The sequence below is a fragment of the Flexivirga sp. genome (genome assembly GCF_051955415.1).
GTDB lineage: Bacteria > Actinomycetota > Actinomycetes > Actinomycetales > Dermatophilaceae > Flexivirga.
This window is the reverse complement of sequence record NZ_JBQCGS010000018.1, coordinates 1-57,210: the sequence shown is the minus strand read 5'-3', so window position 1 is coordinate 57,210 and position 57,210 is coordinate 1. Positions and strand designations below refer to the sequence as shown.

Below are 57,210 nucleotides of genomic sequence, written 5' to 3'. Positions count from 1 at the left end.
TGCGGTCAGGGCATCGCGCAGGATCGCGCGATGTTCTTGCGGTGCCGGCACCAGTGGGAGCCGGCAGAAGTCGGAGTCGATCACGCCCATGAGGCGCAGGGCGGCCTTGGCCTGAATGGTGCCCTGGGTGACGTTCATGACGGCGGCGACCAGCGGCACCAGGCCGTGGTTGATCTCGCGCGCGGCCGCCAGGTCGCCCGCGGTGACCGCGCGCAGCAGCGACACGAGCCGGGCGCTGGCGACGTTGCCGACCGTGCTCACCATGCCGGTCGCGCCGAGGGCCAGCCAGGGCAGGTTGAGGGCGTCGTCGCCGGAATACCAGAGCAGGCCGGTCTCGCGCATCAGCGGCGCGCTCGTGGCCAGGTCGCCCTTGGCGTCCTTGAGCGCCCGGATGCCCGGCACCTCGGCCAACGCGCGAATGGTGTCGGGCGCCAGTGCGGTGCCGGTGCGGCCGGGTATGTCGTAAGCCATCGCCGGCAGGTCGGTCGCCGCCGCGACCGTGCGGTAGTGCTCGAGCACCCCGGCCTGCGGCGGGCGGTTGTAGTAGGGGGTGACGATGAGCGCGGCCCGGGCGCCGGCCGCGGCGAGGTTGCGCGCGGCGGCCACGGAGTGCGCGGTGTCGTTGGTGCCGACGCCGGCGATGACGATCGCGCGATCACCGACCGCCTCGGCGACCGCGCGCACCACGTCGACGTTCTCCTGGTCGGTGGTGGTCGCGGACTCGCCGGTGGTGCCGTTGACGAGGATGCCGTCGTTGCCCTGGTCGACGAGGTATGCCGCCAACCGCTGGGCCCCGTCGAGATCGAGCCCACCGTCGTCGTGCATGGGCGTGACCATCGCGGTGATCATCGTGCCGAAGGGGTTACCGGAGGGCTGCGTCATGGCGTCCAGGCTAGCGGCGACCGCGGGCCGCGTGCCGTCGCCTTCCGCGTGCCGAACAGCGCCGCCCCGGTGAATGACTGATCGCGTCGTCACCCGCTCGGGGGTCCGGGTGACGACGCGGTCAACGGGTACATCGGGGGCCGCCGGAAAGTGTTACACGCACCCAATGTGATCTAGGTCACATTGGGTGCGTGCGGCCGGATCGCCCTGTCGGGCCCCGCTGATAGCGTCTGCTCCCGTGAAGCAGTACCTCGACCTCCTCGCTCGGGTCATCTCCGAAGGCACTCGCAAGCAGGACCGCACCTGCACCGGCACCTTGTCGGTGTTCGGGCACCAGATGCGCTTCGACCTGACCGCCGGCTTCCCGGCCCTGACCACCAAGAAGCTGCATCTTCGCTCGATCATCGGTGAACTGCTGTGGTTCCTGCGCGGCGACACCAACGTGCAGTGGCTGCACGACCGCAAGATCTCCATCTGGGACGAGTGGGCCGACGACAACGGTGACCTCGGACCGATCTACGGCCACCAGTGGCGGTCGTGGCCGACGCCCGACGGCGGGTCCATCGATCAGATCCACCGGCTGATTGAGGGATTGCGCACCAACCCCGACTCGCGCCGGCACATCGTCTCGGCCTGGAACGTCGCGGATGTCGACGACATGGCGCTGCCGCCGTGCCACACGATGTTCCAGTTCTACGTCGGCGGACCCACCGAGGACGGCCGCCGTTCGTTGTCGTGCCAGCTCTACCAGCGGTCGGCCGACATCTTCCTCGGCGTGCCGTTCAACATCGCGTCCTACGCGCTGTTGACCGCGATGGTCGCCCAGGTGACCGACCTGGTAGCCGGCGAATTCGTGCACACCATGGGTGATGCGCACCTCTACCTCAATCATCTGGACCAGGCGCGGCTCCAGCTGACCCGCGAGCCCGGTCCGCTGCCGACCTTGCGGCTCAACCCGCAGATCCGCGAGATCGACGCCTTCGACCTGCCGGACATCGCCCTCGACGGCTACGTCGCGGCGCCCACGATCAAGGCCCCGATCGCGGTATGAGCACCGAGGACCCCGCATGACGATCAGCTTCATCGCCGCCGTCGCGCGCAACGGCGTCGTCGGGCGCGACGGCACCATGCCGTGGCGGGTCCCGGGCGAGCAGAAGGGCTTCAAGGCCGCGACCATGGGTCATCCGATGGTGATGGGGCGGCGCACCTTCGAGTCGCACGGCCTGTTGCCGGGCCGGCGGCACATCGTGCTGACCCGTGACCCCGACTGGTCAGCGGACGGTGTCGAGGTCGCGCACAGCGTCGACCAGGCGCTCTTCCTGGCCGGCGACGAGGACTTCTTCGTCACCGGCGGCGCACAGGTGTGGGAGCTGTTCGCGCCCTACGTCGACCGGATGCTGATCTCCGAGATCCCGCTGGATCCCGAGGGCGACACGGTGTTTCCCGGCTGGCCGCTCACCGACTCCCCGATCTGGCACGAGGTGTCCCGCGAGCCGCACGACGGCTGGACCGTGGTGACCTACGAGCGCCGCAGACCCCGAGCACAGGTGGACGTCGGCCCGCGCATCGCCGGCTCCGCGCAGGCCGGCGCGACCGAGATCAAGGCCGGAGCCAGTTGCGCCGTCGGCGACGCAGGCCGGTTGCTGCTGACCCGCCGCGAGGACAACGGGCTGTGGTGTCTGCCGGGCGGCGGGGTCGAGGTCGGCGAGACCTGGTCGGAGGCCGCGGTGCGGGAGACGCGGGAGGAGACCGGACTGCACGTCGCCGTCGACGGGGTGCTGGCGGCATACAGCAACCCCGACGTGGTGATCGTCTACCCGGACGGTCGTCGACGGGCCATCTTCGGCGTGTGCTTCCGCGCGCACGTCGTCGCGGGCGCCCCCGGCGTCTCCGACGAGGTCACCGAGTCGGCGTGGTTCACCCAGGACGAAGCGGCTCGTCTGCCGATCATCCCGGCGCACCGGCCGCTGGTGCGGGCGTTCTTCGAGCAGGACCCCGGCCGCACGACCTTCGACTGACCGCCCGCGACCTCGAGGCCGCGGGCGGCACACCTTCAGTCGGCCGGCGCCGGCACCGGCTCCTGGAAGAACTCCTCGTGGTGCACGCTCGCCGGTTCGGCGCCCTCGCCGACGATCGTCGTGCGCACGTCGTGGACCAGGCCGATCGGTCCGCACAGGAACCACTCGTCCACCTCGGGCACGGCCACCCCCGTGCGCCGCAGGATCTGCCGCACCTTGGCGCCGTCGATGCGCCCGGTCAGCAGCGGGTCCCGGGCGCCGGAGCTGTCCCGAGAGAAGACCTCGATGAGGTCGAAGCGAGCGGCACAGTGCTCCGCCAACGACTCCAACTCGGCACGGAACATCGTGCTGTCCGGTGTGCGGTTGCCGAAGATCAGCGTCACCTGGGTGCCCGGCTCCTCCTCCAGCACGGTGCGGACCAGCGAGATGACCGGGGTGATCCCGGATCCGGCGGCGATCGCCACGATCTCGCGCTCGGTGTCGACCGTCGGACACACGAAGTCGCCCAACGGGGCGAGCACCTCGATGCGGTCCCCCGGCCGGACCACCCGGTTCAGCCACACCGACATCGCGCCCCCGTCGACCTCCTGGGACGCGATGCGCAACCGGCCGGTCCCGGCCGCCTGTGCACGCGACATACAGATCGAATAGGAACGGCGCACGTCCGTGCCGCCGATCGTGGCCCGCAGCGTCAGGTGCTGGCCCGGCTCGAAGCGGAAGGTCTCGCGCAGTTCGTCGGGTATGTCGAACGACACCGCCACGGCACGGTCGGTCAGGCGCTCCACCGCCGCCACGGTGAGCGGGTGGAACTGCGGGCGGCGATGTCGCACGCCGGAGGACTTCAGCAGACTCACAACGCATGGCAGTTTCGCAGACCGGCGCGATCGGTGCGAGCGCGGCCGCACGGTCCCGGGCGCGCCCGCGTCGGCGGGGATGAAAAGCTGGCCCGATGAACTCCCCCACCAGCGACACCGGGGTCCGCACCGCCCGCGCGAACGACGTCCCCGCGGTCGCCCACGTGCAGGCAGCCGTATGGCGCGACACCTACGGCCCGCTGGTCGACGCCGACGTCGCGGCCGCGTTCACCCCGGCGGCCTTCGAGCCCGCCTGGCGCGAGTCCCTGCGCAACCCGCCGAGCCCGCGGCACCGGCTGCTGGTCGCGACCGAGGGCGCGGCCGTCGTCGGCTTCGTCGCGATCGGCCCCGCCGACAACACCGATCCGGCGACCGGCGAGATCTACACGCTGGGCGTGCGCCCCGAGCACCGCCGTGCCGGCAACGGCTCCCGCCTGCTCAATGCCGCCGTGGACACCTTGCGCGCCGGTGACTTCGGCGCGCTGACGATGTGGTTGCTGGCCGACGACGACCAGACGCGAGCGTTCCTGTCGGCCGCCGGCCTGCGGCCGGACGGCGCCTGGCGCGACCGGGTCGTCGCGGCCGACGGTCGCACCGCCCGCGAGATACGTCTCACCGCCTCGCTCACCGACTCCGACGCTGTCTCCGACGCTGCCTCTGACTCCGAGGGACGCACCCCGCACGGAACCGACGCCCCATGAGCACGGTGGGGCCCGACCGTGCCGCCGGCACATCCGAGGCGCCGACTGATGTGGCCCGAACCGTTGCCCGCAAAGGGATCTGGGTCGGCGTCGCGACCGGCGCCTACGGCATCAGCTACGGCGCCCTGGCCGTCGCCGCCGGCCTCAGCTTCTGGCAGGCGGTCGCCCTCTCCCTGCTGCTGTTCAGCGGTGGATCGCAATTCGCGCTCGTCGGGGTGATCGGCGCCGGCGGCTCCGGCGCGAGCGCGATCGGCACCTCGACGCTGCTCGGTCTGCGCAACGGCTTCTACGGCCTGCAGGTGAGCACGCTGCTGCAGGCGACCGGCTGGCGCCGGGCGCTGGCCGCCCACCTGACGATCGACGAATCCACTGCCGTCTCGATCACCCAATCCGACCGAGCGTTGTCGCGGATCGGATTCTGGTGGACGGGGTTGTCGGTCTTCGTGCTGTGGGGACTGATGTCCGCGGTCGGTGCCGCGCTCGGCAACGCCATGGGCGACCCCGCCCGCTACGGCCTGGACGCCGCGGCACCCGCTGCGTTCTGCGCCCTGGTCTGGTCCCGTCTGCGGACCCGCCGCTCCCAGCTGGTCGCCGTCGCCGCGGGACTCATCGCTCTGCTGGTCGCACCGCACACCGCGTCCGGCATACCGGTGCTGGTCGCCGCGCTGGCCGCCGTGGCCGCCGGTCTCCTGCCGGATCGGACCGTCACCACGGCACAGGAAATATGAATCTCTGGACCACCGTGCTGCTGGCCAGCGCGCTCTCCTTCGCCACCAAGTTCGCCGGGTATGTCGTGCCCCAGCGGGTGCTGGACCATCCGTTGACCGACCGGGTGATGCACTACCTGCCGGTGGCGCTGCTGGCGGCGTTGATCGCGGTGCAGACCTTCACCACGGGCCACGGGTCGCTCACCGTCGACGCACGCGCCGCCGGGCTGACGGTCGCCATCGTGTGCCTGCTACTGCGCGCGCCCTTCCTGGTCGTGGTCGTGGCCGCAGCAGCCACCGCCGCCCTGCTGCGGGCTGCCGGCGTCGGCTGACGATCTACGGTGGAGTCGTGACGAAACCCTCCGCGACGCAGCCCTGCTGGATCGACCTCGACGGCGTGGTCAACATGCGCGACCTCGGCGGCCTGCCGACCTCCGACGGTCGCGCCGTGCAACCCCACCGCCTGGTCCGCTCGGACAATCTGCAGGATCTGACCGAGCACGACATACAGGTGCTGGTGCAGGACCACCAGGTCACCGACATCGTCGACCTGCGCAGCGACGTCGAGCTGCGGATCACCGGTCCCGGACCGTTGCAGGCGCTGGACACCGTTGCGCACCATCACCATTCGCTCTTCCCCGACGACAAGGACATCGACACGCGCGACGTGCTGGTGCTCCCCTGGCACAACGCCGAGGAGCCGCAGCGCAACGACAACCCGCGCGCGAGTCACTACCTCGGCTACCTGGACCGGCGCCCGGACTCGGTGTCCGCGGCGTTGGACGTCATCGCGACCAGCGAGGGCGCGACCGTGGTGCACTGTGCCGCCGGCAAGGACCGCACCGGCACGGTGGTGGCGATGGCACTGTCGGTCGCCGAGGTGCCCCGGGAAGCGATCATCGCCGACTACGCGGCCAGCACCGAACGCACCGAACGCATCGTGCGGCGGCTGGAGAAACTGCCCGGCTACGCCGACAATCTGCGTGACGTGCCGATGACCGCGCACCATTCACGGCCGGACACCATCGAGCATGTGCTGGAGGCGATCGACGCGGAGTACGGCTCGGTCGCCGGGTGGCTGCGGTCGGTCGGCTGGTCCGAGGCCCAACTCGACCAGCTGCGCGCCAAACTCACCGACTGACGTTTTCCTCCCCGCGGTCGGAACTCACCGAATGACGCTCCCACGCCGAGCGACGGCCCGGGCGCGCACCACGTCCAGGAATCGGCCGAAGAACGCCTGCCAGGTCTGCTCCAGCTCCGCGCCGCGCTCCTGGGCGACGCGCTTGACGTCCGCGGGATCGAAGCCGAGCGTGCGCAGGTTGTTTTCGTCCCAGGTGGCGACCCGTTCGGCGCTGGACTCCGGGTGCCACTGGGTGGCCCACGCGGCGTCGCCCAGCCGGAAGGCCTGGTGCCGGCACCGTTCGCTCGACATCAGCAACCGGGCATCGTCCGGCAGCTCGGTGATCTGGTCCCGGTGACTCTCGATGCCGACCGTGGGATGACCCGAAAGCGGTTGGAACAGAACGTCATCGGCCGCGTCAGCCTGCGGCATCAGGCGGGTGACGCCCTTCTCCGGCATACCGTAGTCGCCCTCGACGCGGCCTCCGCCGACGTGCGCCAGCAGTTGCGCACCCAGGCAGATGCCCAGCACCGGGACTCGGTGGTCCAGGCAGTCGCGGACGAGGGCCCGCTCGGCGGGCAGCCAGGGCTTGCGGTCGTCGGCGTCGGGCAGGAAGCCCCCGCCAAGCAGCACGACCGCGTCCAGTCCGTCGGCGCGGCGCGGCACGGCCTCGCCTTCGTCGGCCTTGATCAGGTCGACGGCGACACCCGCGGCGGCCGCCCAGTCGGGGATCCGGCCGGGGCCGCTGTCGACGTCATTGCGGATCACAGTCACGATCGCGGTGTTCATGTCAGTCCAGTCCGAGGAAGTGCTCGAGTCCGACGGTGAGACCCGGGTGGTCGGGTATGGCGCGCACCCCGGCCAGCACGCCGGGCATGAAACTCGCCCGGTCGAACGAGTCGTGCCGGATCGTCAGCGCCTCGCCCTCACCGCCGAACGACACCTCCTGGTGCGCGACGCGACCACGCAGCCGCTGCGCGTGCACCCGGATGCCGTCGATCTGTGCGCCGCGGGCGCCGTCGGGGTCGCTCGCGGTGGCGTCGGGCACCGGGCCGAGCCCCGCGTCCGCGCGCGCCCGGGCGATCAGCCCCGCGGTGCGCGCGGCGGTCCCCGAGGGCGCGTCCACCTTCGCCGGGTGGTGGGTCTCCACGATCTCCACGGACTCGTAGAAGCGCGCGGCCTGCTGCGCGAAGGACATCATCAGCAGCGCGCCGATCGCGAAGTTCGGCGCGATCAGCACACCGACCGAATCATGCTCTGCCAGCTGCTCTTCCAGCTTCTCCAGGCGCTCGGCGGTCCAGCCGGTGGTGCCGACGACGGCGTGTATGCCGTGCTCGACGCAATGGGCGACGTTGGCGGGTGAGGAGTCCGGGACGGTGAAGTCGACCGCGACCTGTGCGCCGCCGAGGTCCCCGAGCGCGTCGCCGGCGTCATACCGGCCGACGAGCGTCAAGTCGGCGGCGTTCTCGATCGCGGCACAGGCGGCGCTGCCCATGCGTCCGGCGGCTCCGATGACGGCAACGGCTGTCGATGTGGTCACCCCGTCAGGCTAGACGTTCGAGGCGCCCCGCCCGGGCGGCGTCCGGGCAACGGATCATCCCGAGGACGATTTTCCATACTGGTGCTATGTTGATAGTTACCTCGGCTAATGACTTCAGTTGTCGTGGCCGTCGACCGAGCACCACAGCAACCCTGGAGCCCACACCGACGTGACCGAAGCCCCCGTCCCCGACCGCGACGCCCCGTCCACTCCCGGCCAGAGCCGCAAGCGCACTCGCGGCGCGCGCCGGCGCTTCGAGGCCGATCATCCGCGCTACAAGTGGGTGGCGCTGTCCAACACCACGCTCGGCGTGCTGATGGCGACCATCAACTCCTCCATCGTGATCATCTCGCTGCCCGCCATCTTCCGAGGCATCGACCTGGACCCGCTCGGCGCCGGCAACATCAGCTACCTGCTGTGGACGCTGATGGGCTACCTGGTCGTGTCGGCCGTCCTGGTGGTCACCCTCGGCCGGTTGGGCGACATGTTCGGCCGGGTCAAGATCTACAACCTGGGCTTCGTGGTCTTCACGGTCGCCTCGATCCTGCTGTCGCTGGACCCGGCCGGAGGCGGCACCGGTGCGATGTGGATCATCGTCTGGCGCATCGTGCAGGGCGTTGGCGGCGCCATGCTGATGGCCAACTCCACCGCGATCCTCACCGACGCCTTCCCCGCCACCCAGCGCGGTATGGCGCTGGGCATCAACCAGGTCGCGGCGATCGCCGGCTCGTTCCTCGGCCTCATCATCGGCGGCATCCTGTCCGAGTGGCACTGGCGGGCGATCTTCTGGGTGAGCGTGCCGATCGGTGTGCTGGGCACCGTGTGGGCCTACAAATCGCTGCACGAGCTGGGCACCACGCGCCGCGGACGCCTCGACATACCAGGCAACCTCAGCTTCGCGATCGGTGTCACCGCGATCCTGGTCGCGATCACCTACGGCATCCAGCCGTATGGCGGGCACACCATGGGCTGGACGAGTCCGTGGGTGCTGGCCGGACTCATCGGCGGCGCACTCGTGCTGATCGCCTTCTGCGTCATCGAGACCCGGGTCGAGAACCCGATGTTCTCGATGAGCCTGTTCAGGATCAAGGCGTTCAGCGCCGGCAACTTCGCGGGCCTACTGGCGTCGATCGGCCGCGGCGGCATGCAGTTCATGCTGATCATCTGGTTGCAGGGCATCTGGCTGCCGCTGCGGGGCTACAGCTACGAATCGACCCCGCTGTGGGCAGGCATCTTCCTGGTGCCGCTGACCATCGGCTTCCTCATCGCCGGCCCCGTCTGCGGTTTCCTGTCCGACCGGTTCGGGGCGCGAGCGTTCGCCAGCGGTGGGCTGCTGATCACCGCGGCGACCTTCATCGGGTTCCTGCTCATCCCGGTGAACTTCGACTACTGGATCTTCGCCACCCTGCTGTTCGTCAACGGGATCGGCTCGGGCATGTTCTCCGCACCCAACACGACCGCGATCATGAACTCCGTGCCCGCGCACGAGCGGGGTGCCGCTTCCGGGATGCGTGCGACGTTCTTCAACTCGGGGACGTCCCTGTCCATCGGCATCTTCTTCTCGTTGATGATCGCCGGCCTCGCCCAGAACCTGCCGCACGCCATGCGTTCCGGTCTGCTGGCCCAGCACGTGCCCTCCTCGGTGGCGGACCAGATCGCCGGGCTGCCTCCGGTCGGGTCGATGTTCGCGGCCTTCCTCGGCTACAACCCGATCGAGAGCCTGCTCGGTCCGACCGGCACGCTGGACAAGATCCCGGCCGCCAACGCCTCCACGTTGACCGGCAAGGAGTTCTTCCCGCACCTGCTGTCCGGCCCGTTCCACGACGGACTGATCGTCGTCTTCGGTGCCGCCGCGGCGATGATGGTCGTCGCGGCGATCGCCAGCCTGCTGCGCGGCAGCAAGTACGTCCACGACGACGGCGGCGATGGCACCCCGAGCGACAGCGCCGACTCCGCATCCTCAGCAAACGTTGCGGTTACCCGGTGATACTTCTCAGGTGACCGGTCTTGCCCCCGCACCCTTCAGCGTCACCAGCTGGGTGACCGCCTGGCGCTTCGACCCCGTCGGCATCGTGCTGGCGCTGCTGCTGCTCGCCGGCTACCTGTGGTTGCTGTCCGCGGCGCGACGACACGGCGTGCGCTGGCCGTGGTGGCGGGTGGCGGCATACCTGGTGGTCGGCGTGGGCACGCTGGTCTACGTCACCTGCGGGCCGGTCGGCGTCTATCGGCAGACCTTCTTGTGGATGTTCGCCGCACAGGTCGCGGTGCTCGGCACCGTCACCCCGATGGGGCTGGCGCTCGGCGACCCGTTGCGGTTGCTCACCGCGGCACGTGGATCGCACACCGCGGCGCACCGCGCGCTCCGGTCCCCCGTCGTCCGGGTGCTGACCTGTCCCGCGGTCAGCTTCCTGCTCGACCTCGCCGGCATCCTGGCCGTCTTCTTCACACCGTACGGCGACCACGCGGTGCGTTCCTCGCTGATCGGCACCCTGCTGATCGTGCAGTTGCTGCTCGTCGGGCTGCTCTACGTGCTGCCGACGCTCGCCGACGACCTGCTGCCGGAGTGGGCCACGCCGCCGGTCCGCACGTTCCTGGCGTTCCTGGACGGTGTCGCCGATGCGGTGCCCGGTGTGCTGGTCATGACCGCGAACTCCATGTTGCTGCCGCACTTCCCCGGCTTCGCGCCGGCCGCCGATGCGCTGCGCGACGGGCTCAGCCACACGATGGACCAGAAGTATGCCGGCGGCGCGCTGCTCGCCGTGGCCGAGTCGATCGGGGTGCCGATGATCGCGGCGGTCTTCATCGAGTGGTTGCGCCACGACGCTGCCGAGGCGCGCGCCACCGACGCCGAGCTCGACCGGGCCGAGGCGACCGCAAGCGATGACGACACCGAGACCGAACGCCCGTGGTGGCTGTCGGATCCCCGGCTGGCGGACCGTTTCGGCAACCGCGACGATTGAGGTATGCCGGACACCGAACTGCTGGACGCCTGGGTCGTCGACGTCGACGCACTGTCCGCGTCGGCGGACTCGATCGTCGCCCGGCGTGCCGGCGCCGAGCTGCTGACCCGGTGGGCGCAGCCGCACCGCCGCTATCACACGGTGCAGCACCTGTCCGAGATGCTGGCCGCCCTCGAGCGCCTCGGTGCGGGCCTCAGTGGGCGGGACCGCCGTCTCTCCCGCGTCGCCGCCTGGTTGCACGACGCCGTGTATGACGTGCACGCCGCACCCGGCGTGATGGAACGCGACAGTGCACGGTTGGCCCGAAGGGCGCTGACGGACGTGGGTGTCGACCCTTGCGACATACAGGTCGTCGAGGACCTGATCCTGCTGACGATCGAGCACGGCACTGGTCTGCCGGGTGCGTTGGCCGAGGTTTTCACCGATGCCGACCTGGCGATCCTGGCCGCACCGGCGGATCGGTTCGACGAATACTGCGCACAAGTGCGCGCTGAGTACGCACACGTGCCGGACGCCGACTACGCGGCCGCACGCGGTGAGATCCTGGCCGCGCTGGTCGACCGGCCCGACGTCTATCGGACCCGGTTCGCCCGCGCCCGCTGGACTGCTGCGGCGCGGGCGAACGTTCGCCGGGAGCTACTCCGGCTCGGTCATGAAGGGCCCGGCGGCTAGCTCCGCTCGATCAGCCGGCGGCGTGCTGATCCGCCACGTCGAGCGCGGCGTCGATGATGTCCAGGCCGCTGCGCAGTTCGTCCTCGCTGATGGTGCACGGCGGCACGACGTGGGTCCGGTTCATGTGGATGAACGGCCACAGGCCCTCCTTCTTGCAGGCTGCTGCGAATGCACCCATCGGTGCGGCCGCCTCCCCGGCGGCGTTGAACGGCACGAGCGGCTCGCGCGTCTTCTTGTCCTTGACGAGTTCGATCGCCCAGAACATGCCGAGGCCGCGCACGTCGCCGACGCTGGCGTGCTTGGCCTTCAGCTCCTGCAGTCGCGGCTCGACGACGGTCTCGCCGAGCTTGCGGACGTGGTCGAGGACGCCTTCGTCCTCGAAGGCCTGCATCGACGCGACGGCAGCGGCGCAGCCGAGCGGATGCCCCGAGTAGGTGAGGCCGCCCGGGTAGGCCCGATCGGCGAAACGCTCGTAGGTCCGCGGGCCGAGGATGACACCACCCAGGGGCACGTACCCGGAGTTGACCCCCTTGGCGAAGGTGATCAGGTCCGGCACGACATCCCAGTGCTGGATGCCGAACCACTCGCCGCACCGCCCGAACCCGGCCATCACTTCGTCGGCGATCAGCAGGATGCCGTATTCGTCGCACAGCGCACGGACGCCGGCCAGGTAGCCGGGCGGGGGCACGAGGATGCCGTTGGTGCCGACCACCGACTCCTGGATGATCGCGGCGATCGTGCCCGGGCCCTGCAACTGCACCACGTCGCGCAGGTGCTGCAGCGCGCGCTCGGTCTCCTGCTCCGGCGAGTCGCTGTGGAACGCCGAGCGATAGGGATACGGGCCGAAGAAGTGCACCACCGGCTGACCGGTCGCTTCGTTCTCCCAGCGCCGCGGGTCACCGGTGAGCGCGATCGCTCCCCCGGTCGCGCCGTGGTAGCTGCGGTAGGCCGACAGGATGACCGGCCGGCCGGTCTGCAGCCGGGCCATCCGGATCGCGTGTTCGTTGGCGTCGGCGCCACCGTTGGTGAAGAAGACCCGGTCCAGGTCGCCCGGCGCGCGCTCGGCAATCATCCGTGCCGCTTCGCCGCGCACGTCGCTGCCCATGGCGGGCGCGATCGTCGCCAACCGCGCCGCCTGCTGCTGGATCGCCTCGATGACCTTGGGATGGCCGTGCCCGATGTTCAGGTTGACCAGCTGCGAGGAGAAGTCCAGGTAGCGGTTGCCGTCGTAATCCCAGAAGTAGGAACCGGATCCGCCGGCGATGGGCAACACATCGATATGGGCCTGCGCACTCCACGAGTGGAAGACGTGGTTCCGGTCGTCGTCCTTGACCCGCTGCGCAGCCGCCGGGTCGAGGTCCGTCATCTGTGTCATCTCAGTGGTCCGCGTTCGTCGGGAAGCCCAGGTCGATCTTCGAGCTGCCCGGGTCGGGCCAGCGGCTGGTGACGACCTTGCGCCGGGTGCAGAAGTTGATGCCCTCGGGGCCGTACATGTGGGTGTCGCCGAACAACGAGGCCTTCCAGCCGCCGAAGGAGTAGTAACCGACCGGCACCGGGATCGGTACGTTGACGCCGATCATGCCGACCTGCACATCGCGCTGGAAACGTCGCACCGCACCACCGTCACGGGTGAAGATCGCTGTGCCATTGGCGAATTGGTGGCTGTTGATCAGGTCCAGGCCCTTGTCGAAGTTGTCGACACGCACGATCGCGAGCACCGGGCCGAAGATCTCGTCGGTATAGGCGACGTTCTCCGGGCTCACGTCGTCCAGCAGCGTGCAGCCCAGGAAGAAGCCGTTCTCGCTGCGGCCGGTCCGGCCGTCGACGACGACCTTCGCGCCCTGCTGTTCTCCGCGGTCGATGTAGTCGATCACCTTCTCGCGGTGCTCGGCGGTGATCAGCGGGCCCATCTCGGAACCGTCCTGGTCACCCGGACCGATCCGCAGGGAGGGGAGCCGCTCCTTGATCGCGTCGATCAACGGGTCGGCGACCGAGCCGACGGCGACGATGACCGAGATCGCCATACAACGCTCGCCCGCGGCACCGTATGCCGCCGAAACCGCTGCGTCCGCAGCGACTTCCAGGTCCGCGTCCGGCAGCACCATCATGTGGTTCTTCGCGCCACCGAGCGCCTGGACGCGCTTGGCCGCCTTGGTGCCGGTCTCGTAGATGTACTGCGCGATGGGGGTGGACCCGACGAAGCTGATCGCATCGACCTGCGGGTGCTGCAGCAGGCCGTCGACAGCGACCTTGTCGCCCTGCAGCACAGTGAAGACACCGTCCGGCAGGCCTGCCTGCCGCCACAGGTCGGCGAGCAGGAGCGAGACCGAGGGATCCTTCTCGCTCGGCTTGAGGATGAAGGCGTTGCCGCACGCGATGGCGTTGGCGCACATCCACAGCGGGACCATCAGTGGGAAGTTGAAGGGGGTGATGCCGGCGATGACACCGACCGGTTGACGGATCGAATAGACGTCGACTCCCGTGGACGCCTGCTCGGAGAACTCGCCCTTCATCAGATTGGCTACGCCACAGGCGTATTCGACATTCTCCAGACCGCGCGCGACCTCGCCGGCGGCATCGGAGAGCACCTTGCCGTGCTCGGAGGTCACCAGGGCGGCCAGCTCGTCGGTGTGCGCGGCGAGCAGCTCACGGAACGCGAAGAGCACCTTGGTGCGTGTGGCGAGCGAGGTGTGGCTCCAGGAGTCGGCCGCGGCGCGGGCCGAGGCAACGGCGGCATCCACGTCGGCCGACGTCGCGAGCGTCAGCTCGGCCGTCTGCTCTCCGGTGGCCGGGTTGTGAACGGGTGAGGTCTCGGACGAACTGCCTGCGGTGAGTTTCCCGTCGATCCAGTGCTGTACGCGTTCCATGCCCCGAACGTTACGTGACATCACTTGCCGGCACAATAGGCATTATGTAATGTCACATAAGTGATGGATGTGCTGGCGAGACACCTGACGGCACCCACGGCACACGGCCTCGCCGACGCCGTGGCACGCGCCGTGGCGTCCGGGGCGCTGGAGCCCGGCGTGCGCCTGCCGTCGATCCGCACCATCGCGGAGTCGTTGCAGCTGTCCCCGACGACCGTGAGTTCGGCGTGGGCGACGTTGCGCCGCGCCGGCACGATCCGCACCGACGGCCGGCACGGCTCGTTCATCGCCGAGGTGGCCACGCCCCTGTCCAGCGGACGCTATCGACGGGCGGTGGGCGACCCGGTCGACTTCGCGCTGGATCTGTCGACCGGCGTGCCCGACCCGCGGCTGTTGCCGTCGTGGGGCGACGCACTGCGAGCGCTCGGTGACAGTTCGTCGCTGCACAGCTATCTGGACGACCCGGTGGTGCCCGAGCTGGGGGACGTCATCCGCAGCACCTGGCCCTGCTCCCCCGAACAGCTCACGATCGTCGACGGTGCCACCGACGCCGTGGCGGCGATCCTCGCGCAGCTGGGCGGGTTCGGCACCCGTGTGGCCATCGAGAACCCGGCGTTCCCACCGTTTCTCGACCTCTTGGAGAGCCTGGGCATGCGACCGGTCCCGGTCGAGCTGGACGAGCACGGGCCGGTGCCTGCCAGTCTGTCGGCGGCGCTCGCCGACGGTGCCGACCTCGTCGTCCTGCAACCGCGCGGGCAGAACCCCACCGGTGTCTCGCTGGTCCCCCGGCGAGCCCGGGAACTCGCGGACATCCTCACGCCCACCGGGGCGTACGTGGTCGAGGACGACTCCCTGGACGGGATTGCCGGCACCGAACTGGTCAGCCTGAGCAGCCTGCTGCCCGATCGGGTGCTGCACGTCCGCAGCTTCTCCAAGGCCTACGGGCCGGACCTGCGCCTGGCCGCGATCGGCGGTCCGTCCCGGCTGGTCGGACCGATCCAGGAACGCCGCCAACTCGGGCAGGGCTGGTCCAGTCGCCTGCTGCAGCGTCTCCTGCTGCGACTGCTCACCGATCCCTCGAGTCAGGGTGAGGTGGCGACGGCACGGGCGACATACACCTCGCGCCGGCAGGGCCTGGTCCGCGCGCTGGACGCCGAAGGCGTCACTGTTGGCGGCGACGACGGCATCAACATCTGGGTGCCGGTGTTGCACGAGGTGTCCGCCCTGCAGAGCCTGGCAGCGAACGGCATTGGTGCTGCGGCGGGTTCGCCGTTCCAGGTGGGCACCGACGCGGCTCACCGTGCACCGCACATCCGGGTCACCGCCGGGCTCGTTGCCGCGAACGTGGAGCAAGTCGCCTCCGCGCTCGGTGTCGCCGCCCGGGTGGGTGGCCCGATCGGTCGGTGATGACCGGCGGTGGCCCGGGTCGGGGATCAGATGACGCCGAGCGCCACCATCGCGTCCGCAACCTTGATGTATGCCGCCAGGTTGGCACCGATGACGTAGTCCCCCGGGTGGCCGACCGCCTCGGCCTGCGTCACACAGGTCTCGTGGATGCTGCGCATGATCTCCTGCAGCCGTTCCTCGGTCTGCGCGAAGCTCCAGGAGTCGCGGCTGGCGTTCTGCTGCATCTCCAGCGCGCTGGTGGCGACACCGCCGGCGTTGGCGGCCTTGCCGGGCGCGAAGAGCACCCCGGCATCGCGCAGGACGGCAGCAGCGGCCGGGGTGGTCGGCATGTTCGCGCCCTCGGCGACCAGCCGAACGCCGTGGGACACCAACGTTTTGGCGTCCGCCTCGTCCAGTTCGTTCTGTGTCGCGCACGGCAGCGCGACCTGGCACGGGACGTCCCAGATGGATCCCTCGGCGATGAATCGGGCGCGACTGCCGACCTGATCGACATACTCCGAAACCCGCCCCCGGCGGACCTCCTTGATCTCCTGGAGCACCTCCAGATCGACTCCCTGCTCGTCGACGACATACCCGCTGGAGTCGGAGACGGCCACGACCCTGCCGCCCAACTGGTGCACCTTCTCGACGGCATACAGGGCGACATTGCCGGTGCCGGAGACGACGACCGACATACCGTCCAGTGAGCTGTCCTTCGCCGCGAGCATCTCCTGGGCGAAGAACACGGTGCCGTAACCGGTCGCCTCGGTGCGCACCTGCGAGCCGCCCCAGGACAGGCCTTTGCCGGTGAGCACGCCGGACTCGTAGCGGTTGGTGATGCGCTTGTACTGGCCGAAGAGGTAGCCGATCTCCCGACCACCGACGCCGATGTCGCCGGCGGGCACGTCGGTGTATTCGCCGATGTGGCGGTAGAGCTCGGTCATGAACGACTGGCAGAAGCGCATCACCTCGGCGTCACTGCAGCCCTTGGGGTCGAAGTCCGAGCCGCCCTTGCCGCCGCCGATCGGCATACCGGTGAGTGCGTTCTTGAAGATCTGCTCGAACCCGAGGAACTTCACGATCGACAGGTTGACGCTCGGGTGGAAGCGCAGGCCACCCTTGTAGGGGCCGAGCGCGGAGTTGAACTCCACCCGGAAACCGCGGTTGACGCGCACCTCGCCGCTGTCATCGACCCACGGCACGCGGAAGATGACCTGACGCTCGGGTTCGCAGATCCGTTGCAGGATCGACCATTGCGCGTACGAAGAGTGCTTGTCGGCCAGCGGTGTCAGGCTCTCCATCACCTCGTGGACGGCCTGCTGGAACTCCGCCTCGCCGGGGTTGCGGGCGAGCACGTCGTCGAACATGGGACGGAAGGTGGGGTGCAAGGAACTCACGCGCCGCACTGTAGGCGTTCTGCCGAGCCGACGTCGGCGGCGTTCACTTCGTGGCCTCCGGCACGGCCCGCGTGGGTCAGGCAGGTCGCCACATTTCCATGACCGAGAGGTCAGAGGATCGCCTCCAGTTCGAGACGCAGGTTGTCGGCCCAGCGCGCGCGGGTTGCCGGCAACGTCGGCAGTCCGGGCGGTGCTTCCTCCGTGGCACGTGCTGCGAACGTCATCCCGGCCGCCGCCATCAACGACACCAGATCGGCCGGGTCACGACCGGCGAGCGCCGGCTCCGTCGCGAAGAACTCCAGTGCCGTCGGCCCCAGGCTGCCGCTCATCGCGCAGTCCATCGCGAGCAACGCGTGATCCATCCAGCGTGCGCCGCGCCGCACCTGGCCCCAGTCGATCAGCACATCACGCTGGTCTCCGAAGATCAGATTGTCGGCCCGAACGTCCCAGTGCAGCAACGCTTTCCCGTCGATCAATGCGACCGCCCGCTCCGCGTGGGCCGCCAGCTCGTCATGATGCTTCGCCCACCACGGGTCGACCTGGTCGAGCCGATCCGCGAGCAGCTTCCAACCGTCACTGAAGATCGGTGATGCACGGGCGGGCTCCACCCAGTCGGAGACGATGCCGTCGAGAACGGGGCCGACTGCTGAGAGCACCCCGCTCGCACGGCGCAGGTCCTCAGTTGACCACGGCACATCGGGTACTGCGCCGGGCAGGTCCTCGATGAGCAGCGCGACCCACTCGCCGTCGTCATACGCATCGATCAGCCTGGGTAGGTTCGGGTGGTCCGGTAGCACAACCAGGATCCGCGCTTCGTCTCGCAACAACTCCGGCGTGATGGGGTTGAGTTCCGGACCGCACGCCTTGACGAAAGCTGTTGCGCCCGAGACAGATCGCACGCGCGCGGCCGGGCCGGGCGACATACCTCCGACGCAGTCGGTCACCGCGATCACCTCACCGCCGATCTGCCGGCCGGCCCATGTTCGGACTCGCGCCGGCGCGTCTGCGAAACCGAGTCGGACGCCCCGCGCGTGCTGATGTCGACTCACGCCCGTCCTCTCTTCGGACGACGGCTGCGCCGCACGATGTATGCCGTCGGCGTGACGCCGTTGTAACGGATGACGCGCTCCCCCGAGATCTTCAGCCCCCTTGCGTGCGCGACAGATTCGGCGAAAACACGTTTGTCGTCCGACAGCAGCACCGCTCGCCCGTCGGCGGTCAGCACCCGCTCGATTTCGCGCAGGATCGCCGGGTAGAGCGACTTGTTGAGCTCGTTGCTGCCGATGCGCTTACCGAACGGCAGGTCGCTCACCACGCGGTCGATGCTGCCGTCGTCGAGGGGAAGATCAGTCGCGTCCGCCTTGAGCACTGAAACCGCCTGCCCCACGGACAGATTCGCGGCATTCTCGTGGGCAAGGCGCGTCGCTTCCGGATCTCGATCGATGCTGTATGCCGGACCACCACGCAACAACGCATCGACGATCGGCACCGTGCCGACACCGGCACACGGGTCGAGCAGCACATCGCCGGTGCTCAGCTTTGCCAGCCGCAACAAGCCCGCCGCCACCGGCCCGGGAGTCGTCGCCGGCAAACGCTGGAGCTGCCCGATGCGCCGCGACCAGTGCCACGAGCCCAGGTCGATCCGCCCGCCACCCACGTCGACGTTGAGCACCCAGTCGCTCGGATCGTTGCGCCAGCCGAGCGCTTCGATGCGCGTAATCCACTCCGACCGCGCGCCCGGATCCTTGGCGTGCACCCGGAAGCTCGGGGTCGGCACGCCCACCAGTTCGGCGGCCGCGATCACCGAATTGTCATCCGACAGTGGCAGGCTCACACGGTCGACCATCGCCGGCAATTTGTCCGGCGTCAGCGCTTCGACGCAGCGGATCAGACCCGGCGCGAGCAGTTCCGACCGCACGTCCTCCCGGTCGCGCAGGTCCCCGCGCACGAGATCCTCAAGCCCCACCGGACAGGTCAGCAACAGCGGGGTCGTCATACCAGCGAGCCTATCCGCCGTGTTTGCAGGCGACCGGCATCCCTAAATCAACACCTACTGGCGCAATCGCCGTTGAGCAGGGATTTGCAGCATGCCCAGCGCGCTCCATAGCCCGCGATCGGCATACCCGACCGACGACCGGCAACTTCCAGCATGCCCAGCGCGCTGCATAGCCCGCGATTGGCATACCCGAAACGCGAAACGGCCCGGCCGCACACTAGGTGCGACCGGGCCGTCGTCGGCTTGCTACCGGAGGATCAGTGCTCCGCGGCGACCGGCTCGGCGTCCGCCGAACCCTCGCTGCTCTTGTCACCGTCGTTGCCACGGCCGCGACCGCCGCGACGGCGGTTCCGCTTGCGCGGCTCACGATCCGACGCGTCGGCGGCCTGCGACTCCGGCGCCTCGGACGATGCCTCCGACACTGCGTCCGCAGCCGGAGCGTCGACTGCCGGCGCCTCGTCGGAAGCGGCGGCGTCCGAGCTCGAGCTCTCCTCGACGACCGCGAGCGACAGCTTGCCGCGCGGGTCGATCTCCTTGAGCTCGACCTGAACCTTCTGGCCGATCTTGAGCACGTCCTCGACGGCGTCGATCCGCTTGCCGCCGACCAGCTTGCGCACCTCGGAGATGTGCAGCAGGCCGTCCTTGCCCGGCAGCAGCGACACGAACGCGCCGAAGGTCGTCGTCTTCACGACGGTGCCCAGGAAGCGCTCACCCACCTCGGGCATCTGCGGGTTGGCGATCGCGTTGACCGCGGCACGCGCGGCCTCGGCGGACGGGCCGTCGGTGGCGCCGATGTAGACGGTGCCGTCGTCCTCGATGGACAGGTCGGCGCCGGTGTCCTCCTGGATCTGGTTGATCATCTTGCCCTTCGGGCCGATGACCTCGCCGATCTTGTCGACCGGGATCTTCACCGCGATGACGCGCGGGGCGAACGGCGACATCTCATCGGGAGCGTCGATCGCCTCGTGCATCACGTCCAGGATGTGCAGGCGCGCGTCACGGGCCTGGGTCAGCGCACCGGCCAGCACGTCGGCGGGGATGCCGGCGAGCTTGGTGTCCAGCTGGATGGCGGTGACGAACTCACGCGTGCCGGCGACCTTGAAGTCCATGTCACCGAACGCGTCCTCGGCACCGAGAATGTCGGTCATTGCGGCATATTCGGTCTTGCCGTCGACCTCGGCCGACACCAGACCCATCGCGATGCCGGCGACCGGCGCACGCAGCGGCACACCGGCGTTGAGCAGCGACAGCGTCGACGCACAGACCGAACCCATCGACGTCGAGCCGTTGGAGCTCAGCGCCTCGGACACCTGACGGATCGCGTAGGGGAACTCCTCGCGGGTCGGCAGCACCGGCATCAGCGCACGCTCGGCGAGCGCACCGTGGCCGATCTCGCGACGCTTCGGCGAACCGACGCGGCCGGTCTCACCGGTGGAGTAGGGCGGGAAGTTGTAGTTGTGCATGTAACGCTTGCGCGACACCGGCGACAACGTGTCCAGCTGCTGCTCCATGCGCAGCATGTTCAGCGTGGTGACACCCATGATCTGGGTCTCGCCGCGCTCGAACAGCGCCGAACCGTGCACCCGCGGCAGCACCTCGACCTCGGCCGACAGCGCACGGATGTCCGCCAGGCCACGGCCGTCGATGCGCACCTTCTCGCGCAGGATGCGCTCGCGCACCAGCTTCTTCTGCACCGCGCGGTATGCCGCGGAGATCTCCTTCTCGCGGCCCTCGAACGGGGTGCCCTCCCCGGCGAGCTCGGCCTTGAGCTCCTCCTTGTAGGCGTCCAGCTGCGACTCGCGGTCCTGCTTGTCCGCGATCGACAGCAGGCCACGCAGCTTCTCGGTCGCGGCAGACTCGACAGCGTTGTAGGTGTCGTCCTCGTAGTCGAGGAAGAGGGGGAACTCCTGGACCGGCTTCGCGGCGGCCTCGGCCAGCTGGCTCTGCGCCTCGCACAGCACCCGGATGAAGCCCTTGGCGGCCTCCAGGCCCTGCGCGACGATCTCCTCGGTCGGTGCCTGCTTGCCTTGGTTCTTGACCAGGTCCCAGGTCGACTCGTTGGACTCGGCCTCGACCATCATGATCGCGACGTCGTCACCGACGACCCGACCGGCGACGACCATGTCGAACACCGAGCGCTCCAGGTCGGAGTAGTTGGGGAACGCGACCCACTGGCCGTCGATCAGCGACACCCGGGTGGCACCGATCGGGCCGGAGAACGGCAGACCCGAGATCTGCGTCGACGCCGAGGCGCCGTTGATCGCGAGCACGTCGTACTGGTGGTCGGGTGTCTGCGCGAGCACCGTGATGACGACCTGGACCTCGTTGCGCAGGCCCTTGACGAAGGCCGGACGCAGCGGGCGGTCGATCAGCCGGCAGGTCAGGATCGCGTCGGTCGACGGACGACCCTCGCGACGGAAGAAGCTGCCCGGGATCTTGCCCGCGGCATACATCCGCTCCTCGACGTCGACGGTGAGCGGGAAGAAGTCGAAATGGTCCTTGGGCTGCTTGCCCGCGGCCGTGGTGGACAGCAACGTCGTCTCGTCGTCCAGGTAGGCGACGACCGCACCGGCCGCCTGCTTGGCCAGCCGCCCGGTCTCGAAACGGACCGTGCGGGTGCCGAACGTGCCGTTGTCGATGACGGCTTCGGCGAAAGTGATCTCTGGACCCTCCATTGGGCCCTCCTGTTCTTTTTCAATGAGGTCCACGCATCGTCGTTGTGCGTGGTTCTTCACACGTTCACGGGTGTATGCCGCGAGTCGGCCGCATCCTTGTCGGGCCGGCGGGCAGCACCCGCCTACGACAACAAGGCGGTCACCGGATGGGTAACCGCCTTGTCGGCATAAGTCTGGTGATGGTCAGCGGCGCAGGCCGAGACGCTTGATCAGCGAGCGGTAGCGCTCGATGTCGACGTCCTCGAGGTAACGCAGCATGCGCTTGCGCTTGCCGACCAGCAGCAGCAGGCCGCGCCGGCTGTGGTGGTCGTGCGGGTGCTGACGGGAGTGCTCGGTCAGGTCCTTGATGCGCTGCGTGAGCATCGCGATCTGGACCTCGGGCGAACCGGTGTCGCCCTCTTTGGTCGCGTAGTCGGTCATGATCTGCGCCTTGGTGGCGGTGTCCAGCGGCATGAGTGGGCGATCTCCGTTCGTCTCTTGGTTGCGCGGTGCTCCTGGGCATGTCCACCAGGGCCCTCTTGGTCCGCGGCCGGTTGCACGGCGAGGCAAGGTTATCAGCCGGACGGGGTGCCGCCCTAATCCGCCGGGGACGCGGCGGCAGCGCTGCGTCGCGCTCCTGCGCCATACGCTCTAATGGACCATCATGAGTCCGACTGGGAAGACCGAGCGAAGCCGCTACGAAGCCGAGGTCGCGGCGTATGTCGAGGCCGGCGGCGACGAGCAGGTGCAGCGCGTCGTCACCGCCGTCCACGGCCTGGCGCGGCGCCTGTCGCAGTGGTACACCCAGAACCTCTCCGACCTGGATCTGACCGCCGGCGAGTGGGCCGTCATCCGCCACCTGGCGGCGGAGGCCGACGATCACATCTCGACTCCGTCCCAGCTGGCCGAGACCGCCGCGGTCGCACCGTCGTCGATGACCCACCGGCTGGACCGGATGGCCGAGCGCGGGCTGATCGAGCGCGAACCGGACCAGGACAACCGCACGCGCATCCTGGTGCACCTGACCCGCGACGGCTGGGAGATGTTCCGCCAGGTCGTGCGTGAGTCCGACATGGTCGAGTCCGACGTGCTCGCCCAGGTCCCGGCGAACCAGCGCGACAAGCTGGCGCAGCTGCTCGAGTTGGCCATCGCCGGCCTCGACGACGCGCTCAAGTAGATCCAGTCCCTCACCGAGACGACCGTCCACCATCGACAGGACCGGCGTTTCGGGGCAGTTGTGCTCCGAAACGCCGGTCCTGCCGGTACTACAACGGTCCGCTCGGCGCAGCGGGAGCGAAGGCTGCAGCGCGCCGGACGCGGGTCAGCGACCCGAACGCAGTCGGCGTCGCAGCCCGGCTCCGGCCAGGGCCGCGCCACCGAGCACTGCCGCGCCGGCGAACAGCACACCGGTGTTGCCGTTGCCGGCCGACGGACCGTCGGTGATGATCGGCGGGCCGGTGGTGGTCGAGGTCGCGGCGGCGCTGGAGGTGGCCGACGCGCTCTGGCTCGCAGTGCCAGTCGCGGTCGACGTCGGAGCGCTCGGTGCGCAACGCAGTGCCGGTGCGGAGGCGGTGCCACCGGCGGTGATCTTCAGGTAGGGCACCTGGCTGTAGGCCAGCAGCGCCTGGGCGGTGGCCCGGTGCTCCTTGTCGCCCGGCGTCGCCTTGGCGCCCTTGGCCACCTGCGCGTCGAAGGACTTCTTGTCGAAGGCGAAGCCGCCTCGCAGCGCCGCCGGGGCGGAGCAACCGAACTGCAGGCTCTGCACGAAGCTCTTCGCCTTGGCCGCCTCCGCCGTCCGACCGGCGAGCGCGAACGCGACCGCGGCCAGTCCGGTGCTGTTGGTGTTGGCGCCGGAGACCGCCGCGGGTTCGATGACGCCGCCGTTCGCCCCCTGCTGACCGGCGATGAAGTTGACCGCTTTGGTGAGCTGGGCCTGGTGGCCGCCGGCGGCGGCCAGCGCCTGCACCGCGAGTGACGTGGCGTCCGTGTCGCCGGAGCACGATCCGGTGAATGTCATCCGGAAGCCACCGTCGGCGCACTGCTGCTGGAGCAGGAAGTCGACAGCCTTGGCGTCCGTCTGGCCGGCGCGGATCAGGCCGACGATCGCCAGTGACTGGCCGATGGTGTTGGAGTAGTCGCCATACTGCGACGTGTCCTTGAACTGCCCCGTGGACTGCTCCAGCGACTTCAGGTCCTTCAGGTAGGCGGCGGTGGGCAGACCTTGCGCCTGCGCGAACACCAGCAACTTGGCGGTAGCTCCGGCATACGCCTCGTGCGGGTCGCCGCCGGTGCGGTAGGCCGGGGCGTTCTTGCTGACGTATGCCGCCGCCCGCTGCGCCTCGGACTGTCCGGTCCGGGCCGAGTCCAGGCCGAGGATCGCGTCGATCGTCAGGCCGTAGTCGGCGTAGCTGGCGGTGCCGGCACTGACCGAGAAGTGGTCGCCACCGGCGGCCAGTTGCTGCGCCAGGAAATGTGCCCCGGTCGTGCCGTCCGGCTGGGCCGCCCGCGCCGGTGCGGCCGCCGCGAAGCCGGTCAGGCCGACACAGGCCACGGCGAGGGCGCCCGTGAGACCCGCACGGGTGCGAAGAGTCGATGTCATTGAGTGAGTGCCTTCCACGAGATCACGCGGCCCGCAGAAGTGTGCGCCGGGCAGTCTCGCGGAGCCGCGACGAGATCGCCGGTGGACGCACAGGTGCTCCGGCTCGCCGACGGGGTACGACGCCCGGTCGGCACACGGTTGCGGGTCAGCGCCGGATTCGCACCGGCTTTCCCTGCATGTTCGCGTCCAGTGCGGAGCTTAGCGGCAGGCGGTGACCGCTCCGCGACCACCGTCCCCGCGAGAGTCGCGAGCGATGCACGCGTGCGGGACAGGAACCAGCTTCAGGAACGCGGGAACCAGATGCCGATCTCGCGCTCGGCGGACTCGGGAGAATCCGAGCCGTGGACGATGTTCTGCTGCACCGGCAGGCCCCAGTCGCGGCCGAGGTCGCCCCGGATGCTGCCGGGTGCCGCGCCGGTCGGGTCGGTGGCGCCGGCGAGCGCACGGAAGCCTTCGATGACCCGCTCCCCCGTCACGATCGCGAAGGTCGCCGGACCGCTGGCCATGAAGTCCACCAGCGGCTGGTAGAACGGCTTGCCCTCGTGCTCGGCGTAGTGCTGCGCGAGCCGGTCACGGTCCGCGGTCATGATCTGCAACGTGTCCAGCGTGTAGCCCTTCGCCTCGATGCGGCGCAGGACCTCGCCGGTGAGGCCGCGGGCGAATCCATCGGGCTTGACGATGACGAGGGTTCGTTCCATGGCTCACATTCAAGCGGACGCCGGGTATGGCGGGCACGCTGGGGCCGTCCGCTACGGCGGACCGGGGATGCGGCTATGCCGCGACCTTGCCCAGCACCAGTAGGCCGAAGAGGAAGACGGCCAGCGCGATCCGGTAGTAGACGAACGGCCGGAAGTTGTGGTGCGAGATGTATCGCATGAACCACGCCACCACGGCGTAGCCCACGACGAACGCCAGCACGGTGGCGATCGCGATCTGCCCCCAGCCGTCGCCGTCGCTGCCGTGCAGGTCCTTGAGCTCGAAGAGCCCCGACACCACGACCGCGGGTATGGCGAGCAGGAATGAGTAACGGGCCGCGGCACTGCGGGTGTAGCCCATGAAGAGTCCACCGGAGATGGTGCCGCCGGACCGGGACACTCCGGGGATGAGGGCCAGCGCCTGCCAGAGGCCGAAGCGGATGCCGTCCTTGACGTCGAGGTCGTCGAGCGTCTTGCCGTGCTCCTCCTCGTTATCCGCGCCGTGCCCCCGGTCGTCCACCGACGCGTCCGCGACGGCGATGACGATGGCGAAGATCAGCAGCATGCTGGCGGTCACCCACAGGTTGCGCAGCGGCCCCTCGATGAAGCCCTTGAAGACCAGGCCGAGGATGCCGATCGGGATGGTGCCGACGATGACCAACCAGCCCATCCGGGCATCGGGGTCCGAACGCGGCACCTTGCCGGCGACCGACAGCGCCCACTGCTTGAGGATCTGGACGATGTCCCGCCAGAAGTAGACGATCACCGCGGTCTCGGTGCCCAACTGGTTGACTGCGGTGAATGCCGAGCCACCACCGTCGTTGCCCCAGAAGAGGCGCCCGACGATGAGTTGGTGGGCGGAGGACGAGATCGGCAGGAACTCGGTCAGTCCCTGCACGATCCCCAGCACGATCGCTTCGAACCAGGTCATTCCGGAGGCGTCTCCTCGTGGCGGGCGGTCAAGGCGTCCATCTTGCGGCCCTGGACCAGGGCGGTGACCCACAGTGCCAGGAACATCACGCCGACGACGAACATCATCGGCAACACGAAACCCGCGAGCAGCGTCGCGATCTCGACGATCCAGCCGAGCGTCACGCCCCACGGCCGGCGCAGCGTGCCCGCCGCGACGACGCACAGGACGGCCAGCACCAGGCCGATCACCAGGTATGACGTGTGGGCCGTGTCGTGCTGCGCCTTGGCGATCGCCCAGGCGACGAGCGCGCCGAGGAAGACCACCACGGTCTGCGACCCGACGACGACGCCCGCGAAGCGGCGCGTCATACGGTCGCCGACGCCGTGGACGAGAACGTTGCCGATCAGCCCACTCCCGGCGCTCATGCCTGAGTGACGCCGAGCAGCGCTCGGACGTCGGCGGCGGTCTGGATCGACCCGGTGGCCAGCACGCCACCGGCGACGCCGCCCTCGTCGGCGAGCTCCGCGGCGCGGTCGATCGCGTCGGCCATGCCGGGCACGACATCGACGCGGTCCTCGCCGAAGATCTCGACGGCGACAGCACCCAGGTCCTCGGGCCGCATGCTGCGGTGCGACGAGTTGCGAGTGATCACCACGTGATCCAGGACGGGTTCCAACGTCGAGAGCATGTCCTCGGCATCCTTGTCGGCGAAGATCGCCAGCACCCCGACCAGTTTCACGAAGGTGAACGAGTCGTTGAGTGCGTCGCGTAACGCACGGATACCGGCGGCGTTGTGCGCCGCGTCGACCAGCACGGTCGGCGAGCGCCGGACGATCTCCAGCCGGCCGGGTGAGTCGAGATCGGCCAGCGCGGCGCGCAGCACGTCGATGTCGAGCGCCCGCTCTCCCCCGCCGAGGAACGCCTCCGCCGCGGCGACGGCCGTCGCGACGTTGTGCGCCTGGTGGTCGCCGAAGAGCGGCACGTAGAGCTCCGGGTAGACCGCTGCCAATCCCCGGACAGTCAGCTGCTGGCCGCCGACGGCCTGGTCGCGTTCGAGCACTTCGAAGTCGATGCCCTCACGCTTGGCCGAACCGCCCACCTCGGCGACGCGCTCGGCGATGAGTTCGTCGACGCCGGGCTCCTGATTGCCGACGACGGTGATGGCGCCGTCCTTGATGATGCCGCGCTTCTCCAGGGTGATCTCCTCGACCGTCGAGCCGAGCAGCCGGGTGTGGTCCAACGAGACGGGCGTGATGACCGCGACGTCACCGTCGGCGACATTGGTGGCGTCCCACTGCCCGCCGAGTCCCACCTCGACGATCGCGACGTCGACCGGTGCGTCGGCGAAGGCGGCGTAGGCCATCACCACCAGGATCTCGAAGTACGTCGTCGTGGGCTCCCCCGCCGCGCGGGCCTCGTGGTCGATGATCTCGACGTAGGGCAGCACGTCGTCATACGTGGCGATGAAGCGTTCGGGGTCGATCGGCTTGCCGTTCAACGCGATCCGCTCGCGCACGTTGTGCAGGTGCGGCGAGGTGAAGCGACCGGTGGACAGGCCGGTCTCGCGCAGGATCCGCTCGACCGCACGGGTCGTGGTCGTCTTTCCGTTGGTGCCGGTCAGATGCACCATCGGGAAGGAATGCTGTGGGTCGCCGAGCAGCTCCATGATGCGGCGCACGCGCTCGAGCGACGGCTCCGGGCTGGACTCGGGCGTCCGTCCCAGGATCGCCTCCTCCACCTCCCGCAACCGCTTGCGGATCTCCAGCTGATGCGCGGCTTCGCGCTGCGCGGCGTCGGGTCGACCACTAGCCATGTGCACCATCCAACACCGTCGCGTCGGGGTCGTCGTCGAGTGGCAGGTGGATCCACACCGAGTCGGGCACACCGCCGCCGGTGCTCTCCCGCCCGGTCTCGGTGAAGCCGGAGTGCTCGTAGAAGCCGCGCGCGTGGTCGTTGCCGTCCAGGTAGGACAGCACCATCTCGTCATACCCGTCGGCCTTCGCCTTGGCGATGGCCGCGCGCATCAGCATGCCGCCGACGCCGGCGCTCTGGAACTCCGGCAGCACGTACAGCTTCCACAACGCCAGATGCCCGTCGAGCGGCCCGACGGACGTCATACCGACGATGTCACCGTCGTATTCGGCGACCGTGACCCGGCCGGCGCGTATGGCGGGGATCGTCGCGTCGGCGGTCCACCACTTGGCCAGGCCCATCGCGACGTAGTCCTCGCCCGCGATCGGCCCGTAGGTGGCCGGCCAGGTCTGCTGGCCGACCTCGATCACACCCTGGAGGTCGTCACCGGTCGCTGCCCGCAGCAGCACCCCGCTTGCCACCTTCATCGCTACTTCCCCTCTGCTGCAGATCCCGTTGCGGCGTGCGCGGGAGACTCGACGCGCTTGACCGAGATCGACACGTGCTTGCCGCCACCCAGGTCGGCGTCGACGGCGCCCGGCAGCTCGTGCCCCGCCCCCGCCGACCCGAACTGCACCGCCAGCGTCTCACGCATGATCAACTGCTGGTGGGTAACGGTCGCCTGCCAGGCGTCGTCGTCGCCGGCCACGCCGAGGCTGATCCGGTCGCTCACGTCGAGGCCGGCGTCCCGGCGGGCCTGCTGCACCGCGCGGATGATGTCGCGGGCCACGCCTTCGATGCGCAACTCGTCGGTGACGTCGGTGTCCAGCACCACGAAGCCGCCGCCGGGCAGCATGGCCGGCACCTGGCCGGCCTGCGCCTGGTCGGTGACGACCGACTCAAGAGTGAATTCGCCCTCCTGCAAGGGCAACCCGCCGCTCGTCACCGTGCCGTCCTCGGCGACGGACCAGTCGCCGGACTTGCTGCCCTTGATGGCGCGCTGGACGTCCTTGCCGAGACGCGGGCCGGCCGCGCGGGCGTTGACGGTGAGCTTCTGCTCGATGCCGAAGTCGGCCTCGCTGGCCTCGGCCAGATCGACCAGCCGCACCTCGCGCACGTTGACCTCGTCGGCGATCAGGTCGCTGAAGTCGCCCAGGGTCGCGGCGTCGTCGACGACGACCGTCAGCGCGGCCAGTGGCAGGCGCACGCGCAGCTGCTGCGCCTTGCGCACCGCCAGCGTCGTCGAGCAGACCGCGCGGGCACGGTCCATCGCCGCGACGAGTCGCTCGTCGGCGGGCAGGTCGGTGGCGACCGGCCAGTCGGTGAGGTGGACCGACCGGCCACCGGTCAACCCGCGCCATACCTGCTCGGTGGTGAAGGGCAGCAGCGGTGCGGCGACCCGGCAGACGGTCTCCAGCACGGTGTAGAGCGTGTCGAAGGCCGCCTGCGAGTCGTCGTCCGCGCCCCCCGTGGACCAGAAGCGTTCGCGGGACCGGCGGATGTACCAGTTGGTGAGCACGTCCAGGAAGGTCTGCACCGCGTCGCACGCACCGGCGACGTTGAACTCGTCCAGGTTCATGCGGACGGTCTCGACCAGCTCCCTGGTCTTGGCCAGCACGTAGCGGTCCATCACGTTGGCCGAGTCGGTGCGCCAACTCCCTTGCGCCCCAGCGGCGTTCGCATAGAGGCTGAAGAAATACCAGCTGCTCCACAGCGGCAACAGCACCTGCCGGACACCGTCGCGGATGCCCTGCTCGGTGACGATCAGGTTGCCGCCGCGCAGGATCGGGCTGCTCATCAGGAACCAGCGCATCGCGTCCGCGCCGTCACGGTCGAAGACCTCGGACACATCGGGGTAGTTGCCCAGGGACTTGGACATCTTCTGGCCGTCGCTGCCAAGCACGATGCCGTGGCAGATGACGTTCTTGAACGCCGGACGGTCGAACAGGGCCGTGGCCAGGATGTGCAGCGTGTAGAACCAGCCGCGCGTCTGACCGATGTATTCGACGATGAAGTCCGCCGGGTAGTGGTGCTCGAACCATTCGGCGTTCTCGAAGGGGTAGTGCACCTGGCCGTAGGGCATCGACCCCGAGTCGAACCACACGTCCAGCACGTCCTCGACCCGCCGCATCGTCGACTTCCCTGTCGGGTCATCGGGATTGGGCCGGGTCAGCTGGTCGATGCCGGGGCGATGCAGGTCGTCGACCTTGACCCCGAAGTCACGCTCGAGCTCCTCGAAGGACCCGTAGACATCGATCCGTGGGTGTGCCGGGTCGTCGGACTTCCAGACCGGCACCGGGCTGCCCCAGAACCGGTTGCGGGTGATCGACCAGTCGCGGGCGTTGGCCAGCCACTTGCCGAACTGGCCGTCCTTGACGTTGCCGGGCACCCAGTTGATCTCCTGGTTGTGCGCAAGCATGCGCTCCTTGAACGCCGTGACGTTGACGAACCAGGAGCTGACTCCCTTGTAGATCAACGGGTTTCGGCACCGCCAGCAGTGCGGGTAGGAGTGCTCGTAGGTCTCGCGCCGGAGCAGGACCGTGCCGGGCGTGACGCTTCCCGCGCTGGTCGAGTAGGGCGAGCCGCTAGGCGAGGCCGTATCGAGGCCCGGGGCTTGGTCTCGATACACTCCCCCGCTTCGCTCCTCCGCTACTCGACCGGCGCTGGTGGCGGCCTTGAGATCGTCGATGATGTGCGGGTTCGCGTCGAAGACGAGCATGCCCTCGTATTCGGTCACCGGGTGGGTGAAGCGCCCGTCGGGACCGACCGGCATGACCGGCTTGATGCCCTCACGTTCGGTGACGATCATGTCGTCCTCACCGAACGCGCCGGCGCTGTGCACCAGGCCGGTGCCGTCCGTGGTGGTGACGAAGTCGGCCGGGACGACGCGGAAGGCGTTGTCGTGGTCGGTGAAGTAGGTGAACGGCGGCGCATAGACCGACTCGAGCAGGTCATTGCCGGTCAGCCGGGCGACGACATACGGCTCGGGGTCGGCCTTGGCGTCACCGAAGAGCTCCTTGGCGTATGCCGCCAGCCGCGCGTGCGCGATGACATAACGCTGGGCGGTGCCAGTCGGCAGGTCCGTCTCGACGACGACGTAGTCGATGTCCGGCCCGACCATCACCGCGAGGTTGGACGGCAGGGTCCACGGCGTGGTGGTCCAGGTGAGGAAGTAGGCACCTTGCAGGACGTCGAGTTTGCTGCTGGTGCAACGGAATCCGACGGTGACCGCAGGATCCTGACGCATCTGGTAGACGTCCTCGTCCATCCGCAGCTCGTGGTTGGACAGCGGCGTCTCGTCGTTCCAGCAGTAGGGCAGCACCCGGAAGCCCTCGTAGATCAGCCCCTTGTCGTAGAGCTGCTTGAAGACCCAGATCACCGACTCCATGTAGTCGGGGTTGAGTGTCTTGTAGTCGTTGTCGAAGTCGACCCAGCGGCCCATCCGCTCGACATACTCACGCCACTCGTCGGTGTAACGCAGCACCGAGGCGCGGGCCGCCGCGTTGAACTTGTCGACCCCCATCTCGACGATCTCGTCCTTGGTCTTCAGACCGAGCTGCTTCATCGCCTCCAGCTCGGCGGGCAACCCGTGGGTGTCCCAGCCGAACCGGCGCTCGACCCGCTTGCCACGCATGGTCTGGTAGCGCGGGATGAGGTCCTTGACGTAGCCGGTGAGCAGGTGGCCGTAGTGCGGCAGGCCGTTGGCGAAGGGCGGACCATCGTAGAAGACGAACTCGTTGTCGCCGTTCTTCCCGGGCTCGCGCTGCTCGACCGACGCACGGAAGGTGTCGTCGGCCGCCCAGTACTCGCGCACGGCCTTCTCGATCGCCGGGAAGTCCGCCGACGACGAGACTCCGTGCGGTTCGGATGCGGTCAGATCGACCTTCGGATAGGTCATGCGAGTGCTTCTCTTTCGCGGTCGGCTCGTCCTGCTCGAGGACGACGCCTGCCCGTCGGGCCGGCACCGCGGTACCACCTCGCTTGTCGTATGGCGAAAAGGGCTCGTCATACGACCGCTCGTGCATGAGCTGTGACGGGCTCGTCCCGTCCGGTTCTACTGGGCACCCGCCGTTGACAGGCACGGACGCTGTTCTTCCGGAAGCTCGCCGCTGATGACGGCTCGAACGCTGCTGCCCGCATTCTATTCGTCCGAGCTCTGGGTCTCCAACTTGATTGCAGGCAAGCCCGCTGTCGGGCGCGAGCCTGTCGGTGTCACAAGGCGCCCCCGTCCCGGTTGCGGAGCCGGACGGTGCCTACGGGACGGCGATCGTCCGCTCAGAGCCTGGATTCGGCTACGACCTGCGGCGTCACCGGTGGTGGAACCTCTTGCGGGGTGTCGGTCTCATTCGTCGGCGGTCTATCAGCACATGCCTGAGGAGCTGGAAGGGCTACGTCGAGAGGTCAACGGATGTCGCGATCCTCGTCTTTCGCGACATCCGTTGACCTCTCACCGTCGACTGTCCGACTGTTACGTTGCAGCGGCCGATCGTCACGCGCCGCGTGACCATCATCGGGTCGCGTGTGAAAACGCAGCTACTTGTCGGCACCGTCGTTGTGCCGATCGGCAATCACTTGGCGTGCGCGGTCGCCGATCGCCATGCGGAGCATGGACGTGCGTGGATCGGTGTAGCGGGCGGAGGCTGGCTACTTGTCATAGGCAGTCGCGGGTGGCAGGCCTCGTGCGGCGCGGGCATGGTCAACGAGTTCGTGAATGACCTCTGTTTTCGCATCGTTGTACGAGACGCCGTCCTGCCATGCAGCTTGGGCTGCGGCTACCTTCGCGGCTTGGTAACGCGATGCATCCGCAGGGTGCTCGCGCGGCCAGTCGCGCAGGACGCGTTGATTGACCGATTCCCATCGCTCGCGCGTGAAGAAGTGTGCGATGCGTGTGCGACGCCCGTTGTGCTCGTAGATCATCACGGGGTGCGTGCGGACGCGGCTGGCGACTTTCCAGCCGCCAGACTCCAGAGCTGCGCGATGCGCGTTGAAGTCGTCCAGGCCACGGATGCAAACGGCGAGATCGATGATCGGCTTGGCCGCGAGCCCGGGAACGGAGGTGGAGCCGATGTGCTCGATCAGCCACTCGTCGTTGCCCAGGCTGCGCACCTCGTTCGCGGCGATCTCGAACTGGTGGGGCCAATCATGGTCATACGGCACGAGCACGCTCTCACACTAGACGGGTGTACACGCGCACGACGCCGCACGCGGATCGTCGTAAGGTCACGCTCCGCGTCTGATGTTGGAGTGCGAAGGCTTCTCGAACCTCTCGGAGGGTCACCTTCTGTTCCCAATCAACCTGCAGCTTCTGTCGATTCTCGGCTTGGATCGTCTCGACGGACTGGTGTGGGTTTCGTACCAATACAGAGAGAGGAATGGGCCGACCGGGTGTGAAGCGAGATCCGCCGACGACACGATCTGGACCTTGATCGGCGCCTCCGCGAGGTCTGTTGTGGCGTCGTAGCGCTCCAGGGTGTGGACAGACCATGTCGGGGTGGCATCGCTGATGCCCAACCCCTCCAGCTCAGCCCTGGTGCGCGGCGGGCCAGGCGCATATTCGTTCTCGCGATCCGGATTCTTCTCCAGATCATGGATCCGCACCAGCACGTGAGCTACGACGGATTCGTGCCCGGGATCCGGGTGGTGGGGATCAGAGCTCAAGAACGAGACGAAGCGCGGCGTCCACTCGCCTCAGCTCGCCGAACGTCAGGTGCCCGGCGCTGTCTCCCAGCCGCGTTGGGTCTATCGCAACGGTCTGTTCCACCAGCACACGCGTAATACGCCCGCCGATCTCGACCTCGGGCCTGAAGCTCGCGGCGCGTGCCGACGTCGACGTCGGCGCCACCAGCCACGTCGACAGGGGGAATTGATCGGACTGGACAACTACCGCGTACCGGCGATACCGCTGCTCATGCCCGCGCACATCGCGAGAAGCACGCAGCCGATAGACCTCACCACGCACGCAGGCTCTCCATGTCCCGGAGCACCTGCGCGGCTTCGGCGCGGTCCTGCTCATCCGCGGCAAGGGATTCAGCCTCGGCACGAAGTGCCTGGCGCGCGCGTTCGCGAGCAGCTTCGATCAACGCTGTCCGCACCGCCGTCGAGACCGACGTGCCGTCGCGCGTCAGCGTTGCCAAAGCCCTTGCCGCATCCTCATCGGGACGGAACGTAATAGTGTCGGCCATGATCCAAGTGTACTACATAACGTAAGACACGCTTGTTGCCGCCGGCCACCGATATCACCGTGGCGCGACCATGGTCGCCGAGCAGGTCGTGCTGCGGTCGAGCAGCACCCTCACGGTCCGGTCGACGACTTGAACCCCCACTCTCCAGTTGCTGACCCGTTGATCGGTCGTCGACACGGTGTAACACCGGCGCGCATTCTCGTGACAGGACGACGGGTCACCGCGCAGGCGCCGCGGATTAGCGTCTCTGCATCACCGACGTTCGCGACCACGGGAGGCCGCCCATGACCACTGTCAAAGCCGCGCTGTTCCAGACCCACTGGCGCGGGGACAAGGACAAGATGCTCGATGCGCACGAGGAGATCGCGCACGAGGCGGCCCGGCAGGGCAGCCAGGTCATCTGCTTCCAGGAGCTGTTCATGGGGCCGTTCTTCGCACAGGTCCAGGACAAGGCCTGGTACGAGTACGCCGAGGCCATTCCGGACGGCCCGATCGTGCAGCGCTTCAGCTCCATCGCCAAGGAGACCGGCCAGGTGATGATCCTGCCGATCTACGAGGAGGTGCAGCCGGGCGTGCTGTTCAACGCCGCCGCGGTCATCGACGCCGACGGCAAGTACCTCGGCAAATACCGCAAGACGCACATCCCACAGCTGCACGGGTTCTGGGAGAAGTTCTACTTCCGGCCGGGCGCCAACGACGGCTGGCCGGTCTTCGAGACCGCCGTCGGCAAGGTCGGCGTCTACATCTGCTACGACCGGCACTTCCCCGAGGGCTGGCGCGGCCTCGGCCTCGCCGGTGCCGAGATCGTCTTCAACCCGTCGGCCACGTCTCGCGGTCTGTCCAACCATCTGTGGAAGCTGGAGCAGACGGCCGCCGCCGCCGCGAACATGTACTACGTCGGTGCCCTCAACCGGGTCGGCATCGAGCCGCTCGGCGACGACGACTTCTACGGCACGTCGTACTTCGCCGACCCACGCGGCGCGTTCGTCGGCGACGTCGCCTCCGACCAGGTCGAGGAACTGGTGGTGCGCGACCTGGACCTCGACGCGATCCGCGAGCAGCGCGCCACCTGGGCGTTCTACCGCGACCGGCGTCCGGACACGTACACGGCCATCACCGAGCGATAGGTCGTATGGCGAGGTCTCGATACGGGCTCGCCTAGCGGCTCGCCCTACTCGACCGGCGTCATGGGGCTACTCGACCATCGACGTCGGCACTCGACCGGCGTCATGGGGATACTCGACCAGCGCCGGTCAGCGGCCGCGGGCCCGCAGCGCGAGCAGGGCGACATACAGGCCGGCGACCGCCCGGACGTCGTCGAGGTCGACACCGAGCCGCTCGGTGATCTGGTCCAGCCGGCGATAGACCGCCGGTCGGGACAGGTGGTGCGCCTGCGCCGTCGAGGACTTGTTGAGGCCGTTGGCGATGAAGCTCTCCAGCAGGTCGATGAGTTCCGGACTGTCCAGCAGCGGGCCCAGCTCGCGGTCCACGAAGTCCTGCACGTCGTGATTGGCGGCCAGCACCTCCACCAGACCCGGCAGCCGCAGATCGGCCAGCCGGACGACGATCGTGTCACGCCAGCCGAGCCGCGTCGCCACCTCCAGCGTCTGCCGCGCACGGGCGAACGACCGGCCCAGCCCGGCCAGGCCCTCCACCGGCGGCCCGGCCGCGACGAGCGCGATCCGCCCGTCGGACTCGGCGGACAGCTGTCGCCCGAACTCGTCCACGGTGCGGACCGGGTGGTCGGCGGCGCCACTGGACACCAGGATCCGCACGGTGCCGTGCTCCACCGGACCGAGCAGCGCCCCGACGCCGCACCGTCCGGCGACCGACCGCGCTCGGTCCAGCAGCATCGAGCACTCCCGGGGGCTCCTGGCCAGCCGCACGACCAGCGGGGTGAGCCGGTTGTGCCGGATCCGGAAGCCGGACGCACGGGCCCGCAGCTCCAACAGGTCGACGCCCCCGTGCCCGCCGAGCAGATCCGCCAGCAGCACACCCTGCGCCTCCCGTTGCCAGTCGCCGCTGCCACGGGAGACCAGTTTGTGCAGGTTGAGGGCCTCGACGCCGCGTCGGGCGACCACCTCCGAGCGTTCGGCCGGTTCACCATGAGCGAAGAGGATGAGGGTGCCCCACGGGCGGCCCTCCTCGGTCAACGTCGCGGCCACGATGCCGTCGGGCGTGGTGTGCACGTCACCGCCTCCGGCGCAGCGCGACACGTAGTGCGACAGCCGCGTCCAGTCCCGCAACACCTCCCGCAGCCCGGCCTCGCCGGCTGCCAGTTGCACCTGCCGAGCGGTGTTCTCCACGACCACCGGGCACCCTGCCAGCCCGGCGAGCTCGTCGACCAGCGCCTGCATGGGAGCACGCTGGATCGTCAAGCGGTGCAACGCGTCCCGCACGTTCTCCGACACCGTCGATCGGCTGGTGGCGCGCGCGAGGATCGTCGTCTGCACCTCCTCGGTGATGGTGACGAAGGCGACCGGTCGCCACATCACGACCAGCGGCAGGTCCGCGGCGCGGCAGGCCCGCAACAACGCGCGTGGAACGTCGTCGAAGGTGCGGCCGATGCCGAGGAACACCGCGGTGGCGCCGGCCTCGGAGATCTTCTCGACATACTCCACCTGATCCTCGTCGGCGGCGAGCATCGCACCGGTGGTGAGCACCACCTCGTCGCCGGTGAGCATCGTCCCGATGTCGGGCACCTCCCCCACATGGCACCAACGGACGGGGTCCGACAGGTGGTCGTGGCCGTGCACCACCTCCGGCTGGCCCTCGCGGCTCGCCGCGAGCTCGATCACCTCGGCCAGCGTCATCAACTGCATCGGACCGCCTTTCCGGCAGGGGTTGATCGTGGTCGTCTGCTCCCCTCACTCTCCCTGATCCGTCGCGCGCGTGCGGCCGGTTTGGTGGCGATACAACACGCAACGCAGCGGCTGTGATGCGTGACACCGTGCACGAGTTCGAGCACGCTGGGCGCGGCTACTGTGGCCGGCATTCTCGTTCGATGCGAAGGAGCCCTGCCGATGACCGTCGATGCCTCATCAGTTGCCCGCGACGGTCAGATCGAAGGCCCCGACGGTCGCGTCGAACTCCAGGACACCCGGGTCCTGACCGATCCGGCGTTGGCGAACGAGGACCTGGTGCCCGTGCCGGTGACGCAGCGGACCTGGCACACCTACAACTACACGGCGCTCTGGGTGGGGATGAGCCACAACATACCGTCCTGGCTCCTCGCCTCCGGACTCGTGGCGGCCGGAATGTCCTGGCAGCAAGCGGTTTTCATCATCCTGCTGGCCAACGTGATCGTCCTCGTCCCAATCCTGCTCAACGGCCACGGTGGCACGAAGTACGGCATACCGTTCCCGGTGCTCGCGCGCTCGTCGTTCGGCATCTTCGGCGCCAACCTGCCGGCCCTCATCCGTGCTCTGGCCGCCACCTGCTGGTTCGGGGTGCAGACCTGGATCGGCGGTGAAGGCATCTTCCTGCTGGCCGGGAAGATGTTCGGCAGCGGCTGGGCCAACGCGAGTCACATCGGTGACTTCGCCTGGACCCAATGGCTCAGCTTCATCGTCTTCTGGCTGATCGAGATCGCGATCATCGTCCGCGGCATCGAGACGCTGAAGCACTTCGAGAACTGGGCCGCCCCGGTCGTGCTCGTCGCGGCGGTTGCCCTGCTGATCTACATGTGGATCAAGGCCGGCGGCGTCGGTGACATCCTCTCCCAGCCCGGCACGTTGCACGGTCACGAGTTCTGGAAGGCGTTCGGGCCGGCTCTGATGGGGATGATCGGCTTCTGGGCGACGCTGTCGCTGAACATCTCCGACTTCACCCGGTTCGGCGGCTCCCAGCGTCAGCAGATGCTCGGCCAGACCTACGGGCTGCCCACCACCATGACCTTCTTCGCACTGCTGTCGGTGTTCGTCACCTCCGCTTCGGAGAAGGTCTACGGCGAGGTCATCTGGGACCCGATCCAGCTGGCCGCCCGCATCGACAACTGGGTGGGGACGCTGCTCGCCCTGGCCACCGTCATGATCGCCACCCTCGCGGTGAACGTCGCGGCCAACCTGGTCAGTCCGTCCTACGACTTCGCCAACGCGGTCCCGCGGCACATCAACTTCCGGCGCGGTGCACTCATCACCTGCGTGCTGTCCGTGCTGATCATGCCGTGGAAACTGGTGTCGGACCCCAGCATCTACATCTTCACCTGGCTCAACTTCGTCGGCGCCATCCTCGGCCCGGTCGCCGGCATCCTGCTGGCCGACTACTGGTTCGTGCGCCGCCGCAAGCTCGTGGTGCGCGACCTCTACACCCGGGGACGGGGCCTCTACTGGTTCCGCGGCGGATGGAACTGGATCGCAGTCGGCTCGTTCGTCGTCGCGGCGGTCCTGGCCGGCGGCGGGTCCTACTCGGGGGTCGATGCCAAGGGCGACAAGACCGGGCCCTTCCCGGTCGACGGCATGATCCCCTTCCTGAAGCCGCTCGCGGACTACGGTTGGATCATCGGCCTGGTCGCCGGCGCCGTCATACACACCGCCTTGATGAAGCTGTCGAAAGCACCTGTCTCGTATGACGATTCGGCGCAGCCCGCCGAGGAGGACGAAGGAGTCACAGTATGACGACAACACTCATCAGCGGCGGCCAGGTCGTCTCACCGCAGGGCGCCGCACCGGCGGACGTGCTCGTCGACGGCGAGATCATCTCCGCGGTGCTCGCACCGGGAACCGCCGCGACGCTCGGCATCAGCGCGGACCGCACACTCGACGCCTCCGGCAGATACGTCCTGCCGGGCGGCATCGACGTGCACACCCACATGGACATGCCGTTCGGCGGCACCTTCAGCGTCGACGACTTCGAGACCGGCACCCGTGCCGCGGCCTGGGGCGGCACCACGACCATCGTCGACTTCCCGGTGCAGCAGAAGGGCGGCTCGCTGCAGGAAGCGGTCGACACCTGGCACGCGAAGGCCGAGGGGAAGGCCTGCATCGACTACGGCTTCCACGCGATCCTGGCCGACGTCAATGAGACGTCGCTGAAAGAAATGGACGGACTGGTCGACCAGGGCGTCACCAGCTTCAAGTTGTTTATGGCCTATCCGGGGGTCTTCCTGTCGACCGACGACCAGATCATCCAGGCGATGTATCGCGCCAGCGACAACGGCGCGACCATCATGATGCACGCGGAGAACGGCACCGCCATCGACCAGATCGTGCAACGGGCCATCGCCGCGGGCCACACCGAACCGAAGTACCACGGCCTCACCCGGCCGATCGCCCTCGAAGCGGAGGCGGTCAACCGCGCGACCCAGATGGCCGACGTCACCGGCGCGCCGCTCTACTTCGTGCATCTGTCCAGCGGTGCCGCCGTGGACGTCGTCACCGAGGCGCGCGACGCGGGCCGCAATGTCTTCGGCGAGACCTGCCCGCAATACCTCTTCCTCGACGAATCCGATCTGGCACGACCGGATTTCGAGGGCGCCAAGTACGTCTGCACGCCGGCGCTGCGACCGCAGGAGGAGCAGGCCAAGCTCTGGCGTGGCCTGCGCACGAACGACCTGTCCGTGGTCGCGACCGATCACTGCCCGTTCTGTTTCGTGCCCGACAAACAGCTCGGCAAGGACGACTTCCGCGCCATACCCAACGGACTGCCGGGTGTCGAACACCGGATGGACCTGCTGCACCTCGGCGTCACCAGGGGCGAAATCAGTCTGGCGCGTTGGGTGGAGATCTCGTCGGCGACGCCGGCACGGATGTTCGGCATGTATCCGAAGAAGGGCGTCATCGCTCCGGGTTCCGACGCCGACATCGTGCTCTACGACCCGACCGCGAAGCAGACGGTGTCCGCACAGACCCACCACATGAACGTCGACTACTCCGTCTACGAAGGATGGGAGTTCACCGGCAAGGTCGACACAGTGCTTTCGCGCGGCGAGATCGTCCTGCACGCCGGCGAATTCACCGGCTCCCCCGGTCGCGGCCGATTCCTCAAGCGCTCCCTGTCGCAGTACCTCGTGTGATGGACTTCGGCGTCGTCCTGCAGACCACTCCCCCGTCGGCGCGGGTGGTCGATCTGGCAGTGCAAGCCGACCGACTCGGGTTCAGCCACGTCTGGACGTTCGACAGTCACATCCTGTGGCAGGACCCCTATCCGATCTACAGCCAGATCCTGGACCGCACCCGCCGGGTCACCGTCGGACCGATGGTCACCAACCCGACCACCCGGGACTGGACGGTGACCGCCTCGTTGTTCGCGACCCTGAACGAGATGTACGGCAACCGCACCGTCTGCGGTATCGGACGGGGCGACTCGGCGGTCCGGGTCGAGGGCGGGCGTCCGAGCACGCTGGCCGCCCTGCGTGAAGCCGTCGGCGTCATCCGGGGTATGGCGTCCGGCGAGGCTGTGTCGTATGGCGATTCGACGCTGCGCCTGCCATGGGCGGCCATGTCCCGGCTCAAGGTATGGGTGGCGGCATACGGCCCGAAGGCCCTGCACCTGACCGGTGAGGTCGCCGACGGCTACATCCTGCAACTGGCGGATCCGCAGATCACCGCCTGGATGGTCGACGCGGTGCGGTCGGCGGCGAGCGCCGCCGGTCGTGACCCGGACCAGCTGACCATCTGCGTGGCGGCCCCGGCATACGTGACCGACGGCACCGCCGAGGCTGCCGAGCACGCCCGGGACCAGTGCCGCTGGTTCGGCGGCATGGTCGGCAACCACGTCGCCGACATCGTCAGCCGCTATGGCGAGTCCTCCGGCGTGCCCACGGCATTGACCGATTACATCGCCGGACGGCAGGGCTACGACTACAACCAGCACGGACGGGCCGGCAACACACACACCCAGTTCGTGCCCGACGAGATCGTCGACCGCTTCTGCGTCATCGGCCCGCCGGAAGAACACGTCAAGCGCATCGAGGAGCTGCGCGAGCTGGGCGTCGACCAGTTCGCGGTCTACCTGCAGCACGACGACAAGGAGCACACCCTGGCGGCATACGCCGATCGGGTGATGCCGTTGGTCAATCTGCAGCAGGACGCGCGTTCCACGCCGGTCGAGCGACGTCCTGAGTAGCCCGTGAGGAACGAGCGGGCGTATCGAAGGGTAGCGAGGAACGAGCGTATCGAGACCTATTCGCCGACGGTGAGGTGCACGCCGTCGGCGATCCGGTAGGGGCTGCCGTCGACGATCGCGCCGAGTGTGCGCCGCAGCCGGGAGACCTCGGCGCGTGCCGCCACGACGTGCTCGCCGTCACCGAACAGCGCCACGCTCAGGTCGTATGGCGTCAGGCCCGCCGGGCCTGCGGCGACCAGCTGCTGCAGGATCTGCGCGTGCCGGCGGGACAGCGCCACCCGCCACGGCTCGGCGTCGGCGCGGATCTCGACGACCGGCCGGGGGTGCAGCTGCAGATGTGCCGCGAGCCGGCGTTCGGTGCCCGCAGGGCGGACCAGCCAGCCCAGATCCAGCCGCTCCGGCAGGCACAGCCCCAGGCCGGGCACGGCGAGCGGCTTGTCGTGTTGCGGCGCCGCGATGCGATCGCGGGTGGTGACTCCCGCGCTGTGCGCCACCCAGCCGGCGTCGTCGACGACCAGCGCCGGTCCACCCGCCGCGGAGACGATCGGCTCGGCCGCCTGGCGAAGCCGCTCGAGCGCTGCCTCGTGGTGGCGGCGCAGCAGCGACTCGGCCAGCAGCACCGCGGTCTCGACGAGCGCGCTGATCGCCGGGTGCAGGGTCAGCGCCGGTCCGCTGATGTCCACGATGCCCAGCAACTCGCCGGTACGGGGGTCATGGATCGGGAAAGCCGTGCAGTACCAAGGGTGCTGGGCTTGTTCGAAGTGCTCGGCGGAGAAGAGCTGGACCGGACTGCCTTCCTGCAGCGCGGTGCCGATCGCGTTGGTGCCGACCTCCGCCTCGGTCCAGCGGGCACCCTCGCTGAAGCCGAGCTCGTCGGCGCGCCGCCGCACCCTGCTGTCTCCCCGCCGCCACAGGATCACGCCGTCACCGTTGGTGACGACCATCAGGAAGTGCGACGCGTCCGCGACACTCGCGATGACTCGCGCCAGGTCGTCGATCACCAGCCGCAGCGGTGACGCGGCACGCAGCCGCTCGAGTCGCTCCGGCGAGACCGGGTCGCGGGCGCCGGTCCGGTCCGGCACCAGGCCGAAGCCGAGCACCCGCTGCCACGAGCGCGACACCAGTGGGCGCGGCCGCATGGACGCGTGCCCACCACCGAGCACGGTGTCGTGCATGCGCATCAGCTCCCGCGCGTAACCGGCGAGATCGGTGCCGAATGCGATGGCGTTGTAGTCGGTCACGCACAACTCCTTCGGCGATGCCACGGACCGGCGTTGCAACGTGCTGCAACGCTTCCGATCAGCGTAGCCGCGGAGTGTGCTGTGGGTCACAGTCGCTCGAGAAAGGACCTGCGCGATGACCGAGACCCTGGACGTCCCCGCTGCCGCGACCGACCACACCACGCCGCGGCACCGGGCGGAGGCCTGGTTGGCCGCCTTCGACGCCGCTCTGCGGGCGCGCGATGTCGAGGCTGCCGCCGGCCTCTTCGCCACCGACAGCTTCTGGCGGGACCTGGTGTCGTTCACCTGGAACATCCGGACCGTGGAGGGCCGGGACGGCATACGGGACCTGCTGCAGCACACGCTCGACCGCACCGACCCCACCGACTGGCAGTTCAGTGAGGAACCCGCCGATGCCGGTGGGGTGATCGAGTGTTGGATCACCTTCGAGACCGCCGTCGGCCGGGCGAAGGGTCACCTGCGGCTGAAGGACCAGGACGGCGAGACCCGGGCCTGGACCTTGCTGACCAGCCTCCGCGAACTCAAGGGGCACGAGGAGAACCAGGGCACCCGCCGCCCGCAGGGGGTCGAGCACCAGCTGGCCCGCGGCCGGAAGTCGTGGCTGGAGAAGAAGCAGGATGAGGAGTCCTCGCTCGGGCGCACCACCCAGCCGTATGTCGTGGTGATCGGCGGCGGACAGGGTGGCATCGCCCTCGGTGCGCGCCTGCGCCAGCTGCAGGTGCCGCACGTCGTGCTCGACAAGCACGACCGGCCCGGCGACCAGTGGCGCGGCCGCTACAAGAGTCTGTGCCTGCACGACCCGGTGTGGTACGACCACCTGCCCTATCTGCAATTCCCTTCGAACTGGCCGGTGTTCGCGCCGAAGGACAAGATCGGCGACTGGCTGGAGATGTACACCCGGGTGATGGACGTGCCCTACTGGTCGCGCTCGACGGTGCGGTCGGCGACATACGACGAGGACACGAAGACCTGGCGCGTCGTGGTCGACAAGGACGGCGAGGAGGTCGTCCTGGAGCCGAAGCAACTGGTGTTCGCGACGGGTATGTCGGGCAAGCCCAACCTGCCCAGCTTCCCCGGGATGGACATCTTCCAGGGCGAGCAGCAGCACTCCAGCCAGCACCCGGGACCGGAGGCCTACACGGGCAAGAAGGTGGTGGTCATCGGCTCGAACAACTCCGCGCACGACATCTGCGGGGCGCTGTGGGAGCACGACGCCGACGTGACGATGGTGCAGCGGTCCTCGACCCACATCGTGAAGTCGGCGTCACTGATGGACATCGGCCTCGGCGACCTCTACTCCGAGCGGGCGGTCGCGTCCGGCGTGACCACGGACAAGGCGGACATGATCTTCGCCTCGCTCCCCTACCGGATCATGCACGAGTTCCAGATCCCGCTCTACCAGCAGATGGCCGAGCGCGATAAGGACTTCTACGACCGACTGGAGAAGGTCGGCTTCCACCACGACTGGGGCGACGACGGGTCGGGCCTGTTCATGAAGTACCTGCGGCGCGGTTCGGGCTACTACATCGACGTGGGCGCGTCGGAGCTGGTGTGCGACGGCAAGGTGAAGTTGGCGCACGGCAACGTCGACCACCTGACGGAGACTTCGGTGGTGCTGGAGGACGGCACCGAGTTGCCCGCCGACCTGGTCGTCTACGCCACCGGCTACGGCTCGATGAACGGCTGGGTCGCCGACATCATCGACCAGGCGACCGCGGACAAGGTCGGCAAGGTGTGGGGGCTCGGCTCCGACACCACCAAGGATCCAGGGCCCTGGGAGGGCGAGCAGCGCAACATGTGGAAGCCGACCCAACAGGAGGCGCTGTGGTTCCACGGCGGCAACCTGCACCAGTCGCGGCACTACTCGCTCTACCTGGCGCTGCAGCTGAAGGCGCGTTACGAGGGCATCGACACCCCCGTCTACGGCCTGCAGGAGGTCCACCACACGAGCTGATGGCCTCCCGCGAATGTGGATCGCGCTACTGGTGACGCGGCGCCAGTCGGCGATGTATGTCGGTGACGTGCTCCGGGCCGTTGCCCTTCTGCAGGTTGTCCAGGTTGACCTGGCCGCCCAGCGCGAGGATCGGCTCGAAGTAGAAGATCTCGTCCTGGCCCAGCTCACCCTGGGCGTCGCGGGCGGCCTTGTGCAGCTCACGCAGGTCGGCCAGGTGCGACGTGGAGCCGATGAGGTGCTCGCGGAAGAATGACGTGGCGTCCTCGGCGACCACCGCGTTGTGCTGGAAGTGCGGGTCCAGGCACTGGATGCGATCGCTTCCGCCGGGGCGGTCGTAGTGGTAGAGGTGCCCGAAGCTGGTGATGGCGAACGGGATGCTCGTCACGGACGGACCGAACCAGGTCTGCAGCACCGGCATCCAGGTGCCCGGGTCGACCAGCGCGAGACGCCCTCCGCCATACCAGCCGAGGCCGTGTGCCCGCCACAGCTCGATCAGCGCGGACGGCAGCTGCGCTTCGCCATACGTGATGAAGTCGGCGTCCGGGACGCGCGTGCCGGCATCCGGGGGGAAGGTGTCGACGAACGGCTGCACCGCGATGGGCTCGGGCATTTGGTCACTCCACAGTGTTCCGGCGATCGGACATTTCACCCCGACGGTATCGCCCGGCACCACGGTCGGCGGGATTGCCCGTCGTGTGGCGGCTCGCGCCGACCGCACTCTGACGGTCCCATGCACGAGTGACGGCCGAATGCGACCGTCGCTCGTGCAGCCGGCCGTCAGAGTCGCCGGCGGTAGAGGCGAAACCGATTGGGCAGCGCGGACGGGTGGATGGGATCATGAGCGGCATGACTGACGCCGCCGACAACGCCACACCCCAGATCCCCGATAAGCCGACCGTGGACGGCTTGGAGGACAAGTGGGCGGCTGTATGGCGGGAGCAGGACACCTACACGTTCGACCGTGAGCGCGCGCTGTCCCTGCCCCGGGACCAGGTGTTCTCGATCGACACCCCTCCCCCGACCGCGAGCGGCAGCCTGCACGTGGGTCACGTGTTCGGTTACACCCACACCGACGTGGTGGCGCGCTACCAGCGGATGCGCGGCAAGGAGGTGTTCTACCCGCTCGGCTGGGACGACAACGGCCTGCCCACCGAGCGGCGCGTGCAGAACTACTACGGCGTGCGCGGCGACCACTCGGCGGCATACGACGCCGATTTCACGCCGCCGTTGCGCGGTGCCGAGGGCAAGTCGGTCAAGGCGGCCGACCAGGTGCCGATCAGCCGCGCCAACTTCATCCCGCTGTGCGAGGAGCTGACTACCGAGGACGAGGTGGCCTTCGAGTCGCTCTTCCGCCGGCTCGGTGTGTCGGTGGACTGGTCGCAGACCTACCGCACCATCGACGACCGATCGCGAGCCGTCGCACAGGAGGCGTTCCTGCACAACCTCGAGCGCGGCGAGGCCTATCAGGCGGAAGCGCCCGGCCTGTGGGACGTGACGTTCCAGTCCGCGGTCGCCCAGGCCGAGCTGGAGGCTCGTGACTACCCGGGCGCCTTCCACCGGGTCGCCTTCCACCACGGCGACGGACCCGTCTACATCGAGACCACCCGTCCCGAACTGATCCCCGCGTGCGTGGCGCTGATCGCGCACCCGGACGACGAGCGCTACCGGTCGCTCTTCGGCTCCACGGTGACGTCGCCGCTCTTCGGCGTGGAGATCCCCGTGGTCGCGCACCGGCTCGCCGAGCCCGACAAGGGCGCCGGCATCGCCATGTGCTGCACCTTCGGTGACCTCACCGACGTGACGTGGTGGCGCGAGCTGCAGTTGCCCACCCGCTCGATCATCACCCGCAACGGCCGGCTGCAGGGCGAGACCGCGGCGTGGATCGCCGGCGGCCCCGGCGCCCAGCTGTATGCCGAGAGCATGGCCACCAAGACGGTGCATTCCGCCCGGGTCGCGATCGTCGACGCGCTGCGCGAGTCCGGCGACCTGGACGGTGAGCCGAAGCCGACCCAGCGCAAGGCGAACTTCTTCGAGAAGGGCGACAAGCCACTGGAGATCGTGACCTCCCGCCAGTGGTACCTCACCAACGGCGGGCGGGACGCCGACCTGCGCAAGGCGCTGGTCGCGCGCGGTGAGCAGATCGACTTCCACCCGGCCTTCATGCGCAGCCGCTACGCCAACTGGGTCGACGGCCTGAACGGCGACTGGCTGATCAGCCGCCAGCGGTTCTTCGGGGTGCCCTTCCCGATCTGGTATCCCCTCGACGCCGACGGTGAGATCGACCACGAGCACCCGATCCCGGCCGCGCCGGAGACCCTGCCGATCGACCCGGCCACCGACGTGCCACCGGGTTACACCGCCGAACAGCGCGGAATGCCAGGCGGATTCGTCGGCGACCCGGACATCATGGACACCTGGGCGACATCATCGCTGTCCCCGCAGATCGTGTCGGGATGGCCGGTGACGAGCAACGCCGGTGGCCGCAACGACGCCGACCTCTTCGCCAAGATCTTCCCGATGGACATGCGCCCGCAGGGCCACGACATCATCCGCACCTGGCTGTTCGCGACCGTGGTCCGCAGCCACTTCGAGCACGACAGCGTGCCGTGGAGCGATGCGGCGATCAACGGCTGGATCCTGGACCCGGACCGCAAGAAGATGTCCAAGTCCAAGGGCAACGCCGTCACGCCCGAGGACGTGCTGACCCAGCACAGTGCCGACGCCGTGCGTTACTGGGCCGCCTCGGGCCGCCTCGGCATGGACGCGGCATACGACGAGAGCCAGATGAAGGTCGGCCGTCGGCTGGCCATGAAGCTGCTCAATGCCAGCAAGTTCGCGCTCGGCATGGGTGAGGTCGAGGGTGACCTCGCGGCGGCGGTGACCGACCCGCTCGACCTGGCAATGCTCGCGGGGCTGCACGAACTGGTCCGGCAGGCGACCACACATTTCGAGGCGTGGGACTACACCCGCAGTCTGGAACTGACCGAGGCGTTCTTCTGGACGTTCTGCGACGACTACATCGAGCTGATCAAGGACCGTGCGTATGGCGGCCAGGGCGACGCGCCGGCGGGGAGCGCCCGAGCTGCGCTGCGCATCGCGCTCGATGTCCAATTGCGTTTGTTCGCACCGTTCCTGCCCTACTCGACCGAGGAAGTGTGGTCCTGGTGGCACGCGGGCTCCGTGCACCGTACGGCGTGGCCGACACCTGAGGAGTGCGGCCCCGCGACCGGCGACCCGACGGCGCTGCAGGTCGTCGGCGAGGCACTGGCCGGCATCCGCAAGGCGAAGTCGGACGCGAAGCTCGGCATGCGCGCGGAGGTGACGACGCTGACCCTTGCCGCTCCCGCGCAGCTGCAGGAGCTGGTGCGGGCCTCCGAGGCCGACCTGCGCGCGGCCGGCAAGCTGACCGGTTCGCTGGAGTATGCCGCCGCCGACGCGCTCGAGGTCCGGGACGTGCAGCTCGTGCCGCCGCCACCGCGCACGAAGTGACGACAGTAGCGACGTCCTCGCGGCATACGCCCATCCACGGCGAGAAAGTAACGACAGTAGCGACGTCCTGGCGGCATACGCCCGTCCACGGCGAGAAAGTAACGACGGTAGCGAGTTCCTCGTCACGAAACCGTCGCGTTCTGCCACGCACGCGCCGGTCCCGTCCTACGTTGGAGCGGTGAGTTCTGGGGAGGACACGCCGCCACGGCGGCCGGATCGCCGCATGCTGCTCGTCGGCGCGGCGACGGCTCTGGCGCTCATGGTGCTCATCGTCGTCACCACGGCCAAGAGCCCACCGATCCTGCACGCGCCCGACCGCGATCCGAACATCCATATCCGGTACGGCAGGTTCACACCACCGACGCCGCCCGGCGCGAGTCGGAGCAGCCAGTCGACGTCCGCGCAACCCGCCAACTCGCACGCGGCGAATGCGCTCGGGACGATCCTGCTGGACATCGTGCTGGGCCTGCTGCTGCTGGGTCTGCTCTGGCTGCTGGCCGCCATCGTCGTGGCCGCGATCCGACGGTTCCGGGACCGCCGCCGCACCCGGCTGCAGGGTCCGCTGCCGGACGTCGGCGACGCCGTGCTCGATGCGGTGGCCGAGGCGGCCCGGCGCCAGGAGGGCCTGCTGCTGGACGGTGCCCCATCCAACGCCGTCGTCGCCTGCTGGGTCGACCTGGAGCAGTCCGTCGCCGCCGTCGGCGTCGAGCGCCGGCCCAGCGAGACGTCCGCCGAGCTGACGATCCGGGTTTTGAACGCCCTGGACGTCGACCGCACGTCGCTGCGCACATTGGGTGCGCTCTACCGGGAGGCGCGTTTCTCGGCGCATCCGCTGACCGAGGAGCACCGCACCGCCGCGCTGGACGCCCTACGGACCCTGCGCAGCTCGCTGCCCGCCACGCAGGAGCGAGTATGACGACGCGCGAACCGGACTCCGGCGCAAGCCTCCGGCGCACGTGGGTGAAGCGTTTCGCGACCCTGCTCGCCTGCTGGCTGGCGACGTGGGTCTTCGCCTCCTGGCTGCAGCTGCGACCCCGGCCGATCGGACTGCTCGCCGCTGCCGGGCTGCTGTTCGCGGTCTGCTGGTGGGCCGCAGAACGCCGGCTCGACTGGGATCCGGCCGAGTGGGAGGGCGACCCGATGGGCCGCCGGATGCGCACCGGTTCGGACTCCAGGATCAGCTACTTGCGCCGGCAGATCGAAGATGCGTCGGTGCCGAAGGACTCCGGCGCCAACGCGAGCGCGACCGGACTGCAGGGCATCCTGCGGGATTTGGCGCTGGACCGGTTGCGGCTGCGTGCCGCGGAGGGCGGCGCCGCGCAGGTCCCCGACGACGCCGCGTTGCTGGCCCACGCCGACCCGCGACTGGCCGAATACCTCTCGGCCCGACCGGCACCACCGGTCAGTAGACAGACCGTGAACGACATCATCAACCGCATCGAGGCACTGTGACCGAGCACACCACCGTCATACCGACCATCGCCGAGACCACCGAGCGCGCTGAGCAGATCCTCGACAGCGTCGACCGGGCCGTCGTCGGCAAGCGCCACGCCCTCGAACTGGTGCTGGCGACCGTGCTCGCCGGTGGCCACGTGCTACTGGAGGACAACCCCGGTCTCGGCAAGACACTCGCCGCCCGCTCGCTGGCGCAGACGCTGGGACTGGACTTCGCCCGTGCGCAGTTCACCCCCGATCTGCTGCCGGCGGACCTGACCGGGTCGTTCATCTTCGACCAGCGCAACGCGACCTTCGAGTTCCGCCACGGCCCGCTGTTCACCGGGCTGCTGCTGGCCGACGAGATCAACCGGACGCCACCCAAGACCCAGGCGGCCCTGCTGGAGGCCATGCAGGAGCGTCAGGTCACCGTCGAGGGGCAGACCTTCCGGCTGCCGCACCCCTTCCACGTCATCGCGACGGCGAATCCCGTGGAGTACGAGGGCACCTACCCGCTGCCCGAAGCCCAGTTGGATCGCTTTCTCGCCCGGGTCAGCTTCGGCTATCCGACCGCGGAGGAAGAGACCGACGTGTTGCGGCGGCGGCTGCAACGACAGCAGGAGGACATCTCCCTGGAGCCGGTCACCGACGCCGCCGGGCTGCTCGGCATGCAGTCCGCGGTCGAACGGCTGCAGGTCGAGGAGTCCGTGGTCGACTACTGCGTACGTCTCGCCGCCGCCACCCGCGACCACACGCAGGTGCTGATCGGGGCGTCACCCCGTGGCTCGCTCGCGCTCCTGCTCGTCGGCCGCGCGCTCGCGGTCGTCCGGGGCCGTGACTTCGTCACCCCGGAGGACGTCAAAGCCGTGGCGCTGGCCGTGCTCTCGCATCGGGTGACCATCAAGCCCGAACTCTGGATGAGTGGCGTCACCGCGTCGTCCGTGGTCCGCGGACTGCTCGGCAGCGTGCCTGCGCCGGCGACGGCGAAGGGCTGAACGCCGGTGGCGAACCGCACCTTCTCGCCGCAGACGGATCCGGGGTGGCGCATCACCCCGGCCTTCCTGCGCGCTGCGCTGGTCGGGGCCGTGCTGCTGGGCGCGGCGGTCGGCTTCGGTCGGCCGGACCTGCTCGTTCTCGGGACGCCACTCGCCGTGATCACCGTGTGGACGCTGGCGACCCGGCCGGGCGGCAGACCGCAGATCCGCGGCACGGTCTCGACCACCTCGCCGGTCGAAGGCAGCACCGAGGCGTGGACGCTACGGATCGATGAGGCCGACGGTGCCGAGCAGTTCGCGGCGTATGTCGCCGACCGGCGCGGCCTCACCACGACTCCGGCGTCCGGTGCCGTCTGCGGGCCGCTCGAGTCCGGCCACGCTGTGTCGACGCTGCGCTGGCGGCCGGACCGGTGGGGCACCCACCAGCTCCTCAGCACCCGCATCGCCGTGTTGGGGGCGTGGGGCGGTTACCGCTACGGCACCGTGCGCCTCCCCGGTCCGGTCGTCAGCACGCTGCCCGACACCGCCGCCTTCGATGCCACCCGTGGGCTGCCGCACCCGCAGGGCCTGATCGGGCTCAACCGCAGCAACACCAAGGCCGAGGGCACCGAGTTCGCCGACATCCGGCAGTTCCAGGTCGGCGACCGGCTCCGGCGCATCCACTGGCCGGTGTCCGCACGCACCGGTCGACTGCACGTGCGCACGTCCTTCGCCGAGCAGGACAGCGAAGTGCTGATCGTGCTCGACGCGTCCGCCGACTTCAGCACCGCAGATCCGGAGGCGGACTCCGCCAGCTCCCTCGACCTGGGCGTGCGCGCGTCGGCAGGGCTCGCGACATACTTCCTCGGCCGTGGCGACCGAGTGGGCCTGGAGGCGGTCGGCGGGATGCGACCCGTCCGTGTCCCGGTCGGCATGGGTGCGCTGCACCGCCGCCGGATCATCGATTGCCTCGCCGGCATCGAACGCGGGATCGGCACCGGCTTCCACACCACTGCCGTCCGCACCCCGTTCCGCGCCGGCGCGGTGCTGCTGCTGATCAGCCCGCTGCTGAGCCAGATGCCGCTGGCGCTGGCCGCGAAGCTCGCCCAGCGCGGTATGACGGTCGTCGTCATCGACTGCTTCCCCGGTGACATCCCGCAGGACGACGCCGGACTGGCCGTCGCCACCCGGCTGCGGCTGCTGGAGCGCGAGCGCGAGATCCGTGCCATCGAACGGCTCGGCGTGCCCGTCACCCGGTGGCGCGGGCCGGGCAGCCTGGACCCGGTGCTGGGCCGCCTGTCGGCCCGGCCACGGCCACGGGTGGTGCGCCGATGAACTTCCTGCCCCGCATGGAGCGCATCGTCCAGCTGCACCGCGACCGGGCCATTGCCATCGCCACCGCCCTGCTGGCGGCACTGGCGCTGCTGGCCGTGACTGATGTCGTCGGCAGCATGTCGTGGTACGGCCTGGCCGCGACCCTGCTCGCGGGCGTCGTCGTGCTGGCCGACAGCGACAGTTTCGCCGGCCTGCTGCTGCTCGTCGCGATGGCCCTGCAGTGGCTCACGAGCGGTATGGCGGCCGACTCGTGGTGGGTGATCCCGGCGGCATGGCTGGTGCTCGTGGCGCACGTGACGATTGCACTGGTGGCCAGCGGGCCGGACCAGGCGCCGATCGACCGGACCATCGTGTCGGTGTGGCTCGCCCGCACGATCACGGTCGGCCTCGCCACGACCGCGGTGGCGGTCGTGGCGCTGACGATCGCACCCACGAACGACCGGAGCCTGCCCTACGGTGCGGCGTTCGCACTGGGCGGGCTGATCGTCGCGGTCCTGGTGCTGATCCGGCTCACTGGCGATTCGGGTGCTACAACGCGAGGCGCCGCGCCGAAATAGCGGGCGGGATGCGTCGTCAGCTGCCGAGCGGTCAACGGATGTCGCGAGATCGGGCGTTCACAACATCCATCGACCTCTCGCGAGCGGTCCGCTTCACCGTCCACCGGGACAGCGAAACGCCCGGCTCCGGTCAAGGACCGGGCCGGGCGTCGGGATGCGCGTCGCGTTGAGCGTCAGGCGGATTCCTTGCGCTGGGTGCGCTTGCGGGTCGGCGTGGCGTCGCGGCGCACGATCGTCGGGTTGACGTTGTCGAGCACCACTTCCCGGGTGACCACGACCCGGGCGATGTCGTCGTCGCTCGGGACATCGAACATCACCGGCAGCAACACCTCCTCGAGGATGGCCCGCAGGCCGCGCGCGCCGGTGCCCCGCAGCATCGCCTGCTCGGCGACGGCCTCGACGGCGTCGGTGGTGAACTCCAGCTCGACGTTGTCGATGTCGAACATCTTCTCGTACTGCTTCACCAGCGCATTGCGCGGCTCGGTCAGGATCGACACCAAGCCCCCGCGGTCGAGCGGCTCCACGGTGGTGATGACCGGCAGGCGGCCGATGAACTCCGGGATCAGCCCGAACTTCATCAGGTCCTCCGGCAGCACGTCGGAGAAGCTGGTCATCGGGTCCTTGGCCGACTTCAGGTCGGAGCCGAAGCCCAGGCCCTGCCGGCCGGTGCGTCCCTCGATGATCTTCTCCAGGCCGGCGAAGGCGCCGCCCACGATGAACAACACGTTGGTCGTGTCGATCTGGATGAACTCCTGGTGGGGGTGCTTGCGGCCCCCCTGCGGCGGCACGCTCGCGGTGGTGCCCTCCAGGATCTTCAGCAGCGCCTGCTGCACGCCCTCACCGGACACGTCGCGGGTGATCGACGGGTTCTCGCTCTTGCGGGCCACCTTGTCGATCTCGTCGATGTAGATGATGCCGGTCTCGGCCTTCTTGACGTCGAAGTCGGCGGCCTGGATCAGCTTCAGCAGGATGTTTTCGACGTCCTCACCGACATACCCCGCCTCGGTGAGTGCGGTCGCGTCGGCGATCGCGAACGGCACGTTGAGCATCCGGGCCAGCGTCTGCGCCAGGTAGGTCTTGCCGCACCCGGTCGGGCCGATCAGCAGGATGTTGGACTTGGCGATCTCGACCGGCGGGCCGTCTTTCTTGGTCGCCGCCGGCTGGTCGGCCGCCTGGATGCGCTTGTAGTGGTTGTAGACCGCCACCGACAGGGCTCGCTTGGCGGCGTCCTGCCCGATGACGTACTGCTCGAGGAAGTCGAAGATCTCCCGAGGCTTGGGCAACTGCTCGAGGCCGAGCTCGGAGGTCTCGGCGAGCTCCTCCTCGATGATCTCGTTGCACAGGTCGATGCACTCGTCGCAGATGTAGACACCCGGCCCGGCGATGAGCTTCTTGACCTGCTTCTGGCTCTTGCCGCAGAAAGAGCACTTCAGCAGGTCGCCGCCTTCTCCGATGCGTGCCACGTGCCCTCCAGTCGTGTGTCGTGCTTGCGTGTCGTGCCTGTATGTCGTGCGGGCGTCCTACCCGGCATCCGTCGCGCGGATGCGGATCGGTGGTGCGCCGTGTCCGGCCGACGCTACCGCGCACGGGCCGTCGCAGGTTCCATTGAAACCCGGTGTCGCGCATCAAGTCACGTCTGTCCGCTGACAGCGCAATCCCTTCGTCGCACACGCTTCCGGACGCGAATGACGGCTCCCTCGGCGAGTGACGGCGCGAAGACACCGTCGCTCACCGAGAGAGCCGTCATGTGACATTTTGCAGGCCCGCGGCCGGGCCGCGGAAGTTCGCCCGCTCGCCGCCCCTGCCGCGCCGTCTACTGCGCCGACGCCTTGCGGCTGCTCAACACCTGGTCGATGAGGCCGTACTCCTTGGCCTCCTCGGCGGTCAGGATCTTGTCGCGCTCGATGTCCTGCTTGACCTGCTCGGGCGTGCGGCCGGTGTGCTTGGCCCAGGTGTGCTCCAGCCACTCGCGCATCCGGAACACCTCGTTGGCGGTGATCTCCAGGTCCGAGGCCGTGCCGCCGGCACCCTCCATCGCCGGCTGGTGGATCAGGATGCGGGCGTTGGGCAGCGCGAACCGCTTACCCGGCGCACCGGCACCCAGCAGCACCGCGGCGGCCGACGCGGCCTGGCCGATGACGAACGTCTGCACGTCCGGCTGGATGTACTGCATGGTGTCGTAGATCGCGGTCAGCGCGGTGAACGAGCCGCCCGGCGAGTTGATGTACATCAGGATGTCCCGGTCGGGGTCCTGGCTCTCCAGCACGATCAGCTGGGCGATGATGTCGTCCGCCGACGCGTCGTCGACCTGCACGCCGAGGAAGATGATCCGGTCCTCGAAGAGCTTGTTGTAGGGGTCCGAGCGCTTCATGCCGTAGGAGGTGCGCTCCTCGAACTGCGGCAGGATGTAGCGGCTGCTCGGCTGCGGGGCACTCACCCCGGCATACGGCGAATTCATCTGTGCTCCCATGCTGTTGGTCATGAGTTGCTCCGGCTCGGTGCGTCGGTGGACCGCTCGAAGACGTGGTCGACGAAACCGTATTCGAGGGCTTCCTGTGCGGAGAACCAGCGGTCGCGGTCGGAGTCCTTCTCGATCTGCTCCACCGTCTGGCCGGTGTGCTCGGCGATCAGCTCCGCCATCTGCTTCTTGATGAAGACCAGCTGCTCGGCCTGGATCTTGATGTCCGAGGCCGTGCCACCGATGCCGCCGGACGGCTGGTGCATCATCACCCGGGCGTGCGGCGTCGCGGAGCGCGTGCCGCGGGTGCCCGCCGACAGCAGGAACTGCCCCATGCTGGCCGCCATACCCATCGCGACGGTGGCGACGTCGTTGGGGATCCAGTTCATGGTGTCGAAGATCGCCATACCCGCCGAGATCGAACCGCCGGGGCTGTTGATGTAGAGCCAGATGTCCTTCTCGGGGTCCTCGGCCGCGAGGAGCAACAACTGCGCGCAGATCGCGTTGGCGTTGTCGTCGCGGACGTCGGAGCCGAGGAAGATGATCCGTTCCTTGAGCAGCCGGTTGTAGATCTGATCGTCCAGGCCCATCTGTCCTTCGGTGGCCATGGACACCTCCTGTGCGTTGCTCACCGCGTCTCCATCGTTGGTCGCATTGGTCGTAGGTCGCGACACGTCGTCGTGACAATCGTGGTGCTGTGTGATCTCACTGGACCCTAACGCCCGCGGCACCCAACTCACTCCCCGGTCCGGGCGATGTTCGCCCACGGCGGAATTGTCGACCCGCCGGAGGAGGCCGTATGACGGAACCCCTCCCACGCGTGCAGCGTGGGAGGGGTCCCAGGGTGTCCAGGGTCGGCGTGCGCCGAGTGGCCGAGGTGGCTCAGACGGTGGCGTCGTCCTTCTCCGCCTCGTCCTTCTCCGGCTCGTCGGACTTCGCCTCGTCGGACTTCGCCTCGTCCGAGTCGGCGGCGGCCTCGTCGGCGGCGTCGACTGCCTCGTCCTCGTCCTCGTCGTCGAGCTCGCTGAGGTCGACGGTGTTGCCGTCGGTGTCGACGACCGTGATCTCGTCCAGGACGGATGCCAGCGCCTTGCGGCGGGCGACCTCACCCATGATGGCCGGCACCTGGCCCTGCTGGTCCAGCGCCTGCGCGAACTGGTTGGGGTCCATGCCGTACTGCGAGGCCGACATGACGATGTACTCGATGAGCTCTTCCTGGCCGACCTGCACCTCGTCGCGTTCGACCAGCTTGTCCAGGATCAGCTGGGTCTTCAGCGCCTTGCGGGTCGACTCGTCGACCTCCGCACGGTGCTCGTCGTCCTCGAGGCGGTCCTCGTTCTCCAGGTGCTGGTGCACCTCGTCCTCGATGACCTTCTCCGGCAGCGGCAGGTCCAGGGTCTCCAGCAGGTGGTCCAGCGCCTTGTCACGCGCCTGCACACCCTGCTCGAACCGCTTGGCGCGCTCGACCTGCTCGGAGACCTCGGCGCGCATCTCCTCGATCGTGTCGTGCTCGGAGGCCATCTGCGCGAAGTCGTCGTCCAGCTCGGGCAGCTGACGCTCCTTGACCGCCTGCACCGTGACGGTCACCTCGGCGTCCTCGCCCTCGTGCTCCCCGCCGGCCAACGGCGCGGTGAAGGTCTTGCTGTCGCCGGCCGACAGCCCGGTCAGCGCCTCGTCCAGGCCCTCGAGCATGTTGCCCGAGCCGATCAGGTAGTTGATGCCGGAGACATCGTCGATGTCCTCGTCGCCGATGGTGGCCTTCAGGTCGATGGTGACCGAGTCGCCGTCGGCAGCCGCGCGGTCGACACCGGCCAGCGTGCCGAAGCGCTCGCGCAGCGCCTCGAACTCCTTGTCGACGTCCTCGTCCGTGATCGACAGCGGGTCGACCTCGACGGTGATCTGGGAGAAGTCGGGCAGCTCGAACTCCGGCGCCGTGTCCACCTCGGCGTCGAACTTCAGCGGCTGCTGCTCGTCGACGGGCACCTCGGTGACCTCGACCTCCGGCTGGCCCATCGGACGCAGCTCGTTCTCGATCAGCGCCTGGCTGTAGAAGCCCGGCAGCGCCTCGTTGATCGCCTCCTGCAGCACCGCCGGACGGCCGATGCGCTGGTCGATGATGCGGGCCGGCACCTTGCCCTTGCGGAAGCCCGGCACCTGGATCTGCGCGCCGATCGCCTTGTACGCCTCGTCGACGCTCGGCTTCAGTTCCTCGTAGGGAACCTCCACGGTCAGCTTGACGCGGGTCGGACCCAACTTCTCGACGGCACTCTTCACTGCAGGGACTCCAAAATGGTGGTGGTTCGGCTCCGCCACACGGAGCCCGTCATCGCTGCGGCGACATACGTCATCCGCCGCACTAACAGATCATGCTAGCTGTCGGGGTAGCCGGATTCGAACCGGCGGCCTTCCGCTCCCAAAGCGGACGCGCTACCAAGCTGCGCCATACCCCGTCATCACCGCCCACAGGACGGAGCCGGTTTGGTCGGCCTGCGGGCGGGCAGTAGGCTAACGCCTCGGTTGACGGGATCGCACATCGGCGGTCGCGCGGACCACGCGGGCGTAGCTCAATGGTAGAGCCTCAGTCTTCCAAACTGATGACGCGAGTTCGATTCTCGTCGCCCGCTCAACAGGAGAGGCCGGCGCGGCGGCGCCGGCCGCTCCAGTTGAGCTCCAGGCGGTGTGTGCTGCGCTCCCAAGGGTACCGAACCG

Annotated in this window: 51 protein-coding genes and 2 tRNA genes (1 of these 53 only partly in view); 23 read left to right on the top strand and 30 right to left on the bottom strand. The window is 68.8% G+C overall.

The features are described 5' to 3' along the window. Positions 1-882, bottom strand: partial view of a 4-hydroxy-tetrahydrodipicolinate synthase gene (gene dapA / locus ACTHL4_RS03170; protein ID WP_440281281.1) — the 5' portion only. 15 nt of this gene lie to the left of the window's left edge; 882 of the gene's 897 nt are visible here — the first part of the coding sequence; its start codon is at positions 880-882; the stop codon falls past the left edge of the window. 238 nt (positions 883-1,120) lie between these two features. Between dapA and ACTHL4_RS03165 the strand changes: the two genes are divergently transcribed. Next, on the top strand, positions 1,121-1,933 hold the full coding sequence (locus ACTHL4_RS03165; protein ID WP_440281280.1) for a thymidylate synthase: 813 nt from the start codon (positions 1,121-1,123) through the stop codon (positions 1,931-1,933). Positions 1,934-1,949: 16 nt separating this feature from the next. After that, on the top strand, positions 1,950-2,900 hold the full coding sequence (locus tag ACTHL4_RS03160; protein ID WP_440281279.1) for a dihydrofolate reductase: 951 nt from the start codon (positions 1,950-1,952) through the stop codon (positions 2,898-2,900). 35 nt (positions 2,901-2,935) lie between these two features. Here the strand turns inward: ACTHL4_RS03160 and ACTHL4_RS03155 are convergent, their stop codons facing one another. Next, positions 2,936-3,754, bottom strand: a complete 819-nt coding sequence (locus ACTHL4_RS03155; RefSeq protein WP_440281278.1) for an FAD-binding oxidoreductase — start codon at positions 3,752-3,754, stop codon at positions 2,936-2,938. A 95-nt stretch (positions 3,755-3,849) separates the two neighbouring features. On the opposite strand from ACTHL4_RS03155, the gene ACTHL4_RS03150 reads away from it, so the two are divergent. Genes ACTHL4_RS03150 through ACTHL4_RS03135 form a run of 4 tightly spaced genes read left to right on the top strand, consistent with a single transcriptional unit; the run spans position 3,850 to position 6,303 of the window. Further along, positions 3,850-4,455 carry an N-acetyltransferase family protein gene (locus ACTHL4_RS03150; protein ID WP_440281277.1) on the top strand — a complete coding sequence of 202 codons (606 nt, stop codon included), beginning with the start codon at positions 3,850-3,852 and terminating at the stop codon, positions 4,453-4,455. Beyond that, complete coding sequence (locus ACTHL4_RS03145) at positions 4,452-5,183, top strand: AzlC family ABC transporter permease (protein WP_440281276.1); 732 nt, start codon at positions 4,452-4,454, stop codon at positions 5,181-5,183. The genes ACTHL4_RS03150 and ACTHL4_RS03145 overlap by 4 nt, the downstream gene beginning before the upstream one ends. Further along, positions 5,180-5,494: an AzlD domain-containing protein gene (locus ACTHL4_RS03140; protein WP_440281275.1), complete on the top strand. Its 315-nt coding sequence runs from the start codon at positions 5,180-5,182 to the stop codon at positions 5,492-5,494. Before ACTHL4_RS03145 ends, ACTHL4_RS03140 begins: the two co-directional genes overlap by 4 nt. A 17-nt stretch (positions 5,495-5,511) precedes the next feature. Then, entirely contained in the window at positions 5,512-6,303 is a 792-nt protein-coding gene (locus tag ACTHL4_RS03135; protein ID WP_440281274.1) for a tyrosine-protein phosphatase, read from the top strand. 24 nt (positions 6,304-6,327) lie between these two features. Here the strand turns inward: ACTHL4_RS03135 and ACTHL4_RS03130 are convergent, their stop codons facing one another. Next, positions 6,328-7,071, bottom strand: a complete 744-nt coding sequence (locus tag ACTHL4_RS03130) for a type 1 glutamine amidotransferase (RefSeq protein ID WP_440281273.1) — start codon at positions 7,069-7,071, stop codon at positions 6,328-6,330. A gap of 1 nt (position 7,072) precedes the next feature. Then, a complete protein-coding gene (gene dapB, locus ACTHL4_RS03125) occupies positions 7,073-7,822 on the bottom strand; it encodes a 4-hydroxy-tetrahydrodipicolinate reductase (protein ID WP_440281272.1) in 750 nt (249 codons plus the stop codon). 169 nt (positions 7,823-7,991) lie between these two features. Between dapB and ACTHL4_RS03120 the strand changes: the two genes are divergently transcribed. Genes ACTHL4_RS03120 through ACTHL4_RS03110 form a run of 3 tightly spaced genes read left to right on the top strand, consistent with a single transcriptional unit; the run spans position 7,992 to position 11,454 of the window. After that, positions 7,992-9,809, top strand: coding sequence for an MFS transporter (locus ACTHL4_RS03120; protein WP_440281271.1), 1,818 nt, complete (start codon positions 7,992-7,994; stop codon positions 9,807-9,809). A 10-nt stretch (positions 9,810-9,819) separates the two neighbouring features. After that, positions 9,820-10,782 carry a cytochrome c oxidase assembly protein gene (locus ACTHL4_RS03115; RefSeq protein WP_440281270.1) on the top strand — a complete coding sequence of 321 codons (963 nt, stop codon included), beginning with the start codon at positions 9,820-9,822 and terminating at the stop codon, positions 10,780-10,782. Between the two features lie 3 nt (positions 10,783-10,785). Then, positions 10,786-11,454 carry an HD domain-containing protein gene (locus ACTHL4_RS03110; RefSeq protein WP_440281269.1) on the top strand — a complete coding sequence of 223 codons (669 nt, stop codon included), beginning with the start codon at positions 10,786-10,788 and terminating at the stop codon, positions 11,452-11,454. 10 nt (positions 11,455-11,464) lie between these two features. Here the strand turns inward: ACTHL4_RS03110 and ACTHL4_RS03105 are convergent, their stop codons facing one another. Together ACTHL4_RS03105 and ACTHL4_RS03100 are read right to left on the bottom strand one after the other, a co-directional pair. Continuing rightward, positions 11,465-12,829: an aspartate aminotransferase family protein gene (locus ACTHL4_RS03105; RefSeq protein ID WP_440281268.1), complete on the bottom strand. Its 1,365-nt coding sequence runs from the start codon at positions 12,827-12,829 to the stop codon at positions 11,465-11,467. Between the two features lies 1 nt (position 12,830). Continuing rightward, positions 12,831-14,321, bottom strand: a complete 1,491-nt coding sequence (locus ACTHL4_RS03100; RefSeq protein ID WP_440281267.1) for a CoA-acylating methylmalonate-semialdehyde dehydrogenase — start codon at positions 14,319-14,321, stop codon at positions 12,831-12,833. 63 nt (positions 14,322-14,384) lie between these two features. Here ACTHL4_RS03100 and ACTHL4_RS03095 point away from each other — a divergent pair, with 63 nt between their 5' ends. Continuing rightward, positions 14,385-15,728, top strand: coding sequence for a PLP-dependent aminotransferase family protein (locus tag ACTHL4_RS03095; protein ID WP_440281324.1), 1,344 nt, complete (start codon positions 14,385-14,387; stop codon positions 15,726-15,728). A gap of 26 nt (positions 15,729-15,754) precedes the next feature. Here the strand turns inward: ACTHL4_RS03095 and gdhA are convergent, their stop codons facing one another. The 5 genes from gdhA to rpsO form a co-directional block, all read right to left on the bottom strand. Then, on the bottom strand, positions 15,755-17,074 hold the full coding sequence (gene gdhA, locus ACTHL4_RS03090; protein WP_440281323.1) for an NADP-specific glutamate dehydrogenase: 1,320 nt from the start codon (positions 17,072-17,074) through the stop codon (positions 15,755-15,757). 140 nt (positions 17,075-17,214) lie between these two features. Beyond that, positions 17,215-18,048: a hypothetical protein gene (locus ACTHL4_RS03085; RefSeq protein ID WP_440281266.1), complete on the bottom strand. Its 834-nt coding sequence runs from the start codon at positions 18,046-18,048 to the stop codon at positions 17,215-17,217. 101 nt (positions 18,049-18,149) lie between these two features. Beyond that, a complete protein-coding gene (locus ACTHL4_RS03080; protein WP_440281265.1) occupies positions 18,150-19,100 on the bottom strand; it encodes a TRM11 family SAM-dependent methyltransferase in 951 nt (316 codons plus the stop codon). A gap of 257 nt (positions 19,101-19,357) precedes the next feature. Then, complete coding sequence (locus ACTHL4_RS03075) at positions 19,358-21,775, bottom strand: polyribonucleotide nucleotidyltransferase (RefSeq protein ID WP_440281264.1); 2,418 nt, start codon at positions 21,773-21,775, stop codon at positions 19,358-19,360. Positions 21,776-21,958: 183 nt separating this feature from the next. Further along, positions 21,959-22,228, bottom strand: a complete 270-nt coding sequence (gene rpsO / locus ACTHL4_RS03070; protein WP_440281263.1) for a 30S ribosomal protein S15 — start codon at positions 22,226-22,228, stop codon at positions 21,959-21,961. A gap of 190 nt (positions 22,229-22,418) precedes the next feature. On the opposite strand from rpsO, the gene ACTHL4_RS03065 reads away from it, so the two are divergent. Further along, positions 22,419-22,931, top strand: a complete 513-nt coding sequence (locus ACTHL4_RS03065) for a MarR family winged helix-turn-helix transcriptional regulator (protein WP_440281262.1) — start codon at positions 22,419-22,421, stop codon at positions 22,929-22,931. A gap of 144 nt (positions 22,932-23,075) precedes the next feature. Here the strand turns inward: ACTHL4_RS03065 and ACTHL4_RS03060 are convergent, their stop codons facing one another. From ACTHL4_RS03060 to ACTHL4_RS03010, 11 genes are all read right to left on the bottom strand, one after another. Continuing rightward, a complete protein-coding gene (locus ACTHL4_RS03060; RefSeq protein WP_440281261.1) occupies positions 23,076-24,353 on the bottom strand; it encodes a prenyltransferase/squalene oxidase repeat-containing protein in 1,278 nt (425 codons plus the stop codon). Positions 24,354-24,634: 281 nt separating this feature from the next. Next, positions 24,635-25,051: a nucleoside-diphosphate kinase gene (ndk, locus tag ACTHL4_RS03055; RefSeq protein WP_440281260.1), complete on the bottom strand. Its 417-nt coding sequence runs from the start codon at positions 25,049-25,051 to the stop codon at positions 24,635-24,637. 73 nt (positions 25,052-25,124) lie between these two features. After that, entirely contained in the window at positions 25,125-25,979 is an 855-nt protein-coding gene (locus ACTHL4_RS03050; protein ID WP_440281259.1) for an undecaprenyl-diphosphate phosphatase, read from the bottom strand. Beyond that, the gene (locus ACTHL4_RS03045; RefSeq protein WP_440281258.1) at positions 25,976-26,386 is read right to left on the bottom strand and encodes a DUF4233 domain-containing protein; all 411 of its coding nucleotides are present in this window, start codon (positions 26,384-26,386) and stop codon (positions 25,976-25,978) included. Before ACTHL4_RS03045 ends, ACTHL4_RS03050 begins: the two co-directional genes overlap by 4 nt. Next, positions 26,383-27,774 (bottom strand): bifunctional folylpolyglutamate synthase/dihydrofolate synthase, encoded by a 1,392-nt coding sequence (locus ACTHL4_RS03040; RefSeq protein WP_440281257.1) that lies wholly within the window; start codon positions 27,772-27,774, stop codon positions 26,383-26,385. The genes ACTHL4_RS03045 and ACTHL4_RS03040 overlap by 4 nt, the downstream gene beginning before the upstream one ends. Then, positions 27,767-28,300: an N-acetyltransferase family protein gene (locus ACTHL4_RS03035; RefSeq protein ID WP_440281256.1), complete on the bottom strand. Its 534-nt coding sequence runs from the start codon at positions 28,298-28,300 to the stop codon at positions 27,767-27,769. Before ACTHL4_RS03035 ends, ACTHL4_RS03040 begins: the two co-directional genes overlap by 8 nt. 2 nt (positions 28,301-28,302) lie before the next feature. Beyond that, entirely contained in the window at positions 28,303-31,710 is a 3,408-nt protein-coding gene (ileS, locus tag ACTHL4_RS03030) for an isoleucine--tRNA ligase (RefSeq protein WP_440281255.1), read from the bottom strand. A 746-nt stretch (positions 31,711-32,456) separates the two neighbouring features. Continuing rightward, on the bottom strand, positions 32,457-32,975 hold the full coding sequence (locus tag ACTHL4_RS03025; RefSeq protein ID WP_440281254.1) for a GrpB family protein: 519 nt from the start codon (positions 32,973-32,975) through the stop codon (positions 32,457-32,459). A gap of 111 nt (positions 32,976-33,086) precedes the next feature. Then, complete coding sequence (locus tag ACTHL4_RS03020) at positions 33,087-33,416, bottom strand: hypothetical protein (protein WP_440281253.1); 330 nt, start codon at positions 33,414-33,416, stop codon at positions 33,087-33,089. A 43-nt stretch (positions 33,417-33,459) separates the two neighbouring features. Beyond that, positions 33,460-33,771 carry a type II toxin-antitoxin system PemK/MazF family toxin gene (locus ACTHL4_RS03015; RefSeq protein WP_440281252.1) on the bottom strand — a complete coding sequence of 104 codons (312 nt, stop codon included), beginning with the start codon at positions 33,769-33,771 and terminating at the stop codon, positions 33,460-33,462. Next, positions 33,761-33,994: a hypothetical protein gene (locus ACTHL4_RS03010; protein ID WP_440281251.1), complete on the bottom strand. Its 234-nt coding sequence runs from the start codon at positions 33,992-33,994 to the stop codon at positions 33,761-33,763. The genes ACTHL4_RS03015 and ACTHL4_RS03010 overlap by 11 nt, the downstream gene beginning before the upstream one ends. A 284-nt stretch (positions 33,995-34,278) precedes the next feature. Between ACTHL4_RS03010 and ACTHL4_RS03005 the strand changes: the two genes are divergently transcribed. Next, positions 34,279-35,121, top strand: coding sequence for a nitrilase-related carbon-nitrogen hydrolase (locus tag ACTHL4_RS03005; RefSeq protein ID WP_440281250.1), 843 nt, complete (start codon positions 34,279-34,281; stop codon positions 35,119-35,121). Positions 35,122-35,247: 126 nt separating this feature from the next. Here the strand turns inward: ACTHL4_RS03005 and ACTHL4_RS03000 are convergent, their stop codons facing one another. Further along, positions 35,248-36,816: a PucR family transcriptional regulator gene (locus tag ACTHL4_RS03000; RefSeq protein WP_440281249.1), complete on the bottom strand. Its 1,569-nt coding sequence runs from the start codon at positions 36,814-36,816 to the stop codon at positions 35,248-35,250. A 201-nt stretch (positions 36,817-37,017) separates the two neighbouring features. Between ACTHL4_RS03000 and ACTHL4_RS02995 the strand changes: the two genes are divergently transcribed. From ACTHL4_RS02995 to ACTHL4_RS02985, 3 genes are read left to right on the top strand one after another with little or no spacing between them, the layout of a single operon-like run. Beyond that, complete coding sequence (locus tag ACTHL4_RS02995) at positions 37,018-38,610, top strand: NCS1 family nucleobase:cation symporter-1 (RefSeq protein WP_440281248.1); 1,593 nt, start codon at positions 37,018-37,020, stop codon at positions 38,608-38,610. Beyond that, complete coding sequence (gene hydA / locus ACTHL4_RS02990; RefSeq protein ID WP_440281247.1) at positions 38,607-40,007, top strand: dihydropyrimidinase; 1,401 nt, start codon at positions 38,607-38,609, stop codon at positions 40,005-40,007. Before ACTHL4_RS02995 ends, hydA begins: the two co-directional genes overlap by 4 nt. Beyond that, the gene (locus ACTHL4_RS02985) at positions 40,007-41,059 is read left to right on the top strand and encodes a TIGR03842 family LLM class F420-dependent oxidoreductase (RefSeq protein ID WP_440281322.1); all 1,053 of its coding nucleotides are present in this window, start codon (positions 40,007-40,009) and stop codon (positions 41,057-41,059) included. The genes hydA and ACTHL4_RS02985 overlap by 1 nt, the downstream gene beginning before the upstream one ends. Positions 41,060-41,115: 56 nt before the next feature. Here the strand turns inward: ACTHL4_RS02985 and ACTHL4_RS02980 are convergent, their stop codons facing one another. Next, positions 41,116-42,300: a transcriptional regulator gene (locus tag ACTHL4_RS02980; RefSeq protein ID WP_440281246.1), complete on the bottom strand. Its 1,185-nt coding sequence runs from the start codon at positions 42,298-42,300 to the stop codon at positions 41,116-41,118. A gap of 115 nt (positions 42,301-42,415) precedes the next feature. On the opposite strand from ACTHL4_RS02980, the gene ACTHL4_RS02975 reads away from it, so the two are divergent. After that, on the top strand, positions 42,416-44,254 hold the full coding sequence (locus tag ACTHL4_RS02975; protein WP_440281245.1) for an NAD(P)-binding domain-containing protein: 1,839 nt from the start codon (positions 42,416-42,418) through the stop codon (positions 44,252-44,254). 25 nt (positions 44,255-44,279) lie between these two features. Here the strand turns inward: ACTHL4_RS02975 and ACTHL4_RS02970 are convergent, their stop codons facing one another. Further along, a complete protein-coding gene (locus ACTHL4_RS02970; RefSeq protein WP_440281244.1) occupies positions 44,280-44,864 on the bottom strand; it encodes a T6SS immunity protein Tdi1 domain-containing protein in 585 nt (194 codons plus the stop codon). Between the two features lie 236 nt (positions 44,865-45,100). Here ACTHL4_RS02970 and valS point away from each other — a divergent pair, with 236 nt between their 5' ends. The 6 genes from valS to ACTHL4_RS02940 all read left to right on the top strand — a co-directional run bounded on the left by valS (position 45,101) and on the right by ACTHL4_RS02940 (position 52,043). Next, positions 45,101-47,743, top strand: coding sequence for a valine--tRNA ligase (gene valS / locus ACTHL4_RS02965; RefSeq protein WP_440281321.1), 2,643 nt, complete (start codon positions 45,101-45,103; stop codon positions 47,741-47,743). Positions 47,744-47,921: 178 nt separating this feature from the next. Further along, complete coding sequence (locus ACTHL4_RS02960; RefSeq protein ID WP_440281243.1) at positions 47,922-48,659, top strand: DUF4129 domain-containing protein; 738 nt, start codon at positions 47,922-47,924, stop codon at positions 48,657-48,659. Beyond that, positions 48,656-49,195, top strand: coding sequence for a hypothetical protein (locus ACTHL4_RS02955; protein WP_440281242.1), 540 nt, complete (start codon positions 48,656-48,658; stop codon positions 49,193-49,195). Before ACTHL4_RS02960 ends, ACTHL4_RS02955 begins: the two co-directional genes overlap by 4 nt. Then, the gene (locus tag ACTHL4_RS02950; RefSeq protein ID WP_440281241.1) at positions 49,192-50,172 is read left to right on the top strand and encodes an AAA family ATPase; all 981 of its coding nucleotides are present in this window, start codon (positions 49,192-49,194) and stop codon (positions 50,170-50,172) included. Before ACTHL4_RS02955 ends, ACTHL4_RS02950 begins: the two co-directional genes overlap by 4 nt. Before the next feature lie 6 nt (positions 50,173-50,178). Then, complete coding sequence (locus ACTHL4_RS02945) at positions 50,179-51,486, top strand: DUF58 domain-containing protein (protein WP_440281240.1); 1,308 nt, start codon at positions 50,179-50,181, stop codon at positions 51,484-51,486. After that, positions 51,483-52,043, top strand: a complete 561-nt coding sequence (locus ACTHL4_RS02940; RefSeq protein WP_440281239.1) for a hypothetical protein — start codon at positions 51,483-51,485, stop codon at positions 52,041-52,043. Before ACTHL4_RS02945 ends, ACTHL4_RS02940 begins: the two co-directional genes overlap by 4 nt. A gap of 173 nt (positions 52,044-52,216) precedes the next feature. On the opposite strand, the gene clpX is transcribed toward ACTHL4_RS02940, so the two are convergent. The 5 genes from clpX to ACTHL4_RS02915 form a co-directional block, all read right to left on the bottom strand. Next, entirely contained in the window at positions 52,217-53,506 is a 1,290-nt protein-coding gene (gene clpX, locus ACTHL4_RS02935; protein ID WP_440281238.1) for an ATP-dependent Clp protease ATP-binding subunit ClpX, read from the bottom strand. Positions 53,507-53,856: 350 nt separating this feature from the next. After that, entirely contained in the window at positions 53,857-54,525 is a 669-nt protein-coding gene (locus tag ACTHL4_RS02930; protein ID WP_440281237.1) for an ATP-dependent Clp protease proteolytic subunit, read from the bottom strand. After that, the gene (locus tag ACTHL4_RS02925; RefSeq protein ID WP_440281320.1) at positions 54,522-55,109 is read right to left on the bottom strand and encodes an ATP-dependent Clp protease proteolytic subunit; all 588 of its coding nucleotides are present in this window, start codon (positions 55,107-55,109) and stop codon (positions 54,522-54,524) included. The genes ACTHL4_RS02930 and ACTHL4_RS02925 overlap by 4 nt, the downstream gene beginning before the upstream one ends. A 274-nt stretch (positions 55,110-55,383) precedes the next feature. Continuing rightward, positions 55,384-56,775: a trigger factor gene (tig, locus tag ACTHL4_RS02920; protein WP_440281236.1), complete on the bottom strand. Its 1,392-nt coding sequence runs from the start codon at positions 56,773-56,775 to the stop codon at positions 55,384-55,386. 102 nt (positions 56,776-56,877) lie between these two features. Further along, positions 56,878-56,951 (bottom strand) — tRNA-Pro (locus tag ACTHL4_RS02915). 103 nt (positions 56,952-57,054) lie between these two features. On the opposite strand from ACTHL4_RS02915, the gene ACTHL4_RS02910 reads away from it, so the two are divergent. After that, positions 57,055-57,125: transfer RNA gene (locus ACTHL4_RS02910), tRNA-Gly, on the top strand. The last annotated feature ends 85 nt before the right edge of the window (positions 57,126-57,210 follow it).

Coding starts and splice junctions, on each gene's coding strand:
- ACTHL4_RS03160 (WP_440281279.1), top strand. CDS start 1,950: ATGACGATCAGCTTCATCGCCGCCGTCGCGCGCAACGGCGTCGTCGGG.
- ACTHL4_RS03150 (WP_440281277.1), top strand. CDS start 3,850: ATGAACTCCCCCACCAGCGACACCGGGGTCCGCACCGCCCGCGCGAAC.
- ACTHL4_RS03145 (WP_440281276.1), top strand. CDS start 4,452: ATGAGCACGGTGGGGCCCGACCGTGCCGCCGGCACATCCGAGGCGCCG.
- ACTHL4_RS03140 (WP_440281275.1), top strand. CDS start 5,180: ATGAATCTCTGGACCACCGTGCTGCTGGCCAGCGCGCTCTCCTTCGCC.
- ACTHL4_RS03130 (WP_440281273.1), bottom strand. CDS start 7,071: ATGAACACCGCGATCGTGACTGTGATCCGCAATGACGTCGACAGCGGC.
- ACTHL4_RS03110 (WP_440281269.1), top strand. CDS start 10,786: ATGCCGGACACCGAACTGCTGGACGCCTGGGTCGTCGACGTCGACGCA.
- ACTHL4_RS03105 (WP_440281268.1), bottom strand. CDS start 12,829: ATGACACAGATGACGGACCTCGACCCGGCGGCTGCGCAGCGGGTCAAG.
- ACTHL4_RS03100 (WP_440281267.1), bottom strand. CDS start 14,321: ATGGAACGCGTACAGCACTGGATCGACGGGAAACTCACCGCAGGCAGT.
- ACTHL4_RS03095 (WP_440281324.1), top strand. CDS start 14,385: ATGGATGTGCTGGCGAGACACCTGACGGCACCCACGGCACACGGCCTC.
- gdhA (WP_440281323.1), bottom strand. CDS start 17,074: ATGTTCGACGACGTGCTCGCCCGCAACCCCGGCGAGGCGGAGTTCCAG.
- ACTHL4_RS03080 (WP_440281265.1), bottom strand. CDS start 19,100: ATGACGACCCCGCTGTTGCTGACCTGTCCGGTGGGGCTTGAGGATCTC.
- ACTHL4_RS03075 (WP_440281264.1), bottom strand. CDS start 21,775: ATGGAGGGTCCAGAGATCACTTTCGCCGAAGCCGTCATCGACAACGGC.
- rpsO (WP_440281263.1), bottom strand. CDS start 22,228: ATGCCGCTGGACACCGCCACCAAGGCGCAGATCATGACCGACTACGCG.
- ACTHL4_RS03065 (WP_440281262.1), top strand. CDS start 22,419: ATGAGTCCGACTGGGAAGACCGAGCGAAGCCGCTACGAAGCCGAGGTC.
- ACTHL4_RS03060 (WP_440281261.1), bottom strand. CDS start 24,353: ATGACATCGACTCTTCGCACCCGTGCGGGTCTCACGGGCGCCCTCGCC.
- ndk (WP_440281260.1), bottom strand. CDS start 25,051: ATGGAACGAACCCTCGTCATCGTCAAGCCCGATGGATTCGCCCGCGGC.
- ACTHL4_RS03050 (WP_440281259.1), bottom strand. CDS start 25,979: ATGACCTGGTTCGAAGCGATCGTGCTGGGGATCGTGCAGGGACTGACC.
- ACTHL4_RS03045 (WP_440281258.1), bottom strand. CDS start 26,386: ATGAGCGCCGGGAGTGGGCTGATCGGCAACGTTCTCGTCCACGGCGTC.
- ACTHL4_RS03040 (WP_440281257.1), bottom strand. CDS start 27,774: ATGGCTAGTGGTCGACCCGACGCCGCGCAGCGCGAAGCCGCGCATCAG.
- ACTHL4_RS03035 (WP_440281256.1), bottom strand. CDS start 28,300: ATGAAGGTGGCAAGCGGGGTGCTGCTGCGGGCAGCGACCGGTGACGAC.
- ileS (WP_440281255.1), bottom strand. CDS start 31,710: ATGACCTATCCGAAGGTCGATCTGACCGCATCCGAACCGCACGGAGTC.
- ACTHL4_RS03010 (WP_440281251.1), bottom strand. CDS start 33,994: ATGGCCGACACTATTACGTTCCGTCCCGATGAGGATGCGGCAAGGGCT.
- ACTHL4_RS03005 (WP_440281250.1), top strand. CDS start 34,279: ATGACCACTGTCAAAGCCGCGCTGTTCCAGACCCACTGGCGCGGGGAC.
- ACTHL4_RS03000 (WP_440281249.1), bottom strand. CDS start 36,816: ATGCAGTTGATGACGCTGGCCGAGGTGATCGAGCTCGCGGCGAGCCGC.
- ACTHL4_RS02995 (WP_440281248.1), top strand. CDS start 37,018: ATGACCGTCGATGCCTCATCAGTTGCCCGCGACGGTCAGATCGAAGGC.
- hydA (WP_440281247.1), top strand. CDS start 38,607: ATGACGACAACACTCATCAGCGGCGGCCAGGTCGTCTCACCGCAGGGC.
- ACTHL4_RS02985 (WP_440281322.1), top strand. CDS start 40,007: ATGGACTTCGGCGTCGTCCTGCAGACCACTCCCCCGTCGGCGCGGGTG.
- ACTHL4_RS02975 (WP_440281245.1), top strand. CDS start 42,416: ATGACCGAGACCCTGGACGTCCCCGCTGCCGCGACCGACCACACCACG.
- ACTHL4_RS02970 (WP_440281244.1), bottom strand. CDS start 44,864: ATGCCCGAGCCCATCGCGGTGCAGCCGTTCGTCGACACCTTCCCCCCG.
- valS (WP_440281321.1), top strand. CDS start 45,101: ATGACTGACGCCGCCGACAACGCCACACCCCAGATCCCCGATAAGCCG.
- ACTHL4_RS02955 (WP_440281242.1), top strand. CDS start 48,656: ATGACGACGCGCGAACCGGACTCCGGCGCAAGCCTCCGGCGCACGTGG.
- ACTHL4_RS02940 (WP_440281239.1), top strand. CDS start 51,483: ATGAACTTCCTGCCCCGCATGGAGCGCATCGTCCAGCTGCACCGCGAC.
- ACTHL4_RS02930 (WP_440281237.1), bottom strand. CDS start 54,525: ATGACCAACAGCATGGGAGCACAGATGAATTCGCCGTATGCCGGGGTG.
- ACTHL4_RS02925 (WP_440281320.1), bottom strand. CDS start 55,109: ATGGCCACCGAAGGACAGATGGGCCTGGACGATCAGATCTACAACCGG.